Source organism: Candidatus Poriferisodalis sp. (assembly GCF_965203655.1).
GTDB lineage: Bacteria > Actinomycetota > Acidimicrobiia > Acidimicrobiales > Poriferisodalaceae > Poriferisodalis.
The window spans coordinates 56,334-114,004 of the sequence record NZ_CBDBDD010000002.1 but is presented as its reverse complement, the minus strand read 5'-3'; the positions used below and the strand labels follow the sequence as shown (position 1 = coordinate 114,004).

At 67.4% G+C, this 57,671-nt stretch carries 49 protein-coding genes and 2 pseudogenes (2 of these 51 cut by a window edge); 22 read left to right on the top strand and 29 right to left on the bottom strand.

The window, feature by feature from the left end; genetic code table 11:
* Positions 1-895, top strand: partial view of a ribonucleotide-diphosphate reductase subunit beta gene (locus ACOGW9_RS00960; RefSeq protein WP_419856378.1) — the 3' portion only. Its footprint begins 65 nt before the window's first position; 895 of the gene's 960 nt are visible here — the last part of the coding sequence; its start codon lies beyond the left edge, outside the window; its stop codon occupies positions 893-895.
* Between the two features lie 30 nt (positions 896-925).
* Here ACOGW9_RS00960 and meaB read toward each other — a convergent pair whose 3' ends face one another.
* Positions 926-1,912 carry a methylmalonyl Co-A mutase-associated GTPase MeaB gene (meaB, locus tag ACOGW9_RS00955; RefSeq protein ID WP_419907513.1) on the bottom strand — a complete coding sequence of 329 codons (987 nt, stop codon included), beginning with the start codon at positions 1,910-1,912 and terminating at the stop codon, positions 926-928.
* A gap of 176 nt (positions 1,913-2,088) precedes the next feature.
* Here meaB and ACOGW9_RS00950 point away from each other — a divergent pair, with 176 nt between their 5' ends.
* Complete coding sequence (locus tag ACOGW9_RS00950; protein WP_419907511.1) at positions 2,089-2,538, top strand: hypothetical protein; 450 nt, start codon at positions 2,089-2,091, stop codon at positions 2,536-2,538.
* A gap of 57 nt (positions 2,539-2,595) precedes the next feature.
* Here ACOGW9_RS00950 and scpA read toward each other — a convergent pair whose 3' ends face one another.
* On the bottom strand, positions 2,596-4,896 hold the full coding sequence (scpA, locus tag ACOGW9_RS00945) for a methylmalonyl-CoA mutase (RefSeq protein ID WP_419907509.1): 2,301 nt from the start codon (positions 4,894-4,896) through the stop codon (positions 2,596-2,598).
* Positions 4,893-6,428, bottom strand: coding sequence for a methylmalonyl-CoA mutase family protein (locus ACOGW9_RS00940; RefSeq protein WP_419907507.1), 1,536 nt, complete (start codon positions 6,426-6,428; stop codon positions 4,893-4,895). The genes scpA and ACOGW9_RS00940 overlap by 4 nt, the downstream gene beginning before the upstream one ends.
* 84 nt (positions 6,429-6,512) lie before the next feature.
* Between ACOGW9_RS00940 and leuS the strand changes: the two genes are divergently transcribed.
* The 3 genes from leuS to ACOGW9_RS00925 all read left to right on the top strand — a co-directional run bounded on the left by leuS (position 6,513) and on the right by ACOGW9_RS00925 (position 12,007).
* Complete coding sequence (leuS, locus tag ACOGW9_RS00935) at positions 6,513-9,398, top strand: leucine--tRNA ligase (protein WP_419907505.1); 2,886 nt, start codon at positions 6,513-6,515, stop codon at positions 9,396-9,398.
* Between the two features lie 73 nt (positions 9,399-9,471).
* Positions 9,472-11,154 (top strand): thiamine pyrophosphate-binding protein, encoded by a 1,683-nt coding sequence (locus ACOGW9_RS00930; protein ID WP_419907503.1) that lies wholly within the window; start codon positions 9,472-9,474, stop codon positions 11,152-11,154.
* A gap of 181 nt (positions 11,155-11,335) precedes the next feature.
* The gene (locus ACOGW9_RS00925) at positions 11,336-12,007 is read left to right on the top strand and encodes a choice-of-anchor R domain-containing protein (protein ID WP_419907501.1); all 672 of its coding nucleotides are present in this window, start codon (positions 11,336-11,338) and stop codon (positions 12,005-12,007) included.
* A 344-nt stretch (positions 12,008-12,351) separates the two neighbouring features.
* On the opposite strand, the gene ACOGW9_RS00920 is transcribed toward ACOGW9_RS00925, so the two are convergent.
* The 4 genes and pseudogenes from ACOGW9_RS00920 to ACOGW9_RS00905 all read right to left on the bottom strand — a co-directional run bounded on the left by ACOGW9_RS00920 (position 12,352) and on the right by ACOGW9_RS00905 (position 18,141).
* The gene (locus ACOGW9_RS00920) at positions 12,352-13,194 is read right to left on the bottom strand and encodes a type ISP restriction/modification enzyme (RefSeq protein WP_419907499.1); all 843 of its coding nucleotides are present in this window, start codon (positions 13,192-13,194) and stop codon (positions 12,352-12,354) included.
* A gap of 243 nt (positions 13,195-13,437) precedes the next feature.
* Positions 13,438-13,671, bottom strand: a complete 234-nt coding sequence (locus ACOGW9_RS00915; protein WP_419907711.1) for a DUF3915 family protein — start codon at positions 13,669-13,671, stop codon at positions 13,438-13,440.
* Positions 13,617-17,690 (bottom strand): annotated as a pseudogene (locus ACOGW9_RS00910) (type ISP restriction/modification enzyme); the annotation flags it as partial. The gene ACOGW9_RS00915 and the pseudogene ACOGW9_RS00910, both read right to left, overlap by 55 nt.
* Before the next feature lie 250 nt (positions 17,691-17,940).
* The gene (locus ACOGW9_RS00905) at positions 17,941-18,141 is read right to left on the bottom strand and encodes a hypothetical protein (protein WP_419907497.1); all 201 of its coding nucleotides are present in this window, start codon (positions 18,139-18,141) and stop codon (positions 17,941-17,943) included.
* A gap of 127 nt (positions 18,142-18,268) precedes the next feature.
* Here ACOGW9_RS00905 and ACOGW9_RS00900 point away from each other — a divergent pair, with 127 nt between their 5' ends.
* Positions 18,269-18,991 (top strand): SOS response-associated peptidase, encoded by a 723-nt coding sequence (locus ACOGW9_RS00900; protein ID WP_419907495.1) that lies wholly within the window; start codon positions 18,269-18,271, stop codon positions 18,989-18,991.
* Between the two features lie 14 nt (positions 18,992-19,005).
* Here ACOGW9_RS00900 and ACOGW9_RS00895 read toward each other — a convergent pair whose 3' ends face one another.
* Positions 19,006-19,410 carry an HIT family protein gene (locus ACOGW9_RS00895; RefSeq protein WP_419907493.1) on the bottom strand — a complete coding sequence of 135 codons (405 nt, stop codon included), beginning with the start codon at positions 19,408-19,410 and terminating at the stop codon, positions 19,006-19,008.
* Between the two features lie 54 nt (positions 19,411-19,464).
* On the opposite strand from ACOGW9_RS00895, the gene ACOGW9_RS00890 reads away from it, so the two are divergent.
* The 6 genes from ACOGW9_RS00890 to ACOGW9_RS00865 all read left to right on the top strand — a co-directional run bounded on the left by ACOGW9_RS00890 (position 19,465) and on the right by ACOGW9_RS00865 (position 23,258).
* Positions 19,465-20,076 carry a CDP-alcohol phosphatidyltransferase family protein gene (locus tag ACOGW9_RS00890; protein WP_419907491.1) on the top strand — a complete coding sequence of 204 codons (612 nt, stop codon included), beginning with the start codon at positions 19,465-19,467 and terminating at the stop codon, positions 20,074-20,076.
* Between the two features lie 24 nt (positions 20,077-20,100).
* A complete protein-coding gene (gene gcvH / locus ACOGW9_RS00885) occupies positions 20,101-20,502 on the top strand; it encodes a glycine cleavage system protein GcvH (protein ID WP_419907489.1) in 402 nt (133 codons plus the stop codon).
* Positions 20,503-20,507: 5 nt separating this feature from the next.
* Entirely contained in the window at positions 20,508-20,960 is a 453-nt protein-coding gene (locus tag ACOGW9_RS00880; RefSeq protein ID WP_419907487.1) for an FHA domain-containing protein, read from the top strand.
* A gap of 77 nt (positions 20,961-21,037) precedes the next feature.
* The gene (locus ACOGW9_RS00875; protein ID WP_419907485.1) at positions 21,038-21,949 is read left to right on the top strand and encodes a MerR family transcriptional regulator; all 912 of its coding nucleotides are present in this window, start codon (positions 21,038-21,040) and stop codon (positions 21,947-21,949) included.
* A 54-nt stretch (positions 21,950-22,003) separates the two neighbouring features.
* The gene (locus ACOGW9_RS00870; RefSeq protein ID WP_419907483.1) at positions 22,004-22,528 is read left to right on the top strand and encodes a bifunctional nuclease family protein; all 525 of its coding nucleotides are present in this window, start codon (positions 22,004-22,006) and stop codon (positions 22,526-22,528) included.
* A 160-nt stretch (positions 22,529-22,688) separates the two neighbouring features.
* Complete coding sequence (locus tag ACOGW9_RS00865) at positions 22,689-23,258, top strand: MerR family transcriptional regulator (RefSeq protein WP_419907481.1); 570 nt, start codon at positions 22,689-22,691, stop codon at positions 23,256-23,258.
* A gap of 29 nt (positions 23,259-23,287) precedes the next feature.
* Here the strand turns inward: ACOGW9_RS00865 and msrB are convergent, their stop codons facing one another.
* From msrB to ACOGW9_RS00850, 3 genes are all read right to left on the bottom strand, one after another.
* The gene (gene msrB, locus ACOGW9_RS00860) at positions 23,288-23,716 is read right to left on the bottom strand and encodes a peptide-methionine (R)-S-oxide reductase MsrB (RefSeq protein ID WP_419907479.1); all 429 of its coding nucleotides are present in this window, start codon (positions 23,714-23,716) and stop codon (positions 23,288-23,290) included.
* 65 nt (positions 23,717-23,781) lie between these two features.
* A complete protein-coding gene (locus tag ACOGW9_RS00855; protein WP_419907477.1) occupies positions 23,782-24,855 on the bottom strand; it encodes an LLM class flavin-dependent oxidoreductase in 1,074 nt (357 codons plus the stop codon).
* 44 nt (positions 24,856-24,899) lie between these two features.
* Entirely contained in the window at positions 24,900-25,295 is a 396-nt protein-coding gene (locus tag ACOGW9_RS00850) for a hypothetical protein (RefSeq protein ID WP_419907475.1), read from the bottom strand.
* A 92-nt stretch (positions 25,296-25,387) separates the two neighbouring features.
* On the opposite strand from ACOGW9_RS00850, the gene ACOGW9_RS00845 reads away from it, so the two are divergent.
* Both ACOGW9_RS00845 and ACOGW9_RS00840 read left to right on the top strand, forming a co-directional pair.
* Positions 25,388-26,248: an enoyl-CoA hydratase/isomerase family protein gene (locus tag ACOGW9_RS00845; RefSeq protein ID WP_419907473.1), complete on the top strand. Its 861-nt coding sequence runs from the start codon at positions 25,388-25,390 to the stop codon at positions 26,246-26,248.
* Positions 26,249-26,288: 40 nt separating this feature from the next.
* Entirely contained in the window at positions 26,289-27,467 is a 1,179-nt protein-coding gene (locus ACOGW9_RS00840; RefSeq protein WP_419907471.1) for an aromatic ring-hydroxylating oxygenase subunit alpha, read from the top strand.
* A 69-nt stretch (positions 27,468-27,536) separates the two neighbouring features.
* Here the strand turns inward: ACOGW9_RS00840 and ACOGW9_RS00835 are convergent, their stop codons facing one another.
* The 5 genes from ACOGW9_RS00835 to ACOGW9_RS00815 all read right to left on the bottom strand — a co-directional run bounded on the left by ACOGW9_RS00835 (position 27,537) and on the right by ACOGW9_RS00815 (position 32,354).
* Positions 27,537-28,421 carry an NAD(P)-dependent oxidoreductase gene (locus ACOGW9_RS00835; protein WP_419907469.1) on the bottom strand — a complete coding sequence of 295 codons (885 nt, stop codon included), beginning with the start codon at positions 28,419-28,421 and terminating at the stop codon, positions 27,537-27,539.
* The gene (locus ACOGW9_RS00830; RefSeq protein WP_419907467.1) at positions 28,411-29,970 is read right to left on the bottom strand and encodes an AMP-binding protein; all 1,560 of its coding nucleotides are present in this window, start codon (positions 29,968-29,970) and stop codon (positions 28,411-28,413) included. Before ACOGW9_RS00830 ends, ACOGW9_RS00835 begins: the two co-directional genes overlap by 11 nt.
* Before the next feature lie 58 nt (positions 29,971-30,028).
* Complete coding sequence (locus tag ACOGW9_RS00825) at positions 30,029-31,075, bottom strand: peptidase M29 (RefSeq protein WP_419907465.1); 1,047 nt, start codon at positions 31,073-31,075, stop codon at positions 30,029-30,031.
* Between the two features lie 119 nt (positions 31,076-31,194).
* A complete protein-coding gene (locus ACOGW9_RS00820; protein ID WP_419907709.1) occupies positions 31,195-31,893 on the bottom strand; it encodes a histidine phosphatase family protein in 699 nt (232 codons plus the stop codon).
* 65 nt (positions 31,894-31,958) lie between these two features.
* Entirely contained in the window at positions 31,959-32,354 is a 396-nt protein-coding gene (locus ACOGW9_RS00815; RefSeq protein ID WP_419907463.1) for a hypothetical protein, read from the bottom strand.
* Positions 32,355-32,640: 286 nt separating this feature from the next.
* Here ACOGW9_RS00815 and ACOGW9_RS00810 point away from each other — a divergent pair, with 286 nt between their 5' ends.
* The 3 genes from ACOGW9_RS00810 (at position 32,641) to ACOGW9_RS00800 (ending at position 36,135) form a co-directional block, all read left to right on the top strand.
* Positions 32,641-33,282 carry a hypothetical protein gene (locus ACOGW9_RS00810; RefSeq protein ID WP_419907461.1) on the top strand — a complete coding sequence of 214 codons (642 nt, stop codon included), beginning with the start codon at positions 32,641-32,643 and terminating at the stop codon, positions 33,280-33,282.
* A 67-nt stretch (positions 33,283-33,349) separates the two neighbouring features.
* Positions 33,350-34,654: a serine hydrolase domain-containing protein gene (locus tag ACOGW9_RS00805; RefSeq protein WP_419907459.1), complete on the top strand. Its 1,305-nt coding sequence runs from the start codon at positions 33,350-33,352 to the stop codon at positions 34,652-34,654.
* A gap of 44 nt (positions 34,655-34,698) precedes the next feature.
* Complete coding sequence (locus ACOGW9_RS00800; RefSeq protein ID WP_419907457.1) at positions 34,699-36,135, top strand: mycothione reductase; 1,437 nt, start codon at positions 34,699-34,701, stop codon at positions 36,133-36,135.
* Between the two features lie 18 nt (positions 36,136-36,153).
* Here ACOGW9_RS00800 and ACOGW9_RS00795 read toward each other — a convergent pair whose 3' ends face one another.
* The 12 genes and pseudogenes from ACOGW9_RS00795 to serB form a co-directional block, all read right to left on the bottom strand.
* Positions 36,154-37,131 (bottom strand): isopenicillin N synthase family dioxygenase, encoded by a 978-nt coding sequence (locus tag ACOGW9_RS00795; protein ID WP_419907455.1) that lies wholly within the window; start codon positions 37,129-37,131, stop codon positions 36,154-36,156.
* Positions 37,132-37,237: 106 nt separating this feature from the next.
* Positions 37,238-39,262: a polysaccharide deacetylase family protein gene (locus ACOGW9_RS00790; protein WP_419907453.1), complete on the bottom strand. Its 2,025-nt coding sequence runs from the start codon at positions 39,260-39,262 to the stop codon at positions 37,238-37,240.
* 72 nt (positions 39,263-39,334) lie between these two features.
* Positions 39,335-39,973: a TetR/AcrR family transcriptional regulator gene (locus ACOGW9_RS00785; RefSeq protein ID WP_419907451.1), complete on the bottom strand. Its 639-nt coding sequence runs from the start codon at positions 39,971-39,973 to the stop codon at positions 39,335-39,337.
* A 208-nt stretch (positions 39,974-40,181) separates the two neighbouring features.
* Entirely contained in the window at positions 40,182-40,796 is a 615-nt protein-coding gene (locus tag ACOGW9_RS00780) for a TetR/AcrR family transcriptional regulator (RefSeq protein ID WP_419907449.1), read from the bottom strand.
* A gap of 109 nt (positions 40,797-40,905) precedes the next feature.
* Positions 40,906-41,487, bottom strand: coding sequence for a hypothetical protein (locus ACOGW9_RS00775; RefSeq protein WP_419907447.1), 582 nt, complete (start codon positions 41,485-41,487; stop codon positions 40,906-40,908).
* A 4-nt stretch (positions 41,488-41,491) separates the two neighbouring features.
* Positions 41,492-42,622 (bottom strand): selenide, water dikinase SelD, encoded by a 1,131-nt coding sequence (gene selD, locus ACOGW9_RS00770; protein ID WP_419907445.1) that lies wholly within the window; start codon positions 42,620-42,622, stop codon positions 41,492-41,494.
* 41 nt (positions 42,623-42,663) lie between these two features.
* The gene (locus tag ACOGW9_RS00765) at positions 42,664-43,587 is read right to left on the bottom strand and encodes a nucleoside hydrolase (RefSeq protein ID WP_419907442.1); all 924 of its coding nucleotides are present in this window, start codon (positions 43,585-43,587) and stop codon (positions 42,664-42,666) included.
* Complete coding sequence (locus ACOGW9_RS00760; RefSeq protein WP_419907441.1) at positions 43,584-44,300, bottom strand: hypothetical protein; 717 nt, start codon at positions 44,298-44,300, stop codon at positions 43,584-43,586. The genes ACOGW9_RS00765 and ACOGW9_RS00760 overlap by 4 nt, the downstream gene beginning before the upstream one ends.
* Positions 44,301-44,328: 28 nt before the next feature.
* A complete protein-coding gene (gene gcvP, locus ACOGW9_RS00755) occupies positions 44,329-47,283 on the bottom strand; it encodes an aminomethyl-transferring glycine dehydrogenase (RefSeq protein ID WP_419907439.1) in 2,955 nt (984 codons plus the stop codon).
* A gap of 57 nt (positions 47,284-47,340) precedes the next feature.
* Entirely contained in the window at positions 47,341-48,510 is a 1,170-nt protein-coding gene (gene gcvT / locus ACOGW9_RS00750; protein ID WP_419907437.1) for a glycine cleavage system aminomethyltransferase GcvT, read from the bottom strand.
* Positions 48,511-48,527: 17 nt separating this feature from the next.
* Positions 48,528-48,836: pseudogene (locus tag ACOGW9_RS00745) on the bottom strand (ArsC/Spx/MgsR family protein); the annotation flags it as partial.
* Positions 48,837-48,979: 143 nt separating this feature from the next.
* Positions 48,980-50,275 carry a phosphoserine phosphatase SerB gene (gene serB / locus ACOGW9_RS00740; RefSeq protein ID WP_419907435.1) on the bottom strand — a complete coding sequence of 432 codons (1,296 nt, stop codon included), beginning with the start codon at positions 50,273-50,275 and terminating at the stop codon, positions 48,980-48,982.
* A gap of 64 nt (positions 50,276-50,339) precedes the next feature.
* On the opposite strand from serB, the gene ilvD reads away from it, so the two are divergent.
* The 4 genes from ilvD to ACOGW9_RS00720 all read left to right on the top strand — a co-directional run bounded on the left by ilvD (position 50,340) and on the right by ACOGW9_RS00720 (position 55,358).
* Positions 50,340-52,175 (top strand): dihydroxy-acid dehydratase, encoded by a 1,836-nt coding sequence (ilvD, locus tag ACOGW9_RS00735; protein WP_419907433.1) that lies wholly within the window; start codon positions 50,340-50,342, stop codon positions 52,173-52,175.
* A gap of 151 nt (positions 52,176-52,326) precedes the next feature.
* On the top strand, positions 52,327-53,928 hold the full coding sequence (locus ACOGW9_RS00730; protein ID WP_419907431.1) for an MFS transporter: 1,602 nt from the start codon (positions 52,327-52,329) through the stop codon (positions 53,926-53,928).
* A complete protein-coding gene (locus ACOGW9_RS00725) occupies positions 53,925-54,473 on the top strand; it encodes a thioesterase family protein (protein ID WP_419907429.1) in 549 nt (182 codons plus the stop codon). The genes ACOGW9_RS00730 and ACOGW9_RS00725 overlap by 4 nt, the downstream gene beginning before the upstream one ends.
* Before the next feature lie 132 nt (positions 54,474-54,605).
* The gene (locus ACOGW9_RS00720) at positions 54,606-55,358 is read left to right on the top strand and encodes a dihydropteroate synthase (protein ID WP_419907427.1); all 753 of its coding nucleotides are present in this window, start codon (positions 54,606-54,608) and stop codon (positions 55,356-55,358) included.
* Between the two features lie 241 nt (positions 55,359-55,599).
* On the opposite strand, the gene ACOGW9_RS00715 is transcribed toward ACOGW9_RS00720, so the two are convergent.
* On the bottom strand, positions 55,600-57,111 hold the full coding sequence (locus ACOGW9_RS00715) for an HNH endonuclease (RefSeq protein ID WP_419907425.1): 1,512 nt from the start codon (positions 57,109-57,111) through the stop codon (positions 55,600-55,602).
* A gap of 136 nt (positions 57,112-57,247) precedes the next feature.
* On the opposite strand from ACOGW9_RS00715, the gene ACOGW9_RS00710 reads away from it, so the two are divergent.
* A protein-coding gene (locus ACOGW9_RS00710) for a type I restriction endonuclease (protein ID WP_419907423.1) crosses the window boundary here: on the top strand, positions 57,248-57,671 show its 5' end (the start). The gene runs 695 nt beyond the window's last position; 424 of the gene's 1,119 nt are visible here — the first part of the coding sequence; it begins with the start codon at positions 57,248-57,250; the stop codon falls past the right edge of the window.

Genomic DNA, 57,671 nt, shown 5'->3' with positions numbered 1-57,671 from the left:
AATCGATTTCTCCGACGACATCGTTGATCTCAACCGCAAGCTGGCGCCGGCCGAGCGGCACCTCATCAACCGGCTCGTGGCGTTCTTCGCCACCGGCGACTCCATTGTCGCCAACAACCTGGTGCTGAACCTCTACCAGCACATCAACAGCCCCGAAGCTCGCATGTACCTGAGCAGGCAGCTGTACGAGGAAGCGCTGCACGTGCAGTTCTACCTGACGCTGCTCGATCACTACATCCCAGATCTCGACGAGCGAGCGGCGGCGTTCTCGGCCATCGAGAACATTCCCTCCATTGCCGCCAAGGCTGATTTCTGCTTCCGCTGGATGGACAGCGTGTGGTCGCTCGATCAGCTCTCCACCGTCGAGCACCGCAAGGCGTTCCTGCTGAATCTCATCTGCTTCGCGGCGTGCATCGAGGGGTTGTTCTTCTTCGCGGCGTTCGCCTACGTCTATTTCCTGCGGTCGAAGGGCTTGCTGAACGGCCTGGCGGCCGGCACGAACTGGGTGTTCCGTGACGAGTCAGCGCACATGAACTTCGCGTTCGAGGTGGTGCGCACGATCCGTTCCGAGGAACCCGACCTGTTCGACCAGGACCTCGCCGATCGGATCCGCGAGATGATCGTCGAGGCGGTCGACGTCGAGACGCAGTTTGCGCGCGACGTGCTGTCGGGTGGCGTGGCGGGCATGTCCGTCGCCGACACTCGGTCCTACTTGGAGTTCGTGGCCGACCAGCGGCTGGCTCAGCTCGGGCTGCCGAAGAACTTCGGCTCCAAGAATCCCTTCTCGTTCATGGAACTGCAGGACGTGCAGGAGCTCACGAACTTCTTCGAGCGCACCGTCGCGGCCTACCAGGTCGGCATCGAAGGCGAGGTCGCCTTCGACGAGGACTTCTAGGCGAGGTCGCCTTCGACGAGGATTCTTGAACTAGGCAGTCGTCGACGCGTCGAAGGCTGTCATCAGCCGGTCCACTGCGGCTGTTGGAGTCAGCCGGTCGGCTCGCACCTCGTCTTCGAGATCGGCCAGCAGGTCCTGAGCACGCGTCGTCAGCCGTGCGCGCATGCGCTCAGTCAGCATGGCGCGCATCCAGCGCACCCGCTGGTCCGCCCGGCGGGCTGCCAGCTCGCCCGATGCCGACATGAGCCGGCGGTGCTCGGCCACGTGGTCCCACAGCGTCTCGAGGCCGTCTGCGGTCAGACCTGAGCAGGTGATCACCGGGGGAGTCCAAGTCGGCGACGCCGGCTGGGTCATGTGCAGCGCGAGTCGGTAGTCGCGAGCCGCGATGCCGGCTCGCTCGACGTTGTCGCCGTCGGCCTTGTTGACTGCGATCAGATCCGCGATCTCCAGGATGCCCTTCTTGATGCCCTGCAGGTCGTCGCCGGCGCCCGGCAGCATCAGCACGACGAAGAAGTCCACCATGTCGGCCACGGCCGTCTCCGACTGGCCGACGCCCACGGTCTCGACGAGCACCACATCGAAACCAGCGGCTTCAAGCACCAGGATCGTCTCGCGGGTCACCCGCGTCACCCCGCCGAGCTGCCCAGCAGTCGGCGACGGCCGCACGAACGCGGCGGCATCATTGGCCAGCGCGGTCATGCGGGTCTTGTCGCCCAGGATGGAGCCTCCGTGCAGCGCCGACGTCGGGTCGACGGCGAGCACGGCGACACGGTGACCCTGTCCGGTGAGCATCGTGCCGAGCGTCTCGATGAGAGTGCTCTTGCCCACGCCGGGAACGCCGGTGATGCCCACCCGGTGCGCGCCACCGGTATTGGCCAGCAGCTCGGCGAGCAGCTCCTGCGCCGGTTCAGCATCGGCAGTGAGCCGGGACTCGACCAGCGTGATGGCCCGGCCGATGGCAGCGCGGTCGCACGCCCGTACACCGGCAGCAAGTTCGATGACATCGGCTTCGGCCATCGGAAGCAAGGTACCGGGCGCCGCGGCGACCGCCTGTCTGGGAAGACCGGCGCTTCGGGCACAATGTGCGGGTGGGCTTGCTGAAACGAATGCGCACAGGGGACCGTTCCCATCCTGCGGAGCAGTTTTTGAATCAGGGCGACCACTTGCATGCACTCGTGCCCGCGCAGGGAGGGATGCACCCATTCACTCTGCTCGTCATCGGCGTCGGCGCGCTGGTGGGCATCTTGCTCACGGTCAACCTCCCGTGGCTGCAGATCGGCCTGATCTCCACGACGGTGTTCGCGACCGTCGCGGTGCTCAGCATGTCCCGATACCGGCTGCTGGGGTTCACGGACTCCGACATCGTGGTGATGCGCACCAGGGCGCTGCGGCCGGCCAAGCCCGTCGAGCGGCTGGACCGCGTCGAGCGCTTCGAGCCCTTCAACGTGCGAGGCTCGGCGTGGGGCCAGATCGAGGTGGGCAGCGAGCGGCTGTGGGTGCACCGCCGCTACCACCGCCACCTCGACGAGGCCGATGAGCGGCTCGCTGCCGCTCCCCGCGGCATGAGGGCAGCCTCAAGTGCGGCCTACCGGGGCGCACGCGCCAAGAAGAAGATCCGCAACGTCGGCGGTCGCCATCGCTGAGCCGGTCGGCTGGGTTGTTCGGCCGGGCGAGCCGGCCACCTTGATCAGCCGGGGTGATCAGCCTGATTCGAGCAGGTCGAGCATTTCGGCGGCCGCTTCGGCGATGACCGTGCCGGGCGGGTAGATCGCGGCGGCGCCTGCCGCGCGCAACGCATCGAAGTCCTGCTCCGGGATGACGCCGCCGACCACGATCAGGATGTCGGGCCGGCCGAGTTCCGCCAGCGCGTCCCGCAGCTCCGGCACCAGCGTCAAGTGTCCTGCGGCGAGCGACGAGGCGCCGACCACGTGCACGTCGTTCTCGACGGCTTGACGGGCTGTCTCGGCGGGCGTGCTGAACAACGGGCCGATGTCGACGTCGAAACCCAAGTCCGCGTAGGCCGTGGCCACCACTTTCTGGCCCCGGTCGTGGCCGTCCTGGCCCATCTTTGCGATGAGGATGCGCGGTCGCCGCCCGGTCTCGCGGCCGAAGGCAGCAATCCGGCTGCGCACGGCGTCAACCGCGGCGGCCATCGTGTTCGTGCCACCGCCCGCAGCGGGGTCATCTGCATCGCCCGAACTGTCGCCAGCCATCTCGCTCCCGTACACGCCGCTGATCGTGCGTATCTGGGCAGTGTGCCGCCCGAAAGCGTCCTCCATCGCCGTGCTGATCTCTCCCACGGTGGCATGGCAGCGCGCCGCGTCGACGGATGCGGCCAGCAGGTTGCCCTCGCCGCTGCGCGCCACCTCACGCAAAGCGTCCAGCGAGCGGCGAACCGCATCGGCGTCACGCTCGGCGCGCAGGCGGTCCAGCTTCGCCAGCTGAGCGGCTCGCACCTCAGCGTTGTCGACGCGCAGGATGTCGATCTCATTGGCCAGCTCGGACCGGTAGCGGTTCACGCCCACGACCGTGCGTTGACCTGCCTCGATGCGGGCCTGGGTGCGCGCGGCGGCTTCCTCGATGCGCATCTTGGGAATGCCGGCCTCGATGGCGCGAGCCATGCCGCCGAGCTGCTCGACCTCGTCGATGTGGGCGGAGGCCCGCTGTGCCAGCTCGGCAGTGAGCCGCTCCACGTAGTAGCTGCCGCCCCAGGGGTCGATCACCCGGGTGGCGCCGGCCTCGTGCTGCAGGAACAGCTGAGTGTTGCGGGCGATCCGGGCGCTGAAGTCGCTCGGCAGCGCCAATGCCTCGTCGAAGGCATTGGTGTGCAGGCTCTGGGTGTGGCCGTCGACGGCGGCCATCGCCTCGATGCAGGTGCGCACCACGTTGTTGTACGGATCTTGGGCGGTCAGCGACCAGCCGGAGGTCTGGCAGTGCGTCCGCAGCGACAGCGACCGCGGGTTCTCGGGCTCGAAGCGGGCGACCAGCTTGGCCCACAGCAGCCGGGCGGCCCGCAGCTTGGCGACCTCCATGAAGAAGTCCATCCCGATGCCCCAGAAGAAGCTGAGGCGAGGCGCAAAGTCGTCGATGCCCATGCCGGCGCCGATGCCACAGCGCAGGTACTCCAAGCCGTCGGCCAGCGTGTAGCCCAGCTCGAGGTCGGCGGTCGCCCCGGCTTCCTGCATGTGATAGCCCGAGATCGAGATCGAGTTGTAGCGGGGCATTTCTTTCGAGGTGAACTCGAAGATGTCGCTGATGATCCGCATGGAGGGCTGGGGCGGGTAGATGTAGGTATTGCGGACCATGAACTCCTTGAGGATGTCGTTCTGGATGGTCCCGGTGAGCTGGGCGGGCGCGACGCCCTGCTCCTCGGCCGCCACGACATACAGCGCCAGGATGGGCAGCACCGCCCCGTTCATGGTCATCGACACGCTCATTCGGTCGAGCGGGATCCCGTCGAACAGCGTGCGCATGTCGAGGATCGAGTCGATGGCCACGCCCGCCATGCCCACGTCCGAGCTCACTCGCTGATGGTCCGAGTCGTAGCCCCGGTGGGTCGCCAAGTCGAACGCAACCGACAGGCCCCGCTGGCCCGCGGCCAGGTTGCGCCGGTAGAAGGCGTTGGAGTCCTCGGCGGTGGAGAACCCGGCGTACTGGCGGATGGTCCACGGCTGATTCGTGTACATCGTCGGGTACGGGCCCCGCAGGTACGGGGCGAAGCCCGGATAGCCGTCGAGGTACGTGCGTCCGCCGGTGCCATCCCCGCCAGCTCCGGATCCGCCCTCGTACAGGTCGGCGATGTCCGCGGCGACGTAGAGCGGCGCGATGTCGATGCCTTCAGGTGTGGCGGTGGGGACGGGAGCGTGGCCGGTTTCGGAGGCGAACTGCTCTGCCCATCCCGCTCGTGCCGGGACTTCAGCGCGGCGGTGACCGTTCGAGCCCCCTGGGGCCAGCCGAGCGTCCTCGAGTTCGAGGTCCGAGAAGTCGCCGATGACGCTCATGAGGATGCCGCCCCAGCCGGGGCTACGCCGTTTGACTCGACCTCGTAGGGCGCCGCCCAGCGGTGCACGCCCAGCCCGCCGGGCGGCTGGTCGGCCGAGAGGTTCGCCCACGATGCCTGCTCAGCGTGGGTGTCCACGAAGTCGGTGACGCCGACCAGCACGTGTTCGCCCGCCGCGATCCGCTCATCGCGCAGCGCTCGTTCGGTGGCGATCGATGCCTTCAGCTCGCCGCTGGCCATCACAGCGCAGATGCCGCCGGCCGCTTCGATCTCCCGGAAGCGGTCCCAGGCTGCGTGCGCCAACGTGCGCGTGAGATGTTCGATGTACCAGCTTCCCCCGGCGGGATCGATGACCGATCCGATACGGCTCTCGTGGCGAAGGATCAGCTGCGTGTTGGCGGCGACGCGCCACCCCAGGCCGCTGGACGATGCTCCGGAGCTGACAGCGTCAAAGGGTCGGACGGTGATGGCGTCGACACCGCCGTTGGCCGCACCGAACGACGCCGTGGTGGCGCGCAGCATGTTCACCCAGGGGTCGCGAGCGCTCAGCATGGCCGTCGCAGTGACTGCGTGGAGCCGCATGGGGGACCCCTCGTCGCCGGTGCCGTCGACTCCGCAGGTGCCCAGCACACGGGTCCAGCACATCCGCAGCGCCCGGCACTTGGCGGTGACCAGGAAAGCGTCGGGCCCTGCGGACAGCGTGAAGCCCAGCAGGCGAGCGGCAGCATCCGGGTCGAGTCTTGGTCCGTCGGCGTTGTCGCAGGCCGCCCGCAGCCACGCCACCCCGGTTGCGAGCATCGCAGCCAGCTCGGCGGCGTCGCTCGCGCCGGCATCGGCGAAGACCGACCCGTCGGCCTCCAGCGGCACGGCCCCGGGCGAGCGTTGTGCGATCTCGGCGGCACTGCGCGCTGCGCTGCACATGGAGGAGACGAGTGTGGCGCCATCATCGGAATCGGCCGAGTGCCAACCGCTGGCGGCCGCTGCGATCGGGTCGAGACCGATCCACGAGCGCAGGCCTGCGAGATCCAGACCGTGACGGTCGAAGACATTCAGCAGTGCTGCGGCGTGCGCGGGTGATGCGCCGGACTGCAGGTGGATCGTCACGCCGGCGCCTGCCGCATCGCCGATGCCTGCGGCGAGTGCGGCCGCATCGCCGTCGGCGTCCCAGCCCCGGGCGACTGTGACGGCATCCACGCCCGATGTCGTGTCCACGGCGACGGCGTCAGGCGTGCCTGCGAGTCGTACGTCGTGGATCTGGCGTACCGCCCAGCCCAGTGCACCGCTCGCGGCGGCGGCGCCGCGAGCGAACGGTGCACTGCCGGGCAAGCCTGAAGGGTCAGCCTCGGTGCCGTGGCGATGCGACGTGTACAGCGGGGCAGTCTCGATGCCGTCGAGCAGCGTCGTGCGCAGCGACGACAGCGGCTCGCCCCGCAGCGCGCCTTCGGCCGCGGCCTCCCAATCGCTCTCAGAGACATCGGCGAATCCGGGGTCGCTGAGCGCGGTGTCGTGCCGCGAGGTGGGCGTAGGGGCCACGGTCCGCAGGGTAGCGGTCGCCTTCGGGAGGCGAATGTGGCTCATTCTTAGTGATTCGAGAGTGTCCGTGGCATCCTTGCCCGCATGAATGCCCCCGCATCGGCCGATGTCGCTGTCGCGCGTTCATCTGAGGCGAGCGAGCTCCCTCCGTATCGCTACGACGCCGAGATGGCGAACGAGATCGAATTGCGCTGGCAGGAGCGGTGGCGGGCAGACGGCACCTACCGCACACCCAATCCCAAGGGTTCGTCGGCGGACCCGGCGACCGACAAGAACAAGCTCTTCATCATGGACATGTTCCCGTACCCGTCGGGTTCGGGCCTGCATGTCGGTCACCCGCTGGGCTACATCGGCACCGACGTGTACGCACGCTTCAAGCGCATGTGCGGGTACGTGGTGCTGCACCCGATGGGCTACGACGCATTCGGCCTGCCTGCTGAGGAGCATGCCCGCCAGACCGGCGAGCATCCCCGCGTCAACACCGAGCGGAACATCGCCAACATGTCGCGCCAGCTGGCCCGGCTCGGGCTCGGGCACGACGACCAGCGATCGCTGGCCACCACCGACGTCGAGTACTACCGCTGGACGCAGTGGATCTTTCTGCAGATCTTCAACTCCTGGTACGACGCCGAGGCGCAGCGGGCCCGCCCCATAGCGGAGTTGGTCGAGCTGTTCGAGACCGGGCAGAAGTCGACCACCAGCGGCGCTGCCTGGGCCGACATGAACGACATCGAGCGGCGCACCGAGCTCGATGAGCACCGCTTGGCCTACTTGGGCGAAGCGCCGGTCAACTGGTGCCCTGCGCTGGGCACGGTGCTGGCCAACGAGGAGGTCACCAACGAGGGCCGGTCCGACCGGGGCAATCATCCGGTCTTCCGCCGCCCGATGAAGCAGTGGATGATGCGCATCACGTCCTATGCCGACCGGCTGCTGGCTGATCTCGACCGGGTGGACTGGTTCGAGAGCGTCAAGATCATGCAGCGCAACTGGATCGGCCGCAGCGAGGGCGCATACATCAGCTTCGCGGCCGACGTCGCACCGGGCGAATCCGGCGCGGACGATCCCGATTCGAAGAGTTCTGGCCCAGCCATCGAGGTGTTCACCACTCGTCCCGACACGATCTACGGCACCACGGCCATGCTGCTCGCACCCGAGCACCCACTCGTCGACGGGCTGGTCGCCGACGCATGGCCACCGGATACCGATCCGCGCTGGACCGGCGGCGCCGCGACGCCTCGCGAGGCTCTCGACGCATACCGGGCCCAGGCAGCCGCGATGACCGACTTGCAGCGCCAGACCGAGCGCGACAAGACCGGCGTGTGGCTGGGGGTGAACTGCCGCGTGCCCACCAACGGAGAGCCGGTGCCAGTGTTCGTCGCCGACTACGTGCTGATCGACTACGGCACCGGCGCGGTCATGTCGGTGCCGGGAGAGGATCAGCGCGACTGGGATTTCTCCGTCCAGTTCGGGCTGCCGATCATGCGCACGGTGCAGCCGCCACCCGAATTCGGCGGCGAGGCCTACGACGGTCCCGGACCGGCCATCAACAGCGATTTCCTGAACGGCTTAGAAAAGGCCGAGGCCATCGACGCCATCTGCGACTGGCTGGAAGAGCGGAGCTGCGGTCGCCGCACGGTCACCTACAAGCTGCGGGACTGGCTGTTCAGCCGGCAGCGCTACTGGGGCGAGCCGTTCCCCATCGTGTTCGACGAGACGGGGCTTCCCCTGGCGGTGCCCGAGGCCGAATTGCCGGTGGAGCTGCCCGAGCTGATCGACTGGGCGCCCCGGGCGCTGGACGAGTCGTCGGAGCCTGAGCCGCCGCTCGGCCGTGCCACCGAGTGGGCCACGGCCACCTATGACCTCGGCGACGGCGAGCGCACGTACCGCCGCGAGCTCAGCACGATGCCCCAGTGGGCCGGATCGTGCTGGTACTACCTGCGCTACCTGGACCCGACCAACGACGACGCCCTGGTGGATCCGGAGGTGGAGCGATTCTGGATGGCTGACCCCGACGGCGGGGTCGGGGGGGTCGACCTCTACGTCGGCGGCGTGGAGCACGCTGTGCTGCACCTGCTGTATGCCCGCTTCTGGCACAAGGTGCTGTACGACCTCGGTCACGTCAGCGGTCCCGAGCCGTTCGGCCGGTTGTACAACCAGGGCTACATCCAGGCGGCCGCGTACCAGGACAGCCGGGGCGTGTACGTGGAGGCCTCCGAGGTGGTCGAGCGGGACGGCAAGTTCTTCTGGGGCGACGCCGAGGTCACCCGCCACTTCGGCAAGATGGGCAAGTCGCTGCGCAACGCGGTCACGCCCGACGACATCTACAGCGCGTACGGGGCCGACACGCTGCGGACCTACGAGATGTTCATGGGCCCGCTGGATCAGGGCCGTCCCTGGGAGACGCATTCGGTGATCGGCTCGCACCGGCTGCTGCAGCGGGTGTGGCGAAGCCTGGTCGACGAGCAGACCGGCGAACTCGCGGTTGCCGACGTTGCGCCCGACGCCGACCTTGAGCGGATGGTGCACCGGACCATCGCGGCAGTCACCGACGCCATGTCCGACCTGCGCTTCAACTCGGCGATCGCCCGCATCACCGAGCTGAACAACGAGCTGACGCGCCGGGGAGGTCCGACGCCCCGTTCTGTCGCCGACGTACTGGTGCGCTTGCTGGCGCCGCTGGTGCCGCACCTGGCCGAGGAGCTGTGGTCGAAGCTGGGGAACTCGACCACGGTGGTCTACGCGCCGTTCCCACAGGCAGATCCGGCGCTGCTGGCGGCCGAGGTGATCGAGGTGCCGGTGCAGGTGAACGGCAAGGTCCGCAGCCGGATCACGGTTGACGCCGGCATCTCGCCAGCCGATCTCGAAGTTGCGGCGAAGGCCGACGAACGCATCGCCCAGCTCACCGTCGGCGCAGACATCCAGCGCGTCGTGACCGTCCCCGGCAAACTGGTCAACATCGTGCTGGCGTAAGCCAGCAGCATCAAGCACGTGCTCGCCTAGGCGAGCAGAATCAGACACGTGCTGGCGTAAGCGGGAGAACGACATGAGCGGCAAGGAACGGCGAGCATTGGGCGTGACGGCCACCGAGACCCACGGCGGCAAGCTCGCCGCGAAGGCGCTGAAGGCCGCGGGCGTGGAGTGCGTGTTCACCTTGTCGGGCGGTCACGTCATGGGCATCTACGACGGCTGTCTGGATGAGGGCATCGAGGTCGTCGACGTCCGCCACGAACAAGCCGCGACGCACGCCGCCGACGCATGGGCTCGCCTGCACCCGGGCAAGGTCGGCGTGGCCATCCTCACCGCCGGCCCGGGCGTGACCGATGGCGTCACCGGCGTCGCGAATGCCTGGCGAGCCAACTCGCCGATCCTGGTCTTCGGTGGCCAAGGGCCGTTCAAGCACGCCGGCCGAGGCTCGCTGCAGGAAATGGACCACGTGTCGCTCATGCGTCCGGTGACGAAATGGTCGGGTGCATGCGGGGAGACCCGCCGCATTGCCGAGTACATCGAACTGGCCATACGCACGGCGCTCAGCGGCGTGCCCGGCCCGGCCTTTCTCGAGATACCCATGGACATCCTGCATGGGCGGGTCGATCTTGACGCCGTCGAGGTGCCCCGGTTTCGCGACTACCGGGTGGCCGCTGCCGCTGCAGCCCCTCTGGTGGAACAGGCAGCCCAGTTGATCGCCTCAGCGGAACGGCCCGTCGTGATGGCCGGCACGGCGCTGAAATGGAGCGAAGGCGGCGATGCGTTGGCTGCATTCCTGGATGCCACGTCCGTGCCGTGTTACGTGAACGGCATGGCGCGCGGGGAGATCTCGTGGGATCACCCGTCGTTTCTCTCGCTCACTCGCAAGGAAGCACTCGAAGCCGCTGACGTGGTGATCCTGGCCGGCACGCCGCTCGACTTCCGCATGAAGTTCGGCCGCGCCATCCCGGCGGACGCCCGCATCGTGCAGCTCGACCTGGACGAGACGCTCATCGGCCAGAACCGCCCCGCCGATGTCAGTCTCGTCGGCAACCTTGGCGCCAACTTCGATGCGCTGCTGGATGTGTTCAAGGCCACCGGCGTGACCGTGGACGCCAGTGCACAGCTTGCGGCGCTGCGCACGCGCGAAGCCGAGATGGACGAGGCCCGCAGCGCCGAGCTGAACAGCGACGAAGTACCGATCGACCCGCTGCGGCTGTGCCGCGAGATAGCGGATGCCGTCACCGACGACATGATCGTGATCGGCGATGGCGGCGACATCGTGGCGCAGGCCTCCAAGGTGATCCGGGTGCCCAGGCGCGGCACCTGGATGGACCCGGGCCCGCTCGGCACGCTCGGTGTCGGGATGCCGTTCGCGCTGGCGGCGCAGAAGGCACACCCAGACAAGCGGGTGCTGATCGTCTACGGCGACGGCTCGTTCGGGCTCAACGGCTTCGAGTACGACACGGCGGTGCGATTCGGGCTGCCCATCGTGGGAGTCGTGGGCAACGATGCGGCGTGGGGTCAGATGCTGCGTCCCCAGGCCAGCCTCTACGGCCAGGACCGCGTGGTCGCCACCGAGCTCAGCTACACCCGCTACGACAAGGTGATCGAGGCCATGGGCGGCCACGGCGAGCACGTGACCGAGCCCGACGAGATCGCACCGGCGCTGGCACGGGCGTTCGACTCGGGCCTGCCTGCGCTGGTCAACGTGGAGATCCGCCAGGACCGCGGAGCCATGAAGGGCTCCACCTACGTATAGCCGTCACACGTCGGCGCGGATTCGAGGGCATCCTGACTATGTGACGGCCGAATCTTGAGTCATAGTGCAGGCAGATAGGAGTCCTGCCATGACCAAGAGACGTTGCTGGCATCCCGACTCGAGAAAGCCACTGGTTGTGTTGCTAGCGGTACTGGCAACGGCGACTTGGTCCACTTCTGCTGTGGCTGGCGCCAGCGTGCACGACATCGATTCGCGGCCCCCCTTCGTCGCCGCCCGCATATCCGACGCTGGCCCGGCGGCACTCATCTCCAATATCGATCAGCAGGACACGGATGGGTTCCTGCTGTTCAGCGGTGGTTCGGTGTTTCAGGGGTTTAGCACCGGTGCCAACCCGGGGGGCTACTCGCTGTCGGAAGTCAGCGTGATTCCGCAGGAACGCACGCCGGACCCAGAGGAAGTGACAGAGATGTCCGACTCTCGAACCAACCTGCGGTTGCAGATTGCCGACAGCTCCACTCAGTCCGGGCCCGAGTTCGAGGCAACCCGGCCCAGCGTGGAGATCTGGTCGCAGAAAGGTCGCAACATCACGATGCCCGACGAAGTGCTGTACGCGTTGATCACCCCGCAGTCGGTGCCGCTCGGCGAAGCGGTCGCATTCGCCGCGCCGCCGGGCGCCACGCTGGACGCCGACACGAGCTACTACGTCAGGATCATCGACGTCATGCAGCTGGGCTGGGACCTGGATCGCGATATCGACAGCGACGCCGCCGATGGGTGGAGCCTCGACGACGGCCTCATGTACCAGACCGAGGGCGCCAGTGCTTGGGGCAATTATGCCGTGAACGCCATCGTCGCCATCCGCGGCACTGCACTGTCAGCGCAGGCGCCGTAGGCAGAGCGAAACCTGCCGTCACGTCATCTACAGCTGGATCAAGGCAAGATGCTGTGGGTTCCGCAGCGGTGCCAGCGAATGTGCGTGAGATTCGGTTGCTGCGCGCTCCCGAAGGAGAAGACGGCCCGGCCGTCCTCAGCCCACCGCAGTTCGTAGCGGTCTCGCACGCCCCTTAGCTTGTGGACCAGTCCGTCGCGAAACCATGTCGCGGTGCCGGCATCCATTTGACGAAGATCGTCAACGAACTGGGCCCGGACGAGTCGAAAACGTTCACGTTGTTGAGGGGTGAGCTTCGCCACGTCGCGCAAGAAGACTCCATCTTCCTCGTGGGTCGGCACGAGCGGTCAAGAATCTGTCGACTGTTCGTAGGGCAACGAATCCAAGTGCGCCTCGAACTCTTCATCGGTGTAGACGATGCCTGTGGAGTCTTCTGATGGTTCCGCTGTCGCTGCGGATTCGATGATGTCGGCCAGCGTGACCGGGCCTGGCTCGTACAGGTGCGACTCGCCGGGGCGTGAGGTCGGCAACCAAGCGATGATGTGGGCCGACTCGTAGCTCACAGTCACCAGTCGGCGCAGGTGGCGAATCAGGTTGAACGGCTCGTCTGCCCAGTCGCGCCAGCCGTTCGGATCGTCGATGATGCCTGAAGCCTTGTCGTGCTTGACGCGGAGGCTGTCGATGGCCCATTGCAGCGGGGTGCGTCCCGAGACGGTGTAGCGCGTTGTCTCGACCGGAATTCCGACCAGGCGGCACCGCCTATTGAGCAGGAGTACAGTGCGGTCTTCGCTGCCGTCAGGGCCCTTGCCCCAGCGCATCCGACTCTCGATCCGGTATGCGTTTCCATCGGCGTCACCTTCGTCCGGCTCGCCATCCACCAAGCACTGCACGGGGTACTCGTCGACCGTCTCGTAGTCGATGTGTAAGTCCATCAGCTTGCGCCCAGCCGACCGGAATGCTTCGAAGTCGTCGGCTAGCGGGATGCGCGGCAGGTTGCGCTGCAGGTCGTGGCGGTAGTCAATGCGCCAATGCGGCGAGTGCATCACGCCGTACAGGTACTCCCAGATGTCGTCCTTGGTGATTTCGGCGCCGTACTTGGCTTGGAATTGCTCCAACGCCCAGTCACTCAGGTTGTCGAGGTTCGCAGCGGCCTCGCCTACGGTCAGCCCCAAGTCGAGGGTTTCTGTCACGAACGCCTCCTCGGGACGACACGAGTGGGTTGATTGGTGCCGCAAGCACTGAGATCGACCGGGCAGGCGGTTGCCAAAGCCGAGAAGATCGCCCTGTTGTTCGGCGAAGTCACAAGCAGGACTTCGGCTCTGCTCACGGTCGTCTCCGCGGTGCCGCTCGGCATGCTGGGTCCAGCGCGTGCAGGTCCGGCAATATCGGCGTCGCCAAAATGGCGAACACGGTTCTGTTCGATGGAGTCGTCATCAGGAGCGTTTCGCCCTGGGCGCGAACCGCGCTCCGCCTTCGAGGCAGTTGAGATCGATGCGCTGTCCGACCGCGAGCGCCGAGAATCGTGTCCTGCTGGACGGGCTGCTGACCGAGATTCCTCTCTCTCTCTCTCTCTCTCTCTCTCTCTCTCTCTCTCTCTCTCTGCGTTCGGGAACATGGCGGCTATGGACTTGACGGATGACAGGATTCGAGAGTCCTCGTAGAGCCACAACTTCGTAAACGGCCGGTACAGCACCTCGCGGATGCGGTCCTTGTCAAACACGATCTCTTCCCGGCGGCGCAGTGATTGCTTGAGCGTCCCGGTCCACTTGATCCGTGCGAGGTCGTCGTTCGCCGTGCATTCCTCGACGCTGCAGCCAGCTTCGACGAGCTCAAGCGCATCGCTGTAAGCATCGATCAGTTGCTGCATGCGACGGGCCAGTTCGTCGCGCGAGAAGGAATATACGTAGACATCGCAGTTCGTGGCGATGCCCAGCGCATGGTCGTGGATCATGTGTGTCGAATCGTGATCATCCCTGCGGAGCGCGCAGACTGGCATTAGGTCGTTGAAACTCCCGTCGGTCACGTTGACCCAGTCATGCGACTCATTCTCTGGGACCGTGACGAAGCGCTCGCTGGTGGCATCGCCGAGACCGCTCAGCCATTCGAACTTTTGCTGAAGGCTGGAGTATTCAGGTGCCTCCGCGTATTGCAAGAGAGCGGGTGTCTCACTCGGGCGATCGGGGTTGCGGATCAAGATGGTGATCTGAACGCCGACGCGTGCTCCGGTGCCTTTACGAACCTCGGAGTTCTCGCGAATCTCGATGCCGAATATGACAGAACCCTCACGGTCACGCTCGTCGCCCGATTTCATGTTGTCGCCCAAGAGGTTGACGACGTAGATCTTCGAGAATTCATCTCGGAGAGCTGCCCGCATTCCGGCCAACGACGGTGCGTTCGACAGTGAATTGGGGTGGATCAACGCGACAACGCCAGGAGTGGCCGGATCATTGTTCGGTTGGCTGAGCCTGTCCGTGGCCCAGCGAATGGCTTCTACGTACAGGTTGCCCATCGCCTTGCCAGCACCGCGACCGGTGATGTCGCGATGACGACGTCCGTAGGTGTCGCGAACGCGCTGTTCGACGTGGGGATGCTCGACGTTGGGGTTGTCGTCACCTGCTGACTTTTGGCCGGCCGACCAAGGTGGGTTGCCGATGATGACTTGGATGGGTAGTTCGTTCTGCTGCCGGGCGCGGGCCGAGTTGTAACCGATCGTTCCCGTTCCGGGCAAGCTTGCGGGGTCGTGCGAGAACGTGTCGGTGAGCACGATGCCGCTGAATGGCTCGTAGCTGCCGGTGCGCTCCCGATAGCCCTCTTCGATCTTGATGGCTGCCAAGTAGTAGGCGAGCAGCACGATCTCGTTGGCGTGGATCTCTTGGACGCTGCCGCCAGGCACCAGCGGGTTGTGCGTGTTGACGAACTTGCGCTCCAAGTCTTCGTCCGCGATCAGCGGCTCGCCGGCGCTGTTGTGCTGGGTGAGCAGACGGTTGATGAACGTGCCCGTGCCCGTGAAAGGGTCCAAGATGTGAACGTCCTTCGAGGTCAATCCCCGCCCGAACTCTTGGCGCAGCACCGCGTCGACCGACCGCAGCATGAAGTCCACCAGTTCCACTGGCGTGTAGACGATCCCCAGTCGAGTGATCTCGGCGGGCATCGCTTCCTTGAAGAACGACTCGTATACCTCCAGCATGATCTTGAGTCGGGCATCGGAATCGGCCGCGCCGGAGAGGCGGTTGCGGACGCTGTCGTAGAACCGGTCCAACGCGACAGTCTCGTCGCGCAGCCGGATGTCGGCTGTTTTGAACTCGTCGAGCAGTTCGTTCAGGGCGGCGGAGATCGGGTTGCGGTCGGCGAAGCCGCTTCCTGCGAACAGCGCATCGAAGACTGGCATCGTCACTACATGCTGGGCTACGAGCACCGCGAGGTCGCCTGACGGCAGGCTTCCGCCGATGGTGGCCTCCATCTGGACGCCGAAGCGCTCGAACTTGGCTGCCAAGTCAGGGTTTGCGCCGACAGCAGTTCGCACATGCTCAGTGATGGTGCCGGTGATCCGCGCCACTTCACGTCCCCAGCGATCCCAGTACTGGCGATCCCCGCAGGCGGCCACCAGCCGTGACGCAATGGCGTGCTCGAAGGGCAGACGCTGCTGGGTCACCTTGCCGTCGATGTCGCCGCCGCCGTCTTGCTCGCATTCACACTCGGCGTCGGCCCGACCGCATGTGCTGCATACGCCGCTCGGCAGGATGCTGATGGGCAGCCGTCCTGTCAGGTCGGCTGTGTTGATCGCGACGTCTAGGCGTTCGTCGTGTGAGCGCAGGGCTTTGAGGACCTTCCAAACGGCCTTGAAGTCGGAGCCCGACAAGACTTGGTCGTCGAGCAGGCTTGCGCCGGAGGGAACCACCACCGGCAGGATCACGTAGCCGACATCTTTGTGCTCGGCGCGCCGCATCACGCGGCCGACGGCCTGTATGACGTCGATCTGTGACTGCTTCGGTTCGAGGAAGATCACGGCGTCCAATGCCGGCACGTCGATGCCCTCAGTGAGGCAGCGGGCGTTGGTCACAATGCGGCAGGCGCCGCCGGGATCGCCCTGTCGCAGCCATGCAATCGTGTCGGCCCGTTCGAGAGCGTTCTTCGAGCCGTCGACGTGGCGTACGTCGCAGCCGAGCAGTTCGGCCCTATCGCCTGCCGCCGTCCGACCATGCACCGCAGCAGCCACCGCCTCGACCACGGGGTTCCAGTACCTCTCCACCAGTTGGGAGTTGCGGATTCGGTTGGTGAAGGCGATGACTCGCTGGGCAGCGTCCTGCGGGTTGACGGCGCCCGTGACACGGCCCTCAGCGGTGGTGGTAGTGGGATCGGCCAAGCCGTCCCAGCAGCCAGCAAAGCGGACTGCTTCGTGGATGCTGAATGGCCGATCGTCGTCGATCACGATGCTGTCGTAGGCATCGAGCACCGGATTCTCGGCCACCGCGATGACCAGCACTTTGTAGTCGGTGAGGTGGCCGCCCTCGACAGCGTCGCCGAACGACATGCGGTACAGCTCCGGACCGTAGATGCTCGGATCGTCCATCGAGAAGACGTCGAAGTCGCGCTCGTGTTCGTCGGCTCGGCGCCTGGCTGCCTCGGTGTACACGCGAGGCGTCGCCGTCATATAGAGGCGCTTGTGGGCACGCACGCGCTCAGGGTTGTGAATGAAGGAGTACGGGGTGATCGTTCGACTGTCTGCCTTGCCCTTCTTCGGCGTCTTCGTGTCCTCGATGCCGGTGGTGCGGTGGGCCTCGTCGCAGAGCACGAGATCGAAGGGGGGAACTTGGGTGTCCGTGCCGTCCCCAGCCTGCGCGTCAGCGATGAGGCTGAGCGACTGGTAGGTGCAGAACACGACGGTCATTGCGTCCGAGTCGCTGACGGCCAGTTGCGCTGCGATGCGCTGCGGATCGGTGGTGACCGGCATCGCCAGCTCGGCCAGCGGCGCATCCTCGGCTGCGTGTCCGGCGCGAGTATCGGAGCACACGCCGATGTAACGATGCGCAATATCGGGAGTTCGCTGGCGTGCCCATTCGCGCATCGTCTGGTTCATTAGAGCAATTGAGGGCACCAAGTACAGGATGCGCCCGCCGACGCCAGCCTGCTGTTCCGCGATCCACAGCGAGACGACCGATTTGCCCGTTCCGCAGGGCAGTACGAGCCGTCCGCGGTCTCCCGCGGCGAGCCCGTCGAGCACCTTCGCTATCGCCTCAACCTGAAACGGCTTGGGCGTATGGCGCGGCTGGGGCGTGAAGCGCAACTCGGTCGGGTCGTCGAGGCACTCGTCCCAGTTGATCGGCCACGACTCGAGGTCGCTGCGGTGCAGCACCTCGCACCGCGGCGATGCCCGTTCGACCATCGTCCGCGCCTGCGCGGTCATCGGTGACGTCAGCACGAGCAGGCGCGCGGAGAACGCCGAGCCCGACGATGCCGAGATGAAGGAGTCGACCTCGGCCTTGCTGATTCGACCTTCGATGTGCGCTTTGGTCTGGATCGCGCACAGTCCTCCGCCTACCTCGGGGGTTTGCTCGGCGACGAGGTCGATGCCGACATCGGCCCCATAGCCGTGGGCCTCGCGGTCGGGCCATTCCATCCAGCGCCAAACGTGCTTGAAGCGCCGGGGACCATAGAGGTCCGGGTGCCGTGCCAGAGCAGCTTGCATCAGCCTCTCGAACGCGCTGCCGCGGGCCTGAGGCGTGTCATAACGCTCGCTGAGCATTGCCAAGAGATCGGCTTGCTCAGTCGTTGCCGTTCGAGTCGATGCCATCGACCGATTCACGCCACTCGCGATCCTGCACCCACGTGCCGCACAGTACCGGCCTGTCCGGCGAGCAGCCACGGCGAGCGGCCTCCGCGCCGCTGACGAGAGTCTGGACGAGCGTTTCATCGTGGGGCAAGCCGGGGGCAGCATGTCACTGTTGCCTGCGGTCGGAATCGGCCTCCGGGGGACTTGTGCGAGATCTCTGCTGGCAAGTGGCCGCGCTGCCGGTTGAGAGTGTGGCGAACGCAATATCTGCCGTCACATCGTCTTCGACGAGCCGGTCGAGCGCTTCCTGCTCTTCGGCTTCGTCGTCGGACAGCAGCGCCGTCCAAAGATCGTCGACGAATCCCACGAGAAAACATCATTCAAGTAAATTTCATGATGTTCAAATGATTTTCACGTACAACCTGATTTCGTAGCGTCTGAGTGAGCTGATTCCGAGGGGATCCGGAATCCCACCGTCGTTCTACGCTCGGCGCATGTGCGGGCGCTTTGTCTCGGCGGCTGATCTCGATGCGGTGTCGGCGTACTTCGACACGCCATTGCCCGGTTTCGACGCACCACGCAGCTACAACGTGGCCCCCACCACCGACATAGTGGCTGTTGTGGGCAACGACGATGCCCGCCGGATCGAGACGTTCAGGTGGGGTCTGGTGCCGCCGTGGTCGAAAGACCCCACGAAGGGCCCGCTGCTGTTCAACTCCCGCTCCGAGACAGCCGCAACGAAGAACTCCTTCCGTGGCGCGTTCAAGCGGCGCCGCTGCCTCGTCCCCGCCGACGGGTTCTACGAGTGGCCCCGAGCCCCGAAGGGCACACCCCGAGATGACCGGCCACTGCCGCACTACATCACCCGCGTCGATGGCGGCATGCTGGCCATGGCCGGCCTGTGGGAACGCTGGTCGCCGCCTGACGACCCTGCCGACGGCGCACCCCCGAATGTGCTGCACTCGGCGACCGTGCTGACCACTGCCGCGAACGGCTTCATGGCGTCGATTCACGACCGCATGCCGGTGCTGCTGGAGCGCCCGCAGTGGGAAGCGTGGCTCGATCCGGCCAACGACGACGTCGACGAACTCGCGGCCATGTGCCTGCCCGCTGCGGAGGGGATCCTGCGGTCGCACCAGGTGAGCCGTGAAGTGGGCAGTGTCCGCAATCGCGACGCCAGCCTCATCGATCCGGTCGAGCCGGATCGGCTCTTCTAGCGGGACTCCGCCGATCAGCCCGCCGCTGCCAGCTCGGCGAGGATCGCTGCGGCCGGACCGGCCAGTTCCTCGGTGGAGGCCATCGGCAGCGCTCGGGCGAAGTTCATGTCGGCCATGGAATTCACGGGGCACACGTGAATGTGGCAGTGGGGGACTTCGAAGCCGGCAATCACCAGTCCGATGCGATCTGGCCTGAAGGCCCGCATCTGCGCTTCCCCGATGCGGCGCGAGACATCGAACAGGTGCGCCTGAAGATCGGTTGGCACGTCCAGCCAGTGATCGATCTCCGCGATGGGCACGACGAGCGTATGGCCCGGTGCGAGCGGGTTGATCGACAGGAACGCCGCGCACACCTCATCTCGCCACACGAACGTGCCGGGCAGCTCGCCCTCGATGATCCTGGTGAAGACGGTGGCCACGGGCGAAGCCTAAATGGGGGATGCGCCTGAGTATGCGTCGGTACTGTGAGCCAGGTGAGCGAGGCCCCCGGCGCGTCGGAGACCCCCGAGGTCGGGTGGCGGCCGTTCACCGTGCCGAACCTGATCAGCTTCGGGCGGCTGTGCTGCCTGCCGTGGTTCGTGTGGCTGGTGTTCGGCGCGGAGGACCGCTGGAGTGCTGCGCTGCTGCTCGGTGTGCTCGGCGCCACGGACTGGGTGGACGGCTTCATCGCTCGCCGCTTCAACCAGGTGTCCGAGCTCGGCAAGATCCTCGACCCCACCGCCGATCGCCTGCTGCTGCTGGTGGCGTTGGTGGCCCTGATCGTCGACGGCTCGCTGCCGTTGTGGATTGCGGTGCTGGCCTTGGTACGCGAAGGCGGCGTGGCGGTCGCAGCGCTGGTGCTGGCGGCGGCGGGCGCCCGCAAGATCGAGGTCACGTGGTGGGGCAAGACCGGGACGTTCCTGATGATGTTCGCCATCCCGAGCTTCCTGGCGGGTGCCAGCGACATCGCCGCGGCTGGCGTGTTCGGCGTGCTTGCGTGGGTATTCGTGGCCACGGGATTGCCGATTCACTACTGGTCGGCGTTCGGCTATGTACCGCAGGCGATTCTTGCTGTTCGCGAGGGACGCGCCGGCCGGGCGGTGTGACACCCATCCGATAGCTTCGCGGCCATGGAGATTCCTGCAGAGCTGCGCTACTCGGCCGACCATGAATGGGTGCGCCCCAGCGATGCCGGCATGCAGGTCGGCATCACGGACTTTGCGCAGGATGCGCTCGGCGATGTCGTGTACGTAGAGCTGCCGGAGATCGGGGCGCAGGTCGCCGCCGATGAAGCCATGTGCGAGATCGAGTCCACAAAATCGGTCTCGGACATCTTTGCGCCGCTGTCGGGCGAGATCGCAGAGGTCAACGTGGCGCTCGAGGACGAACCCCAGCTCGTGAACGAGTCTCCCTACGGCGACGGGTGGATCTGCGTCATCACGCCGAAAGCCGACACCGCGCAGGCTGATGCCGAGATGGCTGCCCTGCTCGATGCCGACGGCTACGCCGCGCTGATCGCCGAGGACGTCTGATCGCCGTGGCCATCGTCTGCGGAAGGTGCGGGTATTCGAATTCCGACGATGCGCGCTTCTGTTCGGGCTGCGGCGCACGCCTCGACTCGTCTGCCGACGCGCCGACCGAGGTGCTCTCGCCGGTCGGCGCAACCGACGCTCCTCCCTACAGCGGGGTCGCCGAGTTGGTGGTGACCTCGGGGCACCGCTCCGGCACACGCTTCGAGCTGGCCGGCGATCGGGTCACGGTCGGGCGCCATCCCGACAGTGACGTCTTCCTCGATGACATCACCGTCTCGCGCCGTCACGTCGTGCTCGAGCTGGGCCCAGCGGGGCACACCTTGCGCGACGTCGGCTCGCTCAACGGCACCTATGTCAACGGCATCCGCACCGACGGCGAGATCTCGCTGCGGGGCGGCGACGAGCTGCAGGTCGGCAAGTTCAAGCTGCTGTACCTGGTGTCGTCGGTCGGGCTGTGAGTGCAGGCGCCGAGCCTGAACCCCACCCGCCTTCACATCTGCGTGCCCCGATTGGACGGCTGTCGATCGGGGAGGTCGTGGCCCTGCTGCGACCTGAGTTCAGCGACCTGACCGACTCCAAGATCCGCTTTCTCGAGGATCGGAAGCTCATCTCGCCAGCGCGCACCCCGGGGGGATACCGCAGCTTCGGGTCACACGACATCGAGGTGCTGCGCTGGATTCTCAGCCGCCAGCGCGACCAGTACCTGCCGCTCAGCATCATCGGCGAGCGCATCGACCGGGGCGAACACCTCGCCGACATCTGGGGCATCGGCGTTGGTGATGGCGGTCCCTCGCTCGGGGGAACAGGCGCCGCAGATCCCAAGCAGGTCGGCGACCGTGGCGGTTCCGGCGATGCCGCCTCCGAAGACGCCGCAGGTGAAGCCGTCGCCGGCGATGCCGCCCCCGAAGACGCCGTTGCCGGTGACGCCGTCCCCGAGGATGCCGCTGCAGGTGGAGCCGCCCGATTCCCGGGCCCCGAGCCGGACGCGGCGCAGCCGCCGTGGGCCGCGCCCGACGACGCCCAGGCCTACAGCGCTGCGGAGCTGAGCGCCGAGAGCGGGCTCAGCTTGGCCGAGATTGCCGAGCTGACCGAGTACGGCCTGCTGGTGCCGCTCACCGATGCCGGCACACCCCCGCCCGGCAGCGACCCCCAGGCATCGCTCGCACTCGAACCTCCCGAGCCCCGCTACAGCAGCGGTGCGCTGCTCATCGCTCGCATCTCGCGCGAGTTCGCCACCTACGGCCTGCAGGCCCGCCATCTGCGAGTCGTCCGCAACGCCGCGGCGCGCGATGCGGCCATGTTCGAGCAAGGGATCCAACCGGTCATCCACGCGGCCGGACCTACCGCCACCCACGATGCGCGCCGCTCGTTGGGACGGCTGGTGGCACTGTGCGAGCGGCTGCGTGCGCAGGTGATGGGCGAAACGCTCAGCCGCTACTGGGACTGAGAGCGCCGCTGCCGCCGGCTCAGGCCTCGCAAGGGCCGAAGTAGTGTGCATTCCATGGTCGAGATGGAACTTCTTGGCGTGCAGGTGGAGATGCCCTCGCAGAGCCCGCTGCTGCTGCTGCGGGAGACGAGCGGCTCCCAGCGGGTGCTGCCGGTCGTGATCGACACGCCCGAGGCGCAGGCGATCTACCGCGGCATCGAGCAGATCCGCGTGCCGAGGCCCCTCACGCACGACCTCATGGCAGCCATCTTGGACGTCCTCGGCGCGACGCTCACCAAGGTCACCGTCACCGACCTTCGCGACCGCACGTTCTTTGCCGAGATGGAGGTGACCATCGGGTCGTCCACCCACACCATCTCTGCGCGACCGAGTGATGCCGTAGCGCTGGCCGTGCGCGCCGATACGCCGATCTTCGCCAGCGAGGCCGTGCTGGACGAAGCGGGACAGATCATCGAGCTGCCGCCCGACGAGCCTGCCGATGTCGACCCCGACGAGCTCCTCGACGAGTTCAAGCAGTTCCTCGACGACGTGCAGCCTGACGATTTCGGGCCGACGGCGGAGGCCAGCGACCCCGAGTGACGCCCGGCGACCGGTTGCCGGACGTGCCCTCGAATTGGCCCCTTGCGCCGCGGCGACGCCGCCCCGTACCCTCTGAGGCACTATAGATCACAGCCCAGTAGTTCACCGTGTGTGATTTGGTGTGATTCGCAGTCTGAATCGCAACCCGAAGGAGCCTCCGATGGCCAACGAGCAGCTTGCGCCCTCCCTTGGGGTGCCGCAGTCGGGTGAGGGGTTGGAGCCTCCGCCGGCGATGCCGTCAGCGTCTCCCGCGGAACCGTCGGACGCAGGGGCGTTCTCGGAGGGATTCGCGGGCCCGCAGACTGCCCAGCTAGTCGGCATCACCTACCGCCAGCTCGATCACTGGGCCCGCAAGGGACTGGTGAAGCCGTCGGTTGCGGACGCTGCAGGCAGCGGCTCGCGGCGCCGCTATTCCTACAACGACCTCGTCGAGCTGAAGATCGCGAAGAAGATGCGCGACCAGGGCATCGACCTGCGCTCGATCGCCCGGGCCTTCGAGTACCTGCGCGACCAGCTCGGCGGCGAGGTCGCCTCGGCCAACATCGTCATCAGCGGCACGGACGTGCTGCTGGTGGACGAAGACCAGGTGCTGAGCCTGCTGCGCCAGGGTCAGTCGGCAATGCTCACGGTGCTGCCGGTGGCGGGCGTGCGACGCGAACTCGATGCGGACGTCGTGAAGCTGTTCCCCGACGAGCCGATCGCCACCCAGCTCAGCCTCGACTTGGAGTGAGGGCCGAGCGGGCCGGCGCTGAGCCGGCCTCAGCTTGACTCGTCGTCGGAGGGCACGAACTGCAGCGACGCGGAGTTCATGCAGAAGCGGTCTCCCGTGGGCCGGGGGCCGTCGGGAAAGACATGACCCAGGTGGGCACCGCACGCCTTGCACATCACCTCGGTGCGGACCATCCCATAGGAGCGATCGACTTCGGTGTCCACGGCGTCGTCGGAGACCGGCTGGGTGAAGCTCGGCCAGCCCGAGCCGCTCTCGAACTTGGTCCCGGATTCGAAGAGCTCGGCGCCGCAGACCACGCAGCGATACTGGCCGTCGGCATGGTTGTCCCACGTATCGCCTGAGAAGGGCCGCTCAGTGCCCGCTTCCTGGGTGACGTGGTACTGCATCGGCGTCAGCCGTTCGCGCAGCTCCTCGGGGGAGAAGGTGACAGATCGTCCTGTCTCAGATTGCCCAGCCATGCCCACCACGGTAGTGATGCACCAGCCATGCCGGATGTCGCCCCGCGCCCGATCAGCAGGCAGCCTCAGGCCGTCGCTGCCGTCGCCCCTTCGTCGCTGACGTCCCGCACGATGTCGATCATCTCCGCCAGCGTGTCCAGCCGGGCTGCGGCGGTCGGCCCTTCAGGCTGCAGGCGCAGGACATCCACGCCGGCATCGCGGTACGCCCGCACCTGCTCGGTGACCTGCTCGTGCGTGCCCAAGAAGTTGGTCTCGGTGACGAGCCGGTCCGGGACTGCAGCCGCTGCTGCGGCCCGGTCGCCGTCCAGCCAGAGGCGTTGCACGTGGCGACATTCATCCTCGAAGCCGCCGCGGCGGTAGGCATCGTTGTAGAAGTTGGCGGTCGCCGATCCCATCGCCCCCAGCGTGAAGGCGATGCCGGGCCGTCGGGGAGCGATGAGAGCCTCGGGGTCGTCGCCGAACTCGACGGCGCCCCCGGCCTGGCAGGCGACCGAGCCCGGCGGCCGGCCGGCCGCCGCCGCGGCGTCCAGCACATGACCCCAGGTGGCCTCCGGGCAGCTCGGCACGAAGCACACGCCCACCCAGCCGTCGGCGGCCTCGCCGGTGTACCGCAGCGAGCGCGGGCCGAGGGTTGCGAGCCAGATCTCGATCGAGTCGTTGGCGGGCTGCGCGAGGCGCAGCGACTTGCCCTGCCCGTCTGGCAGCGGAAGCACATGGTGGCGGCCGTCGTAGGCGATCTTCTCGCCGGCGAAGGCTTGGCGGCAGATGTCGACTGTCTCGCGCAGCCGGCCCAGCGGATCGGCGAAGCGCACACCGTGCAACCCCTCGACCACCTGTGGCCCGCTGACGCCGAGCCCCAGGATGAACCGGTCGCCGGTCATGGCCGCCAGCGAGAGCGCGGTCATCGCGGTCATGACAGGCGCCCGTGCGGAGATCTGCAGGATGCCGGTGCCGAGCTTGACCCGTTCGGTCACCGCCGCGAGATACGCGAGCGTCGAGACACCGTCCATGCCCCACGCCTCGGCGGACCAGAAGATGTCCACGCCGATCCGCTCTGCCTCGCGCAGGAACTCGACCTGTTCGTCCCAGTCGCGCCGCTTGCCCGACGCCGGCCCTCCGAACCCGATCGCTGTGCGCATCCAGCGCACACTAGAGCCCGGCCCCCTGCAGGGGTTGAGATCGCTCAGGCGGGGTGCAACGTGACGAGGCCGCCGAGCTGGGCGAGATCCTGCAGTGCCTGGTCGTAGAAGAACCGGGCGGAGCACGCGTCGCGCGCCCATGCCTCTTCCGCCGGGGTGGGCAGATCGCCTACCGCACCGACCCGCAGCGCACCCGTGGCGTTCGAGCTCACGGCTGTGCGGTTGCCCACCAGCAGTTCCTCCAACGCATCGCTGCGGTCGCCGGGCTCGTCGAACACGAAGAGCCGCCCGCCGTCGGTCACAAACGGCGTGACGTAGTAGGTCTGCTCGCCGGCCGGCGTCTCGGTGTCGAGCCGCAGCATGAGCACCCCGTCAAAGGGAGCAAACGGCGCAAAGGGCGCGACCAGCGCATCGTCTGCTTCGCCGGACTCGGGAGCCACGGCGGGCAGCGTACCCATGCGCCGAGATTTCACTAGTTTCAGCATGCGACCCGCCGCGGCGGCGGGCCTGCCTGCACAGGGGGGAACGAGTTATGACGAGTGAGCAAGCGAGCTACTTGGACACCGAGTACTTCGGATTCGAGCAGGCGCTGGGGTCGAACGGCGTGCTGACAGTGACGTTCAACAGGCCCGAGTCGATGAACGCGTCGAACCACTCGATGAAGCGGGACCTGATCGAGCTGATCACCCAAGTCCAGATGGACGACGCCGTGCGGGTCGTGGTGTTCACCGGGCAGGGCCGTGCGTTCTGGGCCGGAGACAACCTGGGCGGCTACGAGGCGGAACATCCCTCGGCGATGCCCGAGATCTTCGGAGGCCATCACAACGCCGCGGGCACCTACAACAGCCTGCGGACGATCTCCCAGGCCGTCAACACCGCGGTGCGCCGGCTCGACAAGCTGACGGTTGCCGCCATCAACGGCTTCGCCATCCAGACCGGCTTCAGCTTCGCCCTAGCGTGCGATTTCCGCGTCGCGGCACGCTCTGCCCGGATGGGCTCCGCCACGCTGCGCTTCGGGCTGCTGCCCGACGAGGGCGGCCAGTGGCTGCTGGTGCAGCACCTCGGTGTCGCCGGGGCGACCGACTTCATGATGCGCAAGCGGATCGTGGATGCCGACACAGCGCACGAGTTAGGGCTCGTGCACGAGGTGGTCGACGATGACGATCTGCCCTCGGCCGCTGCGGAGCTCGCAGCGGAGCTGGCCGACGGCCCGCAGGTGTCGATGCGCATGCTCAAGCGGTCGATCCTGCTGGCAGCGGAGATGACCTGGGAGCAGTCGCTCGACGAGATCGCCTCCAAGACTGCGATCACCGATCACCTGCCAGACGCCGCCGAGGGCGTCTCGGCCTTCCTGTCCAAGCGCCAGCCCGAATTCAACGACTGGCTTCGCTGAGGAACTGCTCCCGAACGCCGGGCGGTGGCATACTTCCGCCGTGGATCACGCTGAACAGGTCAGCCACATCAAGACGCTGCTGGCGCGGCTTGACTCGGGCACCAACGTGGACGCCGGCGGCGTGCGCTACAACCCCACGTCCTCCTACACCGACCGTGAGCTTGCCCGCATCGAGCGGCGCGAGTTCTTCGACACCCACCCCCAGATGGTGGGGCTGTCGGGCGACCTGCCCGAGGCCGGCTCGTTCATGACCCAGGACGACCTCGGCACGCCGATGCTGCTGGTGCGGTCGCCCAGCGGCCGGTTCCGGGCGTTCGTGAATTCGTGCCGTCACCGCGGCGTGGTCATCGAGACCGAGCCGCGCGGGCGCAAGCGCCGCTTTGCCTGCCCGTTCCACAACTGGACCTACGACGCCGACGGCGCACTGGTCGGCCTGCCCAAGTCGGATCACTTCGGCGAGCTCGACCGCGACGACCTCGGGCTGTTGGAGCTGCCGGCTCTCGAGCGCCACGGTCTGCTGTGGGTGCACCCGCAGCCCGGCGGCACGCTCGACCCCGATGCGCTGCTGGGCGAGGAGCTCACGGCCGACATCGCCGGGTGGGACTTCGGCAAGCTGGGCTGGCTCGGCTGTGACACCTATGAGGTCGACTGCAACTGGAAGCTCGCCATGGACACGTTCGGCGAGACGTACCACTTCCCGGTGCTGCACTCGGACACGCTGTCGAACGACTTCTACGGCAACGTGCAGTGCTACGACGAGTTCGGGCGCCATCACCGGCTGATCCTGTGCCGTCGTGGCATCGACGACGCCCGCGAGCGGCCCCCGTCGGAGTGGGACATCACTCGCTACGGGCTGCCGGTGTACTGGCTGTTCCCGAACGTGCAGCTGATCCCGTCACGCGAGGTGTTGTTCCTGGTGCGGGCGTATCCCCACCCCACCGAGCCCGGCCGTCACACCAGCCAGATCTCCTTCTACCTGCGGCCCGGCGTGGCACGCGACGACGCCGAGTTCGACTTCATGGCCGAGGCGTCGCGGGCATTCAGCAACGTCATCCGCGACGAGGACTACGTGATGAGCGCCAGCCAGCAGCGCTCGGCCAACAGCGGGGCGCTCGAACATGTCGTGTTCGGCCGCAATGAGCCGGCGCTGCACCACTTCCACAACACCTACCGGGCCGCGCTCGGCCAGGAACTGCTGCCGCTGCACCCCACGCCCTGACGGGTGTGTCCCCGCGCCGGTGCTGCCGGTCTCGGGCCCCTGCGAGCGATGACCCGTAGCGCCCGGGCGCTAGGGGCGACGCTCGGGCGGCAGCAGCAGCGTGATGAGGCTGGAGGTGTCCCAGCGGCCGCCTCCGAGCTCCTGGATGCGCTTGTAGAACTGGTCCACGAGCGAGGTGACCGGCAGGGGAGCGCCGTTGCGCTCGGCCTCGGACAGCACGATGCCCAAGTCCTTGCGCATCCAGTCCACGGCGAAGCCGAAGTCGAACTCGCCGGCTTTCATCGTGGTGCCGCGATTGGCCATCTGCCATGAGCCGGCGGCGCCTTGAGAGATCGTGTCGAGCACGGCGTCGAGGTCCAGATCGGCACGGCGGCCGAACTCGAGGCCTTCCGACAGGGCCTGCACCAGCCCGGCGATGCAGATCTGGTTGACCATCTTGGTGAGCTGACCCGATCCCGCGCCTCCGATGAGCGTCACGGCGCGCGCGTAGGCGTCCATGACGGGACGGGCCCGCTCGAAGTGGGCGGCCTCGCCGCCGCACATGACGGTCAGCACGCCGTTCTGCGCCCCGGCCTCGCCGCCGGAGACGGGTGCGTCCACGAAGCCCACGCCACGCTCGGCACACGCCGCGGACAGTTCCCGCGCCAGGTCAGCCGATGCGGTGGTGTGATCGACCAGGACTGAGCCCTCGCCCATGGCGGCGAGCGCACCGTCGTCGCCGTAGACGACCGCTCGCACGTCGTCATCGGCGCCGACGCACATGAACACGATGTCGGCGCCGTCCGCGGCCTCCGCAGGCGTTGCGGCCACCCGGCCCTGGTGCTCGCCTGACCACCGCTGCGCGACGCTCACGGTTCGATTGAAGACGGCCACGCGGTGACCTGCCGCCGCGAGGTGGCCCGCCATCGGGAAGCCCATCACGCCGAGCCCGATGAAGGCGACGTCAGACGGCACGGCCGGTTCCTTGATTCTCGTTGAGCATTGCTCGTACCTCGTGTTTGCGGACTTTGCCGAGCGCTGTGCGGGGAAGCTGGTCGGTCCAGAACACTGCCTTGGGGTGCTTGAAGCGTGCCAGGCGCCCATCGAACAGCGCCAGGAGCTCAGCGGCCTCGGCCTCGGCATCGCCAGCGGCGCCGGCAGCGGCCGCCGGCCCGGTCGCCCGTACGGCCACGATGACCGGCACCTCGCCCCAGCGCTCGTCGGGCACGCCGACCACGGTCGATTCTGCGACGAGGTCGGTGCCCGAGAGCACCTCTTCGAGCTCGGCGGGATAGACGTTCTCGCCCCCGGAGATGATCATGTCCGTGCGGCGATCGTCGATGTAGATCCAGCCGTCCGCATCGGCGTGCCCGATGTCCCCGGTGTGGAACCAGCCGTCGGTGATGGCATCAGCAGTGGCTTCGGTGTCACGCCAGTACTCGCGCAGCACACTCGGCCCGCGCACCCACAGCTCGCCGCGCTCGTCCGGCGCCGCGTCTGCCCCTGCATCGGTGACGATGCGCACCTCGCACATGGTCGAGGGCTTGCCGCACGAGCCCGGATGGCCCGCCGCTTCGTCGCAGCGCAGGTGCGCCGCGATCGGAGCGGTCTCGGTGGAACCGTAGATCTGCCCGACCGGCACGCCACGGTCGAAGAAGGGCTGGGTTGCGGCCGCCGGCACGGGCGACGATCCCGTCATGATCCCGCGCAGCGAGCCGAAGTCGGCGGTGACGAAGCGCGGGTGGGCGGCCACGGCGGTCAGCGCGGCGGGCACCAGCACCGTCCAGGTCGGCTGCCACTGCTCGACATCGTCGAGGAACTGCCCGGCATCGAAGGCGCGCTCGATGAGCGCCGCCGCTCCTCCCAGCAGAGCTGGCAGCGTCTGGATGTTGAGCCCGCCCACGTGGAACAGCGGGATGGTGGTGAGCACCCGGTCCGTGCTGGTGAGGTCGTGGGCGTGGGTCGAGTTGACGGCGTTCGCCGACATTGCCGCCTGGTCCAGCAGCGCCCCCTTGGGATGACCGGTCGTGCCCGACGTGTAAGCGAGCAGCACCGGGTGAGCCGGCGTGCCCCGGCGCGGCGGAACCGTGCCGGACACGCCAAAGCTGCTCGGCTCGTCAGGCACCACTGCGACCCTGCAGACCGCCCCGATCGATTCTGCATGCTGCTCGAATCCCGAATCAACCGCCAGCAGGCCGGGCCCGGCGTGGTCGAGGATCCACCGGTGCTCGGGCGGTGCCAGCCGCGAGTTCAGCGGCAGGTAGATGGCACCGAGCCACGAGCATCCCAGCAGCAGCCGCAGTGCGGCAGGCCGGTTCGGGCCCAGCCACGCCACACGGTCGCCTTCGCCCACCCCGGCCGCAGCGAGCCATGCAGCCGTCGCCCCGATCTGGTCGGAGAACGAGCGGTACGTGTGCTCGACCCCTTCGAACGCCACCGCGGTCGCGTCGGGGCGATGATCGGCCCAGCGCTCGACACGCGCAGCGAGATCGGCGCCGGCTGACAGCGGCCCGGGATCGCTCACGGCACCGGCCAGCAGTCGGTCGGGTGACGATCTGGGACCAGGCTGCCGACGGGTGCCCTCAGGCCAGTTCGCCTTGCAGCTGGCCGTCGATCACGACTGCCTCGCCGTCGAGGAACACGCTGTGGTTACGCATGGGCAGGTCGAAGTGGCCCAGCGTGTGCCGGCCGGCGTGCTCGTTCGCCCCGGTGGAGTACAGGAAGTTGCCCGCGAAGGCCCGCTGCTCGGTTCCGTTGGTCTGGCTGCGGTCGTACATCGACAGGGTGTCCCAGCGAGCGCCGGGGTTCATGCCCCAGCCCACGTGGCTGGTGGCGTATGCCTCACGGTCGCCCCAGGCATCGGTGTAGCTGCGGAACAGTGCGGCGTCGGTGCCGGCGCCCTCCACGCTCACGACGTAGTCGTCGTCGATGTGCAGCGTGACCGGCGATTCGATGTACCGCTTGAACGTGAGGTTCATGTCGCCGCGGTCCATCACGATGGTGCCGTTGACGGTGCCCGCCTTCGGGAAGGCGAGGCACAGCCCGCCGGGCCAGTGGCTGATCGTGCCCGGACGTGACGTGTAGCCCCAGCCGCCGCCGCACGGTGCTCCGCTGACGTCGACGACCAGATCGGTGCCTGCCGCCGAGGTCACCGCCATCTCCGAGGCCCCGATGAGCTTGCGGATGCCGACCTTGACCTTCGGCTCGAGGTCGGGCTCGGGCAGGAGCCGCTCCAGCGCCTCGGGATGCTCGTTGGAAACCATGAGGATGCGGGAGCCCTCGCCCAGGATGGATGGCAGCTCAGGCGCGTGCAGCAGCCCCTCTACCGTGCAGTCGACCACGAAGTCCACCGCGCTCAGGGCCGCCATCACCGCGGTCGAACCGGCGATGGCATCGGACGCGCCGGTGGAGCGCACCGGCACGGGTGCGGACTGGCGCGGCGTCGGCACGACGACGTGGATCGGCGGTGTGCCGAGGCGATCCAGCGCCAGCTCTGCCAGGTTCACGTTGACGGCCCGGCTCTGGCTCTCCGACAGGATGGCGGCGGTCTGGCTGTCATCGACGCCGCACAGCTCGAAGACCGACGCGAACGCGTCGATCCACTTCGCTTCGATTCGCTCAACCAGCATCTGGTCCTCCCGACAAGTTCACGGACCTAGTGTCCGACGACCCCGCGTCGAACAACCCGGGCAAGGCCAAGTTAGAGCGTTGCAGCGGCTGCCGATGCTGCCCCGTTGCACGCAGCGGCTCAGGCCGCCTCGACGGCGGCAAGATGCGCGGCGTCGTTGAATCGCCGTACCTGCCACAGGCGCCGCCCCTCGAAGGCCAGCAATTCCAATTCGGTAATGGACGTCACTGCCGTGACCACGCCGACGCCCCGATGGCTGGGCGCGATGCCGAAGGCCATGGCCATCGCGGCGGAGGTGATGCCGCCGTGGCAGCCCAAGAACACGGTCTTGGCCGGATGCGCTGCGGCGATGTCGTTCAGGGCTTGCGCGACGCGATGGCGGAAGCCCGCACGGCTCTCGCCTCCTGGGATCACCTCGGTGTACGGCTGGTCCATCGGCTGGACGAACCCGAAGCGCTCGCGTGCGGCTTCCCACGTCATGCCGTCGGCGGGAGTGAGACGCATCTCCTCGAGGTCGTCGCGAATGTGCACGTCGAGCTTGCCGCGCTCAGGGCCGCTGCCCAGCGCAGGCAGGACGATGTCGGTGGTCTCGCGTGCCCTCGGCAGCGGGGAGGAGTACACGACGTCCACCGCTGGCTCACGGCCCGCAGCAAACCTGTCCCGCAGTGCAGCGGCCTGCGCACGGCCTCGCTCGGTGAGCCCGCGGCATCCGTTGGGCCCGCCGACAATGCCTTCAGCCATCGCCACCGACTCGCCGTGGCGGACGATCAGCAAGCGCGAGAGCAGTTCCTGTTCAGCCATCTCGCCTGCCGCTGACATCCACACCGCAGAACTCTAGGTGCGCTCTCGCACGGCACGTTGTCGTGCCCGAGGCCGCTGGGCTTCTAGGTGAGCGAGGTCGCCGAGCTGCGATGCCGTGGACGTCTGGCTCGCCGGGCGGGCCGCACCGGTGCCGTGCTGGCCGTGCCGGCAGCACCAGCTCGTGCCGCCTCGGCGCACAGGCCGATGGAGTCCAGCGTGCGGGGATCGAAGGCGGCTGCCGTGCCGGTACGGAAGTCACGGGCGATGCTGACGCCTTCGATCTGTTCGGCATCCGACGCGACTGCCTCGACCGCATCGGCAAGCCGATCCGCTGCCCGGACGAACACGAGGGCCTGGATGCCGTCCCCGGCCGCCGCGGCTGGGTGCGAGTAGCCGGCGCACTCGAGCCGCTCGACGGTTCCCGCAACGGTCAGGTCGGCGCCTTCGACAAACAAACAGAATTCATGCGTGGTCTTCACAGGCGCTTCACCTCTCGTTGCTTCGCTTGATGCCGGAAGCCCTGGTCGCATTGCCGAGCGTCCGACGGGTCTGCGGCACTCTAGTTGCGGTTGCTTGCCTGCTGTCAAGAGCTTTATTCTCAATCTATTTCCATAGTTTCTGTGTAGTTTAGGAATCCGTTTCTGGCAATCTGTTCGGGGCGGCCGCCGGCCCGCACGCCGCAGCGGGCGTGCATTCGCTAGCGGGACGGTCCGGAGCGCCGCGCCGACGCGACCGGAAAGTGCCTGGGCCGTAGCATGCGGCCCGATGACAGGTGACACGGGGATGTCAACGCCGCAGCACATCGCCTATCGAGCGATGGTGGCCTCCGACGTCGGCTCGGTTCCTGTGGGGTGCATGGGCGAACCCGACGAACTGGCAGAGCGGATCGCCAGCCTTGGATCCGCTGCGATCCTGGCATTCGAGGGAGACCGCCACGTCGGGCAGCTGCAGTTCCGGAGGTACATCCCCGGACAGCGAAGCCCCAACAGCATCTGGGATCCGGTGTACTGGATGGACTTCGACGGCCGGGCACCGACCCTTCCCCCCGGCACGATCAGCGTTTTCTGCTATCACGTCGGCCAGCTTGACGACACCGACGACCGCGACAGCCGCTACTTCGGTCGGGGCATCGGGGCCGGGCTGCTCGACCGCATGCTGGAGTGGGCGGCCGCCACCGGCGCGGCGGCCGTGGTCGCGAAGGCGTCGCCGTCGTTGAGGCCGGTGATGGGCTTCATGGGCGGTCAACCAGTCGAGGTCTACGAGGAGCGAGGCTTCCAGACTGTCGCAAGCTGGTCCGACCCCGATCTCGCCGAGGCGGTCGTCGAGCGTGGCATCGCGACCACTGAACAGCTCCCGGCCGCGGCCACCGTCAGCTGCTGCGTCCTGAACCTTTCCGAGCGCCGCTGACAGAGCCTTCGGCCGATTCCTGAGCCGTAGCCTGCAGGACGGCGAGTAGCGAACACCGGAGGTTGTGATGGGATCGATCACCTCAGACATCGAGCCAACCGTCGATCCGGCCGAGGTGGGCTTCGACGCCGGTCGGCTGGAGCGCATTGCCGCTCATCTGGATCGATATGTCGACGACGGGCGCCTGCCGGGCGTGTCGGTGCTGCTGACGCGCGGCGGCCAGACCGCCTACACACACCGCTACGGCCAGCGAGACTGCGAGCGGTCGCTGCCGGTCACCGCCGACACCATCTATCGCATCTACTCGATGACCAAGCCCATCGTGTCGATCGCTGCGATGCAGCTGTACGAGCAAGGGTGCTTCCAGTTGAAGGATCCGGTCTCGCGTTGGATCCCGGAGTTTGCGAACGCACGCGTCTTCGCCGGGGGCAACGTGATGCAGTACCAGACTCGCGAGCCCACCAGCGAGGTGACCGTCCACAGCCTGCTCACCCATACGTCTGGCCTGACCTACGACTTCCACTTCGCTAATGAGGTCGACGCGCTGTACCGGGCCAACGGCTTCAACTGGGGTGCCCCCGGCAACCTCGAGGAAACCTGCGAAGTGCTCGCATCGCTCCCGCTGCTGTTCGATCCGGGCACCGAGTGGAACTACAGCTACTCCACCGATGTTCTGGGCCGTGTCGTCGAGGTCGTCTCGGGTCAGTCGCTCGACGAGTACCTCGTCGAGCACGTGACCGGGCCGCTCGGCATGGTCGACACCGGCTTCGAGGTGCCTGCCGCCGATGTGGAACGGTTTGCCGCCAACTACACGACGGCCACGCTGGCGGCACGCGAGGCAGCAGGCAACACGGGGCCGACCGTGCCGCCATACCGGCCCGACGATCCGGGCTTGCAGCGCACGCTGATGGATGACCCGCGCACCTCGGCCTACCTCGGACCGCCCAAGATTCTCTCCGGGGGCGGGGGACTGGTGTCCACCATGGGTGACTACCACCGGTTCACCCAGATGCTGCGCAACGGCGGCGAACTGGACGGCACCCGCAGCATCGGCCGGCGCACCCTCGAGTTCATGGCCAGCAACCATCTGCCGGGCGGGACCGACCTCACCGAGTGCGGCCGGGCGCTGTTCTCGGAGGCCGCCTTCGACGGAGTCGGCTTCGGCCTGGGCTTCTCCGTCGTGCTCGATCCGGCCAAGGCTAAGGTCGTCTCCAGCAAGGGCGAGTTCGCCTGGGGCGGGGCTGCGTCGACAGCATTCTGGGTGGATCCGGTCGAAGACATCACGCTCGTCTTCCTGACGCAGCTGCTGCCCTCCAGCGTCCACCCGATCCGCCCAGAGCTCAAGGCGCTCGTCTATCAAGCGCTGGTGTGAGGCCTGCCGCTGCTCTTGGAGAGAAGCGCTGATTGACTGCTCACATGGCAGATTTCGACTTGGTCATCGTCGGCACCGGCTCGGCCAATTCCATCCCGGGTCCCGAGTTCGACGACTGGTCGATAGCGATCGTCGAGCGCGGCACGTTCGGCGGCACCTGCCTCAACGTGGGCTGCATTCCCTCGAAGATGTTCGTGTACGCGGCCGACGTCGCCGACACCATTGCGACCGCCGGCGACTACGGCATCGCCGCCAGCTTTGACAGCGCCGACTGGCCTGCCATCCGGGATCGCGTCTTCGGCCGCATCGACCCCATCGCCAGCGGGGGGCGCGACTACCGCTTCGGTGCCGAATGCCCCAACATCACCGTGTTCGAGGGCGATGCCCGTTTCGTGAGCGACCGGTGCCTGGCGGTGCGCATGGGCGACGGCACCACCGAATCGGTGTCGGGGCGCCATGTGGTGCTCGGTGCCGGCGCTCGGGCGTTCGTGCCGCCCTACCGGGGACTGGGCACGGTGCCGTTCCACACGTCCGACACGGTGATGCGGCTGGATGCGCTGCCGACCTCGATGATCGTGCTGGGTGGCGGGTATATCGCCTGCGAGCTGGGATACGTGTTCTCGGCGCTGGGCACCGAGGTCACGGTGGTGAATCGGGGCGAACGGCTGCTGCGGGCCGAGGACGACGACGTGTCTGCGGCATTCACGACAGCGGCGCAGCGCCACTTCGACTTGCGCCTCGGCTCGACGGTGACGTCAGTAGGGGGTGCAGCCGCGGACTTCGTGTGCGCCGCCGACGGCTCGCCCAGTGCCCATGGCAACACTTACACGGTCGAGTTCACCCGTGGCGGTCATGCCGAGTCGGCAACCGCCGATGTGCTGCTGGTGGCCACCGGGCGAGTGCCCAACGGCGATCAGCTCGCCCTCGACCTCGCCGGAGTGGATGACGACGACGGCCGTGTGCTGACCGATGAGTACTACCGCACCTCGGCGCCGGGCGTATGGGCCTTCGGCGACCTGTCGAGCGAAACCCAGCTCAAGCATCTCGCCAACGCGCAGGTGCGGGCGCTGCGGCACAACCTGCTGGTGGCCGAGGGGCAAGCCGACGGTCCCATGCACACCGTCCGGGAGGATCTGGTTCCCCATGCGGTGTTCTCGCACCCGCAGGTCGCCTCGGTTGGCCTCACCGAGCGCGATGCCCGGGCGGCGGGTCTGTCGATCTCGGTGGCCAACAAGCCCTTCGGCCACACGGCGTACGGCTGGGCGATGGAGGACACCGCCAGCTTCGCCAAGCTCATCGCGCATGCCGAGACCCGTGAGCTGCTCGGCGCACACATCATCGGGCCCCAGGCGTCCACCCTGATCCAGCAGCTCATCCAGGGCATGACCTTCGGCCAGACCGTCGACCAGATGGCCCGTGAGCAGTTCTATATCCACCCCGCGTTGACCGAGGTCATCGAGAACGCCCTGCTCGAGCTCTAACGGGCGGCCCAGACGCGTTCAATCGATGCGGCGGGCGTCGGGAATCAAATTGATCTCCCAGATCACCTCTTCGAGTCGATTCTCGGCCGAGACCGCCTCGTAGCGGCACGGTCGCTCAGGCGTGACCGTGGAGGGCGCCGGCACCAGGACCGTGGATGGGCGGGGGTGGCAGAACTGCACCACGCTGAGCCGGCTGGTGTGCTGGTCTGGGTCGGCCTTGACGCGGTGCCACCCGGCACCGATCAGGCCATTGGTGACGTGCTCCAGCATGATCCCCGAGTTCACGATGACGTGATCGTCGGGCGGGGCGGCATCGATCCACTGGCCGTCGATGCTCACCTGCAGGCCGCGGTCGGTCGCTCGGGGCAGGGCGGTGATGAGGTTGATGTCGGCGTGCTCGTCGGCCCAGATATGGCCCTCGCTGCCGCCGCCCGGGGCATGTGACATCGGCGGGTAGTGAATGGCCCGGGACAGGTGCGTGCCGTAGGTGGTCATCCTGTCGAAGTAGGTCTCGTGGGCGCCGATGCCCTCCGCGATGACGCGCAGGAAGCGTCGCTGCAGTTCGACGAGCCGCCGGTGGAATTCGGTGAGAATGGCACCGGCGCCGTCGATGTCGTCATCGGGAAAGATCGACGGCCGATACCAGCGGCCGTACTGAACGGTGAGCGGGTGGCCGGCGGGCGGCTGATCGCTCCAGTTGAACATTTCCTTCCAGTCGGGAAGGTCGGAGATGGCGGCGGTCTCGGTGAGCGGACCGGTATAGCCGCGGGCGCCGAACGACTCCGCGTCGACGTAGCGCTTCTTGGCGCCGGGTTCGAGGGCGAAGAACCGACCCAGCACGCCGTATGCGTCGTCGAGCAGGCCGCCCGAGAGGTCGTGCGCCGTGTAGACGAAGCCCGTCCGGAGGCTGGCCATGACGCCCTCGGTCACCGCCCTGCGCTGGGCCGGCGATCCCTGCTCGAAGGCCAGCAGGTCCACGTCGAGGATCTCGTCCATGACACTCCCGGGTACATGTGATCAGTTCGGCGGGACATCGCGTCCTGCGGCCGGTGCCGACTCTAGGTGCGGGCTGCCGCATGGCGAAGCGAGGTCTCGGTTCGCTTCAGGAGATGTGGTCGACGTTGACGTAGCTCGAGCGTGCCGAGGTGCCTGCGCTGTTGTGCGCCTTGACGCGATACACATAGAGCGTGCCGGCCGGCGCCGCAGTGTCGGTATATGTGTTCGCGGCACTGCCGGTATCGCCCACGTACACCGTCAGGGTGTTCTCGCCCTCGCGGGGGCGGCGGCGCAGTATCTGGTAGCCCGTCACCGCATCCGTGTCAGACGCCGCGTCCCAGCTCAGCACGATGTGACCGTCGTCGTTGACTGCTGCGGTCAGATTCGTCGGCGCAGCCGGAGGTTCCGACGCGGCTGGAGGCTCCGTTGTGGTCGAAGGCTCCGGTGCGGTCGAAGGCTCCGGTGCGGGGAGTGCTGCATTGCAGAGCGGCGCAAAGTTCAGCCCGGAGTCCGCCAGCCTGGTGAGGGCAAGATCGAGCGCTTCCGCGGTTTGCTCGCCGGTGGCGTCAACGTCGTGGAGGGAGATCACCGATCCGGGCACGGCGCCCCAGACAATGCGATCGGCGATGACCTCGGCGCCCGGCAATTGCCAGTCCCGGACGTTGACCGTGAAGGGAATGATCCGCATTCCGAGTGCTTGGGTCCACTCGACAACGTTGTGATCTGACGCGTTGCGCGGAGGTCGCAGGCAGTCGGTGGCGTGATCGCCGAGCGTCTCTTGGGTTCGGTTGATCGTGCTGTTGAACTCGTCAAGGGTCAGCTCCGTCAAGACTTCGTGATTCCAGGTGTGGTTGCCGAACGTGTGGCCCTCGTTGGCCGCGCGTTGAACGATGTCGGGGTGAGCGCTGGCATTGACGCCCGTGACGAAGAAGGTCGCCTTGGCTCCATGACGCTTCAGCACGTCAAGAATCCGCGGGGTGAATTCGGGCTGGGGGCCGTCGTCGAAGACGAGGTACACCTCCGAGGACGCCACAGACGGGTGGGTGGCCGAACCGTTGGGGCCGACCACCGTCACTTCCATGTCGTGGGACAGGGCTCTGCCGTCAGCGGTGCAGACCGTCGCGATGTCCCCGCACGACTGCCCCGCCTCCAAGGAGATCGTGACGTCATAGTCGCCCGACGGGGTCACAAGCAGATACCAGCGAGCCGTGTTGGTGGAATCCATCAACTGCATGTGTTGCAGCCGGCCACCGATCACCTTGATCGTCCAGTACCGCAGCTCCTGGAAACTGGTCGACACGTCGTCGCTGAAAAGCAGAGACAGGGTGAACCCCCGTGACCCGCTGTGGCTCTGTGGCACGGTCGCGAAAGTGCCGGTGAGGGGGTCGCCAGTGTGCAAACCCTCCGAGGGATCGGGCAGGCGGGTGACGGCGATGGTGTAGGTCTGGGGGACCGCGACGATGGGCACCTCGGGCGTGGCGGTGACCGTCACGGTGTTGTCGCCCGGTTGAAGCGCGACCTGGTGGCCGTTGGCTGCCGAGTCTGCGTCGGGGTGGCTGTAGGCAAAGGTGTGGGTGCCGTCGTTGGCGGTGAGTGTGATCGTGGCGTTGCTGTGGGGCACCTCGAGGCTGTAGTCGGCTGTCGCCTGATCGAAACCGAGGTCAAAGCCCTCGACGCTCAACGCGGTGAGCCGGTAGTCGAACAGCCAGATCGACCAGATACGCCTGGCGGACTCGTCGGGCGAAGTGACGATGACGTGCACCGCCTGCAAACCCGACAACCTCGCTTGGTAGCCAGCAGTGTCGGGGTCGGCGTCAGCCGGGCGGAATTCCACCTGCGCCCCCGGCTGGGCAGCCGTAGCCACAATGGTGGGATTCTGTACCGCCACCCCGTAGGCCATCCAGTACTGGCTCTGATCGGGGTCGAACGCCAGATCGGCCCCCGTCAACGACAAAGAAGCCAACGACGCATCCGACGCGTCCACCGCAACCGACGCGCTCTGCTTGCCCAGTACGCCGTGTCTGCTCAGCGCGTCCTGCTGGGCAGCAGCGCTTGCGGGAACGACTGCCAACAGCAGCGCGACTGACACCACCGCGCCGACCCTGGAACCGAACAAGAGACGCAGAGGCATCGCGGCACGCACACTACATGAGCTAACCCTCACATTAAGCCACGCTGGCGCGCGGCGGTCATGACGGGAGCGTCATTGTCGGTCGTGTTCTTGTCTGAGCTCGTTGAAGTAGCCCCGGACGATCAGGCGAAGCTCTTGGAGGATGTCGCCCCGAGTAGGGGAATCAGACTGGAAGGAGAAGAACATCAGCGATTGGACGGCCTCGACAGTGACCGCGGCAACCTCCTGCAAGCGGGACGTTTCCAGCCTGGGCAACCGGTGCCCCAGAGCCTCAGCCGTCCATTGGCGCACTGGGCACAGAGCACGCTGGAACAGTTGATATGCGTCGCCGTCGACCAGCGCGGCGCGGCTGATGGACAGCAGGCCCGGAGTTCCGCGCACCTCGGTCCCGTACCGGTCGACGATGGCCAGAACGGTGTCTTCGAAGGGCGTCTCGTCGTGAGCGTCGGCGTCGAGCACGCTGAGCCATCGTTCGTTCTGCTGCTCGATGAGAGCTGCGACCAGGCTCAGCTTGTTGGGAAAGTAGCGGTAGACCGAGCCAATCGAGCCGTTGGACCGCCGAGCGACGGATGCCATGGTGAGCCGTTGCCAGCCCACGTCGTCCAGTTCTGCGCTCGCCGCTGCGAGGATCTCGTCAAATCGGCGCCGAGAGCGCTCCTGTATCGGGACCCTCCACTCGTTGGGTGGTCCCATCTCAGTTGACTCACCCATCGCGGAACCTTGGAATCCCCACACCTCCATAAACATGAGAATACCCTCAGATATTAGCGAGTGAAGTCAAATGCGGCCGGCCTGTGAAGCAAAACCCGCCCCGTCGTCATGTGGGTGCTGGTGGAGCTGATGCCGGCCGAGTTCTGGCACTGTCTCCAAACCCACGGCCCATAGCGCCGGCGAAAACTCGCCGGCCGGAAACGGTCGGCTATGGGCTTGCCTGCGATAGCTCGTTGATGTAGCCCCGGAGGATGAGCAACGTCTCTCGTAGGATGATTTCTCGGCTTGGGGCGTAGGGCTGGTGGGAGAACAGCAGCAGCGACTCGATGGCGATCACGAGGATTATCGCGATGTTCTCGATGCGGGCGGGGTCGATCTTCGGGAGTCGGTGGCCCAGGGCGGCTGCTATCCACTGGCGCACGGGGCCGAGGGCACTGCGGAACAGCTCGTGGGCGTCGTGGTCGACGAGCGCGGCGCGGCCCAGAGCCAGCAGTCCGGGCACTTGGCGCACCGCGGCTCCGTAGTTGTGGATCAGCTCAGATACGGCGTCCTCGAAGGGCCGGTCGCCGTCAAAGGGGGTTTCGAAGACGGGAAGCAGCATCTCGTTCTGGCTGTCGACAAGGGCCGCGATGAGGCTCAGCTTGTTGGGGAAGTAGCGGTAGACCGAGCCGATGGAGCCGTTGGCCCGCTCAGCCACCGACTCCATGGTGAACCTGTGCCAGCCCGCCTCTGCCAACTCGGCGCCGGCCGCTTTGAGGATCAGGTCGAATCGGCGCCTGGACCGCTCTTGGACCGGGGTCTTCCACTCAGTCAGCGTTTCCAACTCAACCGCGCCGGTCGCCTGGGAACCTCACCATACGACTCCACACCATAGAGCGTGGGGATGATCCGGCTTGGTTGACTCGGGGAGGTTATGCGGCTCGAACCTGGCCTCAGCGGCCGAGCCCGGCCAGCCAGGCTTCGTAGCGCGCTGGGTCGGTCCACGCGCCGGTGTCTGTGTCGAAGCGGGCCGCTTCGGGTGCCATGAGTGCCGGGTCGGTGGTGCGGGCCTGGGTGCTCGACACGGTGCCCACCCAGTCGGGCAGGTCGAGCACCAGTTCGGCGGGGCAATCGTGCGGCGGCCGAGCCGCAATAGCCACCGTCGGCAGTGCAGCGATCGACGCGTCCCGCTGTGCTGGGTCGTTGCCGTAGAACACCGGGTCGTGGATCTGCTGCCACTTGTCTGCGCCCATCACGATCACGTCGAAGCCGGCTGCGATGTCCGACAGCAGCTGCGCGTCGGTGACATCGATCTCCAGCGAGTCGATCGGCGCGGCGACCTCTTCGAGCACGGCGATGCGGTCGGCGAGCCGCGGGCGCTGCACGTCTTCCTTGGCGAGTGCCACCCGGCTGACCGACCACACGAGTACATCGAGTCGGTGCTGACCGACCACGGCCTCGCTGATGGCCAGATGGGCGGTGGTGGGCGGGTTGAATGAGCCGGGAAACACACCCCGCCGCGCACTCGCAGACATTTCCTCAGCCTGCGTCTGGACGGTCGTCTCCGGCGACGGTGCCGGCGATCGCAATGGTTCCGACTGTGCCGCCGCCGTCGGTGAGTTCGCCGATCACGGCGGCGTCGTGGCCGTTGTCGCGTAGCTCGCGCACAGCGTCGTTGGCGCGTGCGGGATCGCAGCTGAACAGCAGGCCTCCCGAGGTCTGCGGATCTCCGAGCACAGTGCGGGTGAGCTCGTCGCTGCCGTCGAGACGCTCAGCCAGGTGATCGAGATTGCGGCCGGTTCCTCCGGGCACGAAGCCGCCGGTCGCAAGCCCGATGACGTCGGGTAGCAGCGGCACTGCGCCGGCGTCCACCACGGCACCCGCCTCACTGGCTGCAGCGAGCTCAGCGAGGTGTCCCAGCAGGCCGAATCCTGTGACATCGGTGGCCGCTGTCGCTCCTGCCCTGATGGCCGCGGCGGCCGCTGCGTCGTTGAGTCTGCACATCTCGGCCACGCCGGTCTCGTAGGCCGCATGCAGATCGCCGCCCGGCTGGGTGGCCTCGGGGGCCGAACGCTTCAGCGCGGTTGCGAGCAGGCCGGTGCCGAGCGGTTTGGTGAGCACGAGCGCCTGGCCCGGTTGCCCGCCGGCATTGGTGAGCAGGCCCGCTTCCCCGGCGGCAGCTGCGATGGTGCCAGTGACCGACATGCCATATACCGGCTCTGGCCCGTCGATCGTGTGACCGCCGGCCACCACCCAGCCGCCGTCTGCCGCGGCATCGGCGCCGCCCGCCAGCACCTCGCCGAGCAGGTCCAGCGGGAGCACATCACGGGGCCAGGCTGCCAGGTTGAGGGCGAACAGCGGGTTGGCGCCCATGGCGTAGATGTCGCTGGCTGCATTGGCGGCCGCAATGCGTCCCCAGGTGCGGGCATCGTCCACGATCGGAGCGAAGAAATCGGTCGACGTCACCAGCAGCCGGTCGCCGTCGAGCCGCCACACAGCGGCATCGTCGCTGGTATCGGTGCCGACCACCAGATCCGGGTGCGATGGGGGAGTCAGATGGCGCAGAACCTGCGCCAGCTCGGAGGGCCCGAGCTTGCAAGCTCAGCCCGCACCATGGCTGTACTGGCTCAGCCGGAACGCCGGGCCGTTCGCAGTGCTGTCGGTGGGCACAGCGGCAACGGTACCGACGTGGCCGCCCCGAGCGCCGGGATCTAGCCGTAGCTGCACACGGCGTCGATGATCAGTTCGAGCGCCGCCGCGGCATCGATGCGGTAGGCGACATCGCAGTTGGGCGTGGCGTCGGTGCCGGGCCGCTCGTCTGCCACCGTCATGCCGCGCGTGAGCTCGCCGGCCGTCTCCACATCGACATGTCGGGCGCCGAAAGTGAACAGATCGGGGTGTGTCACGGCGAGCACTGCACACGGATCGTGCATGGGTGCTGCATCCAACCCGGCCCGCTCGCGGTAGCCGGCGAGGTAGAAGTCGAATAGACCCGCGACGAACTCGGGCACAATGCCGCCCTGCGCCCGCAAAGCGGCGGTTTCGTTCGGCCCGACGCAGAGCTGGTGGGTGAGGTTGAGCCCGGCCATGCGCACCAGCGGCACTCCGGCGGCGAGCACGATCTGCGCCGCATGAGGATCTGCCCAGATGTTGAACTCGGCCGTCGGCGTGACATTGCCCGGCCCGACAGCACCGCCCATGAGCGAGATGCCGGCCACTCGCTCGACGATGTCCGGCGCTTGGCGGATGGCCAGCGCGATGTTCGTGAGCGGCCCGACCGGCACGAGCCACACGTCGTCGTGGGATCGCGCTGTCTCGATGATGACGCTGACGGCGTTGTTGCTGGCGACCTCGGTGTGCACATCGGGCCGGGGCGGCCCGTCCAGCCCGGTTGCCCCATGGGCACGCGGGGCGTGGGCAGCGGGTACGAGCAGCGGCCCTTCCGCGCCCGCGTGCACCGGAATGTCCAGCCCGGCGAGCTGGCACATCAGCAACGCGTTCGCCGTGGTCAGTTCCAGCGGGGCGTTCCCCGACACCGTCGTGATGGCCAGTACTTCGCACTGTCGGGCCGCCAGCAGGATCGCCACCGCATCGTCGTGGCCTGGGTCGCAGTCGAGAATGACCTTCAGGCTCACAGCTTGGTGATGCTGGGCGCGGGGGCGTCGGTCTCGCCCCAGTAGTGGGGGAGACGCAGGTAGCCGAAGCGCGTCAGCTCGACGGCCGATGTCAGCCCCTGGATCTCCTTGATCCGCTGGATGGAGCGGATGTGGGAGGCCATCTCGTAGAAGAGCATCCAGATCGCGCACTCGAGCGTGTTCACGATCATCCGCTCGTCGTCGGGATCATGCCAAGCCCCACGGGGGAGCACCGTGATGGCGTCGTCCCAGAAATGTGTGCTGTGACGTGACTCGACCATCTCGCGGAACGTCTCCACCGGATGAGACGCAACCACGTAGCGCATCCAGCTCAGGCCCAGGTCAAGCTTGTCGAGCAGATCGGGCACGTCCCAGAACAGCTCAGGGTCAAGCCGCAGCCCGTGCTTGTTGTTGCGTCCCTGGTGATGCTCGGCCCATACGATGGGCTCGGGAATATCGCCGTCGGGCCACAGCAGCATCCCGCAGCGCCGCTTCGCGAAGATCAGCGACACCCAGGCGATATGGCTGACCTGCCGCCGGATCGACCACCACATCAGCTCCCGGTCGGGAGACTGGTCGTCGAGGTCGAGCTGCACATCGCTCAGCCCGTCGACCTCGGCCCGCAGCCACACCTCGATGTGCGAGAAGTACGGCATCGTGCCGGCCGCAGCATCGTCCGGCATCTCCAGCACCGAAGGATCGACCCGAGCCATGCGCAGACGCTAGGCGCGCACGAGAACGTCAGTCGGTCTCAAAGGCGCGGGGGTCGGGGCAGGCGCACATGAGGTTGCGGTCGCCGTAGGCACCGTCGATGCGGCTGACCGGCGGCCAGTACTTGTCGGCAACCTGCGTCGCCACGCCGGTGCCTTCCGGGTAGGCGGCCTCGGTGCGCGAGTAGGGGTGCTCCCAGTCGTCGGCCAGCACGTCGATGGCCGTGTGGGGAGCGTTAGCGAGCGGGTTGTCGTCGGCAGGCCATTCGCCCCCCGCAACCTTGTCGATCTCGGACCGGATCGCCGCCATCGCATCGCAGAACCGGTCGATCTCCGCCAGCGACTCGCTCTCGGTTGGCTCGATCATCAGCGTCCCTGCAACCGGGAACGACATCGTCGGGGCGTGGAACCCGAAGTCGATGAGCCGCTTGGCCACGTCGTCCACGCTGGCCCACTCCGAGTACGGCCGCAGGTCCACGATGCACTCGTGCGCGACCAGCCCGTAGCGGCCCTGGTACAGGATCGGGAAGTGCTCGCCGAGCCGCGAGGCCAGGTAGTTGGCCGACAGGATCGCCGTCTGGGTGGCTTGGGTGAGCCCGTCTGTGCCCATCATGGCGATGTACATCCACGGGATCGGCAGGATGCCCGCCGAGCCCCACGGCGCCGATGAGATCGCGCCCGGGCCAGTCTCGGGGCCGGCATCAGGCGCCAGCGGGTGGTTGGGCAGGTACTCGGCCAAGTGCAGCCGGCACGCCACCGGCCCGATGCCGGGCCCGCCGCCACCGTGGGGAATGCAGAACGTCTTGTGCAGGTTGAGATGGCTGACGTCGGCCCCGAACGTGCCCGGCGCAGCGAGGCCGACAAGAGCGTTGAGGTTGGCGCCGTCCACATAGACCTGCCCGCCCGCTTCGTGCACCTTGAGACAGACCTGCCGGATGCCGTCCTCATACACGCCATGTGTCGAGGGATAGGTGGCCATGAACGCAGCGAGCTGATCGCCGTGCTCGGCGATCTTGGCGTCGAGGTCGTCGAGGTTCACGTCGCCGTCGTCGGTGCAGCCCACTACTACCACCCGCATGCCGGCCATCACGGCCGACGCGGCGTTGGTGCCGTGCGCGGAGGAGGGGATGAGGCAGACCGTGCGGTGGGCGTCGCCGCGGCCGTCGTGGTACCCCCGGATGGCGAGCAGCCCGGCCAGCTCGCCCTGCGAGCCGGCATTGGGCTGCAACGACACGGCGTCGTAGCCGGTGATCGCTGCCAGCCAGCGTTCGAGGTCGGCGATGATCTGGCGGTAGCCCTCCCATTGGTCTTTCGGCGCGAACGGGTGGATGTCGGCGAACTGCGGCCATGTCACCGGCGTCATCTCCGCCGCGGCATTGAGCTTCATCGTGCAGCTGCCCAGCGGGATCATCGACCGGTCCAGCGCCACGTCGAACGAGGCCAGGCGGCGCAGGTAGCGCATCATCTCGGTCTCGGAACGGTGTGAGTGAAAGGTGGGGTGTGTGAGGTACTCGCTGGCGCGCCGCAGTCCGCCGGCGATGCCCGACGGTGCCGAAGCCGCCAACTCAGCCACCGTGCCGACATCGGCTGACCTGCCGTCTGCGGTCGTCCCGAACGCATCGAGGAGGTGCGCGACCGTCGCTTCGTCGCAGGTCTCGTCCAGAGAGACGCTGACTGTGTCGGCGTCGACACGGTGCAGGTTGAATCCTGCCGCGAGCGCAGCGTCCACTACGAGGTCGGCGGCACCGGGGACCTCCACCGTCAGCGTGTCGAAGAGGGTGTCGTTGCGCACTGACAGTCGACCTGGCGTGCCGTCGGAGGCGCCGCGCGGCGTGCCGCTCGATCCGATGGCCCGCAGGCCGGCGGCGAGTCCTGCCGTCAGCCGGTGCACACGCCCAGCGATCTCGGCCAAGCCATCGGGACCGTGCCATACCGCATACATCGAAGCCACCACGGCGAGCAGCACCTGCGCGGTACAGATGTTGCTGGTGGCCTTCTCGCGCCGAATGTGCTGCTCACGGGTCTGCAACGCCAGGCGGTACGCGGTCCTGCCGGCGGCGTCCACTGAGACGCCTACGAGCCGTCCCGGCATCGAGCGGCGGTGCTTCTCGCTGGTTGCCAGGAATGCCGCATGCGGACCGCCGAAGCCCAGCGGCACACCGAAGCGCTGCGAGCTGCCCACCACGATGTCGGCGCCCTGCTCGCCGGGCGGCCGCAGCACGCAGCACGCCAGCAGATCCGCGGTGACGGCCGCAATCGCACCCGTCCCGTGCAGAGCTTCGATCACGGGCTGAAGGTTGCGGACGGCGCCGCTGCTGCCGGGATAGGCCAGCAATGCGCCGTACACCTCGGCCGGCGCCAGATCGGTCGCCGGGTCGCCCACGACGATGTCGATGCCGATCGGCCTGGCACGGGTGCGCACCACGTCGATGACCTGGGGATGGCAGTCGGCGTCCACGAAGAAGCAGTCCGGCCCGCTGCGCGTGATGCGCCGGGCCATGGCCATCGCCTCGGCAGCGGCGGTGCCCTCGCACAACAGCGACGAGTTGGCGATCTCCATGCCCACCAGATCGCACACCATCGTCTGGTAGTTGAGCAGCGCCTCGAGCCGCCCCTGGGAGATCTCGGGCTGGTACGGCGTGTACGCCGTGTACCACGACGGGTCCTCCAGCACGCCCCGCCGGATGACTGCGGGCGTCAGCGTGCCGTAGTAGCCCAGCCCGATCAACGAGTGCACCTGCGTGTTGGCATTCGCCAGCCAGCGCATCGCCACGGTGGCTTCCGTCTCGCTGAGCGGCCGGTCGATGCCGTCGAGCACGATCGGCTCGTCGATGCGGATCTCGGCTGGCACGGCGGCATCCACGAGTTCGGCGAGCGAGCCGAATCCGAGCCGCTTGAGCATGACGGCAACGTCGTCGGGCCCCAGGCCGATGTGACGTGCGGCAAATGCCCCTTCCGCGCTCGTAGGTACCGGGGGTTCACTCATACGCCATGCCTCCGTGCAAGGGGCTTCGTGCGGTCTCGTTCATGGTCACGGCGATCATCACGACGGCCGCCGGTAGCGATGTTCCACGAACGGCAGCGGGGCGACCCGGCACGGCTCGGGGCCCTTGCGGCCCTCGGCCAGCAGCTCAGTGCCGTCAGTCGCGAAGTCGGCTTCGACGTAGGCCATGGCGATCGGCGCTTCGACAGTAGGGCCGAAGCCGCCGCTGGTGACCATGCCGACGCTGGCGCCGTCGCAGGCGGCCAGCACGGCGCCGTCGCGAATGGGCCGGCGGCCGTCGGCTGCGATGCCGACCCGCTGGCGCGGCGGCCCGTCACGCAGCTGCTCGGTGATGATCTCCGCACCGGGGAAGCCGGCCTCGGCGCGCCGGCGCTTGGGGATCGACCAGCCCAGTCCGGCCTCGGCCGGGGTCGTCGCCTCGGTGAGCTCGTGGCCGACCAGCGGCAGGCCCGCCTCGAGTCGCAGCGTGTCGCGTGCGCCGAGCCCTGCGGGGACCACGCCATCAGCGCTCAGCAGCAGCCGTGCGACATGCGTCGCCTCGCTCGCCGGAATGGAGACTTCGAACCCGTCCTCGCCGGTGTACCCGCAGCGCGACACCTCGCACTCGACGCCGTCGATCGACAGCGTGGCGGTGGACATGAACGCCAGCTCTGTGGCTGCCGGTGCCCAGCGGGCCAGTACACCAGCCGCCGCGGGCCCTTGCAGCGCCACCAGCGCGAGGCCGGATTGCTGCTCGATGCGCACTTTGCGGTCGTCGAGCCGCGCAGCGAGCGCAGCCAGGTCGGCCTCGGTGCGAACGGCGTTCACCACCAGTCGCAGGCGGTCGCCGAGATTCGACACGATGAGATCGTCGAGCACCCCGCCCGCATCCGTGGTGAACAGCGTGTAGCGCATCCGGCCCGGCGCCAGATTGACGATCGACCCTGGCACCGAGTATTCGAGCCACGCGGCGGCTTCCGCCACGCCCATGCCGTCGGCGGGCCGGACCTCGATGATGCCCATGTGGCTGACGTCGAACAGTCCGGCCGCGGTGCGGGTGGCGCGATGCTCGGCCACGGTGCCGTCGCCGTAGCGCATGGGAAGCGCATAGCCGCCGAAGTTGACCATCCGCCCGCCGAGTTCGGTGTGCAGGTCGAGCAGCGGGGTGCGTACGCCGCCGGTGTCTGGATCGATGTCGGGCTCGCGTACGCCGCCGTTGGCGTCAGTCATCAACCTGTGCGTGTCAGTCAGTCGGCCAGGAGCTCGGCGATGCGACCCTTCGGACGTCCGACGATGGCGCGGTTGCCGCGTACGACCACCGGGCGCTGCATGAGCGCCTTGCGCTGGCTCAGCAGCTCCACCACTGCGCCGGGATTGTCGACGTAGTCGTCGGCGTTCAGGTTCAGCTTCTTGAATTGCGAGTCCTTGCGCACTAGGTCTTCGACGGGGTCCTCGAGTATCGACACCAAGTGTTCGAGCGTCTCCCGATCGGGCGGCGTCTTCATGTAGAGGACGACATCGGCCTCCACTCCAGCTTCCTCGGCGACCGCCAAGGCATTCCGGGAAGAGTTTCAATGCGGGTTGTGGTAAATCGTCACCTCGGCCATGAGGCCGAAGTTACCTGCGCGAGGCGCCCAAGTCTGGACAGGCGGCCTGGGAGTTTGCCGGCCAGCCAGCCAGCCCATCAGCCGGCCGGGGATCAGGGCAGCAGCGCGGACAGCGGCCGTTCGGCGCCCAGCGGCGTCGCCGAGGCGTCGGCGGCTTCGACTTCTTCGCGTGTGACGCCCAGCATGAACAGGATCGCGTCGAGGTACGGCACGTTCACGGTGGTGTCTGCCGCGTCGGCCACCACCGGCTTGGCGTTGAAGGCGATGCCCAGCCCCGCCGCTGTCAGCATGGGGAGATCGTTGGCACCGTCGCCCACCGCCACGATCTGCTCCAGCGGCACGCCCTCGATGTAGGCGAGCTGGCGCAGCAGCCGGGCCTTGGCCTCGGCGTCGATCACCTCGCCGACCAGCTCGCCGGTCAGCCGGCCGTCGCGGATCTCGAGTTCGTTCGCGTAGGCGTGATCGAACTTGAACCGCTTCGCCAGGTGATCGGTGAAGTGCGTGAAGCCGCCGGAGATGATCGCCACCTTGTAGCCCAGCCGCTTCAGGGTGCGGGCGAAAGTGCGGGCGCCCCGCGTGAGATTCATGTGCACGATGGCCGTGTCGATGATCGAGACGGGCTGGCCGGTCAGCAGCCTCACCCGCTTGCGCAGCGATGTCTCGAAGTCAATCTCGCCGGCCATGGCGGCGGCGGTCAGCTCAGCCGACCGGGCCTCGTGGCCGGCTTCGGCGGCCAGCAGGTCGATCACCTCGTCGCGGATCAGCGTCGAGTCGACGTCCATCACGATCATGCGGGTCGAGCGCCGTGACAGGCCGTGGGGCTGCACGGCGATGTCGATCCGGCGGTCGGCGGCCACCTCGATCAGGTCGGTGCGCAGCTTGTCGCCCTCCGCGCCCTCGACCAGGAACTCGTAGCTCCACACCGGGAAGCGCGACAGACGGTGGATGCGGTCGATGTTCCCGCCGCTGGTGGCAATCGCCCCGGTCACGACCGACAGGTCCGCTGGCTTGAGCTCGGGCGCCAGAGCGGTGACCACGAGGCGCTCCGCATGCTTGGTCGGCGTGGCGTCGACGACCTCGAAGTTCATCTCCAAGCCCCGCTCGTAGCCGAACAGCAGCACCTCTTTGACCAGGTCTCGGCCTGCGGGAACCGTGATCGCGAGCCCGAGCGTGAGCTGGCGGCGCACGACGACCTGCTCCATGTCCTGCACGTCGGCGCCGGCACCCGAGAGCAGTGCCAGCAGGTCGGTGGTGATGCCCGGGCCGTCGGGGCCGGTCACTCGGATGAGGATCGTGTCCCGGGGCGCGGCCTCATCGGTTGCATCGCTGGGTGCGTCCTCGGATGCATCATCCGCAGCATCGTCGGCTGCAGTGTCGTTCGGGGCCACGGGTCGAGCAGGCTACTGCCCAGACGGGCTATGAGAATCCGGGGCGGACGCGTAGGCTGAACGTATGCCGAGCTACCGATCTGTCACCTCTACAGCAGGCCGAAATCAGGCCGGGGCTCGAGCCTTGTGGCGTGCCACCGGCATGACCGACGAGGACTTCGGCAAGCCGATCATCGCCATCTCCAATTCGTTCACCCAGTTCGTGCCCGGCCATGTCCATCTGAAGGACCTTGGCCAGCTCGTCGCCCGCGAGATCGAGGCCGCCGGGGGAGTGGCGAAAGAGTTCAACACCATCGCCGTCGACGACGGCATCGCCATGGGCCACGACGGGATGCTCTACAGCCTGCCGTCGCGCGACCTCATCGCTGACGCTGTCGAGTACATGGTGAATGCGCACTGCGCCGATGCGCTGGTGTGCATCTCCAACTGCGACAAGATCACCCCGGGGATGCTTAACGCCGCGATGCGGCTGAATATTCCGACGGTGTTCGTTTCTGGCGGTCCCATGGAAGCCGGCAAGACCAAGCTGGCCACCCAGAAGGTCGACCTCATCAACGTGATGGTCGTCGCTGCAGACGATTCGGTCAGCGACGAGGACGTCGCCGAGATGGAGCGGTCGGGCTGCCCCACGTGCGGATCGTGCTCGGGCATGTTCACGGCCAACTCCATGAACTGCCTGACCGAGGCTCTGGGCCTGTCGCTGCCCGGCAACGGAACCGTGGTGGCCACCCATTCGGACCGCCGTGAGCTGTTCCTCGAGGCCGGCCGGCTGGTGGTTGAGCTGTGCCGCCGCTACTACCAGGAGGACGACGCGTCGGTGCTGCCGCGTTCGATCGGCAGCTTCGAGGCGTTCGAGAACGCCATGACGCTCGACATCGCGATGGGCGGGTCCACCAACACGATCCTGCACCTGCTGGCTGCCGCCCAAGAGGCAGAGCTCGACTTCACGATGGCCGACATCGACAGGCTGTCGCGCAAGGTGCCGAATATCTGCAAGGTGGCGCCGGCGTCGGAGTTCTTCCACGTCGAGGACGTGCACCGCGCCGGCGGGGTCATGGGGATCATGTCCGAGCTGAACCGGGCGGGCCTGATCGCCAACCAGGTGCCGACGGTGCATTCGGCGACCATGTTCGACGCCATCTCTCGCTGGGACGTGGCCACGAACGACGATGCGTCGCTGGCCGAGTTCTTCCGGGCGGGCCCGGCAGGCATCCCGACGCAGGTGGCGTTCAGCCAGTCGGAGCGCTACCGCACGCTGGATCTCGACCGTGAGCGGGGCTGCATCCGCTCGGTCGACAGCGCGTACTCCGCCGACGGCGGGCTGGCGATCCTGTACGGCAACCTCGCGCCCGACGGCTGCGTCGTGAAGACGGCCGGGGTGGACGAGTCGATCTGGGTGTTCTCCGGCCCGGCCCATGTGGTCGAGAGTCAAGACGAGGCGGTGGAGCACATTCTCGAGGGCGAGGTGGTCGCCGGGGATGTCGTGGTGGTGCGCTATGAGGGTCCGCGGGGCGGCCCCGGCATGCAGGAGATGCTGTATCCCACGTCGTACCTGAAGTCGAAGGGCCTCGGCAAGGCGTGCGCCCTGGTCACCGACGGGCGCTTCTCGGGCGGCACGTCGGGCCTGTCCATCGGCCATGTTTCACCGGAAGCCGCTTCCGGCGGGCTCATCGGGCTGGTGCGCAGTGGCGACATCATCGAGATCGACATCCCGAACCGCACCATCAACCTCGCTGTCGACGACGCCGAGCTGGAGCGACGCCGCGCCGAGCAGGATGCGGCGGGCTGGCAGCCGGTCGAGCCGCGCCCACGCCAGGTCAGCACCGCACTGCGGGCTTACGCGGCAATGGCCACCAGCGCCGACCGGGGCGCGGTGCGCGACCTGTCCCTGCTGGGCTGAGCGGCCCACGCCAGCGCCTGCTTCGGATCCAGTTGCGCGCGTCAGCCAGCGTGCCGTGCTCGCTCGGCCTCGCGCTGTCGGTGCGACCAGCAGGTGACACGGCGAGGCGCGCCCCTGACTCGGTCCGAGGCTGCGCCGTAACCTCGCGCCGGTGACCTCCGTGGACGCGGCCAACGATTCTCCGGTCCATCTGGACTCGGCGCGCGGCTGGGTGACCGCATGCGGCGCAGCGATCGTCGTCATGGCCGGCTTCGGCACCATCTACAGCTTCACCGCCTTCGCCAACGACATGGCGGAAGAATTCGACACCGGCCTGGGCCCGATCTCGATCGTGTTCGGCATCACCGTGTTCCTGTACTTCGGCAGCGCTCTGTTGTCGGGCCGCCTGTACGACCGGTTCGGCATCGTGCCGCTGCTGATCGTCGGCGGCGCCCTGTTTGTCGGCGGGCTGGTGGCGACGTCCTACGTGTCGGTGCTGTGGCACGGCTACGTCCTGTACGGCGTCGGGCTCGGATTCGGCGGCGGGCTGTTCAATGCGCCGCTGTTCGCACTGGTCGCGCTGTGGTTCGCCAAGCATCGAGCGATGGCTCAGGGCATCGTGGCGACCGGTTCGGGTCTGGGCACGATGATCTACGTCCCGTTCGCCCAGCGGCTGCTCGCCGAGTACGGCTGGCGCCTCGGCATGCGCTGGCTCGCGGTCATCGCGGTGGTGATCCTCGTATTCGGGCTCGCAGTCATCAGGCAGCCGCCACGAGTGCAGGCGGGCAGCCCCCGCCGGCACCTCTCGCTGGTGCTGCGGACGCCGGCGTTCTGGCAGATGGGAACCTCCGGCATCTTCTTCACGATCGCCGTGATCGGCACGATCGGGCTCATCATCCCGTTCTCCATCGACGACGGTGTGGAGGAGTTGGCAGCGGGTTGGCTGGTGTTCACCGTCGGGCTCTCGAGCATTGTCGGCCGGCTCGCTCTGACGAGCCTGGCGAGACCCTTGGGTTCGGTTCGCCTGCTGAAGATCGCTTTCAGCGGCCTGCCGGTGGCGTACACCATCTGGTTCATCACGACACGCGTCGATGCGCCCGGCACCAAGTACGTGCTGCTGGTGGTGTTCGCCTCAGTGCTCGGTGTTTCCTATGGCGGCTTCGTGGCGCTGCTGGGCGATGTCACCGCTCACCTGTTCGGCTTGGCGAGCATCGGCGCGGTGGTCGGCATCTTCTTCTTCTTTTCTGGCACAGGCGCCTTGATCGGCCCGCCCTTGCTGGGCTTCACGCACGACGCGAGCGGCGGCGTCGGAGTGCCGATCTTGATGGTTGGTGTCATTGCGTTGGCGGGTGTCTTGGTACTCCTGCCGATGACTCGCCATCCACTGGCACTGCCGACCTACATCGGGCCTGGCGGGCCGCCGCCAACGCGTGCCGCTGCGGCCGCTGCGGCGCCCCGGCCGCTCGCACCAGTGCGGATGCCGGGCACAGCGCCCGCTCCGGTTACGGCCGGAGTCGCGGCCAGCGCTGCGGCCGGAACTGCGGCCAGAACCGTGCAGCGACTGCCAGTGACAGCCGGTGCGACCGCGCCTTCGCCGACTCCCGCGGCGGTCCCGACAGTGCCGACGGTCCCGGCAGCTCCGAGGGTGCGGCCGCTGGACGATGGCCTCGTGGCTGCGATGTCAGGTCCGCGTTCTGCCGCGCTGCGTGTCGCCCCGCCTGAGGTGTTCTGGCCGGTTCCCGATGAGGACGTCTCTGCGAACGGGCTGTCATGAGCGCTGAGCCGCTGGAACCGCAGCCGACCGACGCTGTGTCCCGAGCTCCTGTCCCGGTGCTGGCTGGCACCGTGCAGGAGGGGTGGATCGACTACAACGGCCACCTCAACGCTGGCTATTACCTGGTGGCGTTCGACGACGCCATCGCACCCTGGATGGACTACATCGGCATGGGCACCGCACATCGTGAAGTGCGTGATATCACGACGTTCTCCGCGGAGAACCACATCACCTACGTGCGAGAGATCGGACCCGATGAGCCGTACGTGATCTCGGTCCAGCTGCTCGGCTTCGACCGCAAGCGAGTGCACGCCTTCCAGACGATGACCCAGACCCTCGACGACTACCTCGTGGCGACCTGCGAAGTCATGTCACTGCACATCGACGGGCCGACTCGACGCGTCGGGCTGATGGCCGATGAGCCGTACCGGCGCCTCGGCGAGATCTGGGAGGCACATCAGCACCTGCCGCTGCCGCCCCAGGTCGGTCACGTGATCAGCATCCGGCCATCAGACGAGGCCTCGCTGCATCCCGACCTCGCCTAGGGCCTGGGCACGGCCAAGCCGCCGGCACCGCTCGGCGTGCGGCGGCGTGTACGCGGTAGCGCCGTTCGGCCTCACAGACTCGGTCACGGCTGACGCCGGTCGAGATCGCGGTGCCGTGACTAGGTTGCGGCCGTGGAGATCTTCGGCGTCGTCAACGCCTCTCCAGATTCGAAGGCCGACTTCTCTGTCGTAGAGGGCTGCAGTGAAGCTGCCGCCCGGGGGGCCGAGCTGCTGGCCGAGGGTGCCGATCACTTCGACCTCGGCGGCGAAGGCTCCACGCCTGGCAGCGACGAGGTCAGCCCCGACGACGAGTGGCGGCGGGTCGAAGGGCCGCTGCGCGGGCTGCTGTCGCTGGGCGCCGAAGTGGCGATAGACACCCGCAAGCCCGAGGTGGCGCGCCGAGCCCTCGACGCCGGCGCAACCGTGCTGAACGCGGGCGACGCATTGCAATCACCCGAGATGATCGAGCTCGCCGCAGAACGCGAGGTCACCGTGGTGCTGCCGTTCATGCTGGGGCGCGACTTCCGCAGCGTCCGTGACGTACGAGGCGATCCGGTGACGGTCCTGGTCGAATGGTTCGCTTCGCGGATTGAACGCCTGCGCGAGGCGGGCGTGAAACAGCGGCTCCTGCTCGACTGCGGTGTCGGCTTCGGCCCGCACGACATGGACTGGCCCGAACGGGCGGCGTACCAGCGAGCCATCTACAGCGGCCTCGGCGAGCTGCGCCGCTTCGACCTGCCGCTATACGTGCCAGTGCCCTGGCTGCAGACACCCGACCGCCTCGAACTGTTGGACCTGGCACTCACTCAGCAGCCCGACTACGTGCGAGCCCACCGCCCCGCCCAAGTCCGCGAGCACCACGCAGCCCTCACCGCAGCCAGCTAAGCCGCATCCCCTATGGCCGCCGTCCCAGCGTCGGGCCGGGTCGATCACCGCAGCGCTGCGCTTGGCGGCGCGTTGAGAGCGTTCCCCATCAGTTCAGTCAAGAGGATGCTCGGCGCCCGCTCCGGCTGTCGGTATGGCCTGTCGGTCCGTCCAACGGCCGGGCTGTCAGTCGGCGAACTGGCAGATCCTTGCGCTGGACGCGTGTCGAGTGTCGTGCCGGCAGCGGCCTTCCCCGCGGCACTTAACGCGGGGGTGCTCGAGGTCCGCGCTGACCGTTCGGGTGAGCAGTGCGCCTCCCTATGGGCTCGTCTGTCGGCTGCCTTCGGGTCCGGTTTACCGGTCGGTGTTCGGGTTGACCGGCGGGCTGTTCTAGTGGTTGGCCGTTCGGTGGTGTGGTAGGCGGTTGGAGTCCGAAGCGGACGTCGTTGGGGTTCCATTCGACGGTGAAGCCTTGTTGGTGGATCTTGTCGTTGTGGCAGTCCGCGCAGACGGTGACGAGGTTCCAGTAGTCGGTGCGTCCTTCGTGTTGCCAGAACTCGATGTGGTGGTGCTGGCAGCGCTCGGGCGGGATGCCGCACCCCACGCAGCCCTTGTCCCTGAGTGCGAGCGCAGCACGTTGCATGTCGGTGGCGGTGCGGCTGGCGCGTCCCATGCGCAGATCACCGGTAGCGACTTCGAAGATCGTGGGCAGTACTTGGGCATCGACGGCGATCTTGGCGATCTCGCTGATCGGGATCGGGGTGCCGTCAGCCAGCCGGCCGTTGACGAGCTGGCGGTTGAGGGTGTCGTAGTCGGCGACCACGATCAGCGACGCCCCCGCAGGACGCTTCGCATCGGGGTCCAACATGAGCTCGGTGATGGCGTCTGCGGTGCGTTGCGGGGGAGTGCGCCGCTCGGCGCGGCCCTCGTTGCGGAACAGCCGCCGCTTAGCAGCCGCGATCACCGTCCCCAGGCGTGCGCCGGTGAGCGGGTCGACTTCGAGGTGCACGACGGTCATGCCGTCGCTGTGACGGGTCAGAATCGTGCCGGTGCGTGCCTGGCGCTGTCGTTCGAGCACTGATGCGCCGTCGTCGCAGCTGACATCGGCGACGTGGCGGGCGACGGTGCGGCGGAACTCGTCATAGCCCTCCCGCTGTGCCAGTGCGGCCAGCATCGCCTCGTCAACCGGAGCATCGCCGGCCGCGCGGGCGATCAGCTGCGCATGACCCACCGGCACCGACCCCTCAGCAAGCCCGGCCCGTGTCACATCCAAATCGCCGAGCCGCACCGCGTCGCGGACCTCGCCGCGTGCCTTGCGACCCGACACCGCCATCTCGTGGGTCGCGGCGTGGGCGGCGGCGCCGTCGCCGCTGCGGCGGGCGATCTCGCCGAGCGTGTCGGCTTTCATCGCGGCGAGCCGCGACTCGGCCCGAGCGATCTCGCCCAGCCGCGCACGCAGACCGGGCCCGCACAGCCCGGCAACATCGACCGCGTCCACCCAAACACCACCTGACGCCCCCGCAGCCCCAGAACCCGGCCCGGCCTCACCAGAGGCGGCAGCGGTGGAGGGTGCGGCAACAGCGAGAGCACCCTCGCGACCTGGGTCGGTCTCGGAGTCGTCGAGTGGTTGAGCGGCGGCGAGCGTGGTTCCGAGAGGCGGGCTCTTGCACCCTGAGCCGGACCTGGCACCGCTGGGTGGCACGGCTGTCGGCAGCTCGCCTAGGGCGAGTTCGTTGTTGTGCCCCGCAGTGGTCTCGGCGCCGTCCCTCAACATGGGAACGACCGTACGAGGGGGGTGTGACAGAGTCACGACGGTTGTCTCCATGCGTCAGGGCATAACCAAGCGTGACCTGATCTACGATCCTCCGAGGTGCCGTCGGGTCGGCGGAATTCCGGGAGGATCAGTGGGGTTGGAAGACGTACTTGCCAAAGCGCGCACGGAGTTGTCGCCCGGAAATCTGGGGCTCGAGACGAACGTGCAAGTCAAGGTTGTGCGCCCCATCTTGCGCAGCTTGGGATGGGACGACGCTGATTCTTCGCATCTACGAGCCGAGTTCAAGACTGACTACGGACGGGTCGACGAAGCGCTCCTCGACGAGTTTGGCAACCCGTTGGTTTTCGTCGAGGCCAAGAAGCAAGGTCATCTGCAAGATGCGACCCGCCACTACAAGGCAGTGCGGCAGATCTTTCGCTACGCGAGGCATCGAGAAGTGCCGATCCTGCTGCTCACCGACGGCGAGACGTGGGACTTCTACCTCCGCCGGGCTGCTGGACCACCGGCAGAGCGTCGCTTTCTGCGGCTGACGCTGACTGAGTCCTTCGCTGTCGAGCAAG

Bases quoted from the DNA above. Each gene is read 5' to 3' on its own strand.
- meaB (WP_419907513.1), bottom strand. From the start codon at position 1,912: ATGGCCGAAGCCGATGTCATCGAACTTGCTGCCGGTGTACGGGCGTGC.
- ACOGW9_RS00950 (WP_419907511.1), top strand. From the start codon at position 2,089: ATGCACCCATTCACTCTGCTCGTCATCGGCGTCGGCGCGCTGGTGGGC.
- scpA (WP_419907509.1), bottom strand. From the start codon at position 4,896: ATGAGCGTCATCGGCGACTTCTCGGACCTCGAACTCGAGGACGCTCGG.
- leuS (WP_419907505.1), top strand. From the start codon at position 6,513: ATGAATGCCCCCGCATCGGCCGATGTCGCTGTCGCGCGTTCATCTGAG.
- ACOGW9_RS00930 (WP_419907503.1), top strand. From the start codon at position 9,472: ATGAGCGGCAAGGAACGGCGAGCATTGGGCGTGACGGCCACCGAGACC.
- ACOGW9_RS00900 (WP_419907495.1), top strand. From the start codon at position 18,269: ATGTGCGGGCGCTTTGTCTCGGCGGCTGATCTCGATGCGGTGTCGGCG.
- gcvH (WP_419907489.1), top strand. From the start codon at position 20,101: ATGGAGATTCCTGCAGAGCTGCGCTACTCGGCCGACCATGAATGGGTG.
- ACOGW9_RS00870 (WP_419907483.1), top strand. From the start codon at position 22,004: ATGGTCGAGATGGAACTTCTTGGCGTGCAGGTGGAGATGCCCTCGCAG.
- ACOGW9_RS00865 (WP_419907481.1), top strand. From the start codon at position 22,689: ATGGCCAACGAGCAGCTTGCGCCCTCCCTTGGGGTGCCGCAGTCGGGT.
- msrB (WP_419907479.1), bottom strand. From the start codon at position 23,716: ATGGCTGGGCAATCTGAGACAGGACGATCTGTCACCTTCTCCCCCGAG.
- ACOGW9_RS00855 (WP_419907477.1), bottom strand. From the start codon at position 24,855: ATGCGCACAGCGATCGGGTTCGGAGGGCCGGCGTCGGGCAAGCGGCGC.
- ACOGW9_RS00845 (WP_419907473.1), top strand. From the start codon at position 25,388: ATGACGAGTGAGCAAGCGAGCTACTTGGACACCGAGTACTTCGGATTC.
- ACOGW9_RS00825 (WP_419907465.1), bottom strand. From the start codon at position 31,075: ATGCTGGTTGAGCGAATCGAAGCGAAGTGGATCGACGCGTTCGCGTCG.
- ACOGW9_RS00820 (WP_419907709.1), bottom strand. From the start codon at position 31,893: ATGTCAGCGGCAGGCGAGATGGCTGAACAGGAACTGCTCTCGCGCTTG.
- ACOGW9_RS00810 (WP_419907461.1), top strand. From the start codon at position 32,641: ATGACAGGTGACACGGGGATGTCAACGCCGCAGCACATCGCCTATCGA.
- ACOGW9_RS00805 (WP_419907459.1), top strand. From the start codon at position 33,350: ATGGGATCGATCACCTCAGACATCGAGCCAACCGTCGATCCGGCCGAG.
- ACOGW9_RS00800 (WP_419907457.1), top strand. From the start codon at position 34,699: ATGGCAGATTTCGACTTGGTCATCGTCGGCACCGGCTCGGCCAATTCC.
- ACOGW9_RS00795 (WP_419907455.1), bottom strand. From the start codon at position 37,131: ATGGACGAGATCCTCGACGTGGACCTGCTGGCCTTCGAGCAGGGATCG.
- ACOGW9_RS00790 (WP_419907453.1), bottom strand. From the start codon at position 39,262: ATGCCTCTGCGTCTCTTGTTCGGTTCCAGGGTCGGCGCGGTGGTGTCA.
- ACOGW9_RS00785 (WP_419907451.1), bottom strand. From the start codon at position 39,973: ATGGGTGAGTCAACTGAGATGGGACCACCCAACGAGTGGAGGGTCCCG.
- ACOGW9_RS00775 (WP_419907447.1), bottom strand. From the start codon at position 41,487: ATGTCTGCGAGTGCGCGGCGGGGTGTGTTTCCCGGCTCATTCAACCCG.
- ACOGW9_RS00760 (WP_419907441.1), bottom strand. From the start codon at position 44,300: ATGGCTCGGGTCGATCCTTCGGTGCTGGAGATGCCGGACGATGCTGCG.
- gcvP (WP_419907439.1), bottom strand. From the start codon at position 47,283: ATGAGTGAACCCCCGGTACCTACGAGCGCGGAAGGGGCATTTGCCGCA.
- gcvT (WP_419907437.1), bottom strand. From the start codon at position 48,510: ATGACTGACGCCAACGGCGGCGTACGCGAGCCCGACATCGATCCAGAC.
- ilvD (WP_419907433.1), top strand. From the start codon at position 50,340: ATGCCGAGCTACCGATCTGTCACCTCTACAGCAGGCCGAAATCAGGCC.
- ACOGW9_RS00725 (WP_419907429.1), top strand. From the start codon at position 53,925: ATGAGCGCTGAGCCGCTGGAACCGCAGCCGACCGACGCTGTGTCCCGA.
- ACOGW9_RS00715 (WP_419907425.1), bottom strand. From the start codon at position 57,111: ATGTTGAGGGACGGCGCCGAGACCACTGCGGGGCACAACAACGAACTC.